Raw genomic sequence first — 57671 nt, 5'->3', positions numbered from 1 at the left:
CGGGCTAAGAAAGCTGGAGACGGTGAACATCGCCTCGTCGGTTTCACCCGATGCCGCAGCTACACCGACACTCGCATTATCTGGAAGCGGGATCGGCGTGGCCTGCCAGGCGCCTTGATGGTACTTGTAGACGAACGCCCTACTCTGAACATTGTCGAGAATCGTCAGGATTAACAAGTTTCTTGTGGCGGTGATTCCGCTGATCGCTTGTCGAGGCCCAGGCTTGAAAACGAGGGTGGGCGTGGCGCGCAGCGGATCCTGCTTCCATTCGGCCAGGTCATACGAGATGATCGAGCCGGCTGAGAAGGGGGTGTTTCCGGACGGCGGCATCCAGTCTTCATTTAGCGTCACCAGCAGGCGACCACTCGCGATGCCCCCGATGGTCGACTTCTTTGGCAGATTGAGCTTAATCGGCTTGGAGCCAAAGAGAACATACTCATGCTCGAACGAACTGATGCGGCGGTCGGCGCCGGTCGCATGGATCGTGCCTTCACTGTCGCGCAGCACGAATGGTGTCGCCTCGACATCGGTCGGCTCGCCACGGAAGACCTCGTGCGCTTCCGCCAGCGACTGAGCGCGCTTGAGCTCCTTCACAACGAAAGGGTAACCGGCTTGCGTCATGGTCCCTTCGCCCCAATCGCGTGCAATCAGGACCGTGTCGCTATTGACCCAAGTGACCTGCTGTTTTCCCTCGGGAAGTGCGAAGCCGTTTGTGACGAAGGTTTTGGCAACTGCATCGAACTCCCGGACGAACACAGCGTCCTTTCCGCCCTCGGACAGGTTGAGCAAGCATAGGCGCTCTTCGGGCGGAAGGCAGCTCACCCCTTTAAAAACCCAGTTCTTCTTGTCCGCGTCAGCGAGAGCATCCACGTCGAGGATGGTCTCCCATCGAGGAGCTTGGCTGCGATAGCTTTCAAGCGTCGTACGCCGCAAGACGCCGCGCACGTGGCTCTCGTCCTGCCAGAAATTGTCGAGACCGCGCCGTCCCATTGAGACGTACGGAATCCGGTCATTGGCCTGAAGAATGTGGAGCGCTTCCCCGTAGAAGCGCTGGTAACGTGGATCAGATTGGAGCGCACTGAGTGTCTTATCGTTCTCGGTGTGAGCCCAAGCCAATGCGCGCGACCCTTCGATCTCCTCAAGCCAAAGAAACGGATCTTCAGCCCCGCTCGCAGGCGCTAGCGTCGGGGACAGCCCCGCGGCCATCAAACAGCTCATGGATAGCGAGGCTGCGACAAAAAGAGAGTTTTTCATGGGAGTTGTCCTGAAGTAGCCAGCCTTGAGCATCTTGCTAGGTGAGTGGAAGCATTCGGAGGATGCACACTCGGCTTCAAAGCGCAGGCATGCCGGAATTGCGTCCGCTGGTTTTCGATGGAGCAAGCAGCATGCCGCTTTAAAATGCGAGGTTCTCCGGCGTTCCCAACCCATTTAAGTGTCGACTTTCGGACGTCAGTCTCAAACCTGACGGGCGGTTCTTGGTAAAGGCGACATGTTGCAGAACGGCCACCTTGCACATCGTCGCGCTACGTAAATCTTCGACCATCGTTAGCGCCTTTCGTTCGGCCACTCACAACTCTGCTAGGCATAAATTGCCTTGAGCATGTGGCTCACCTCGCAAACCTTGCGCGAAGGGGTATTGCTGAAAACGTTGCAGTAAAGGTAAACCGTGCAGCGCTTTGGGCGCGCATCGAGTAGGACTCTGCTAAGCTCTCGACGAGGTCTCTGCAGACATCCGAAATGGCAGTTCCGGTCCGGCAACGATCGCGGTCGATTTTTTGTAAGATAGCGCTCCAGCGCAGCTGTTCGTTCTGCTGGCGCAGCCGAGCGATCTCCGCAGCCTAATTCGCCGACATCGGCGTCTGCCTAAAGCTTCGCTGATTTGGATTCACAACCCAATCGTTGACATCGCGGTGACGCCTGAGCAGTACGAAGCTCTAGCTCCAACATTTCAAGCTCTACTTGGTAAGCCTGCCCATCCAAGAGACCACAACGCCAAATGGCGGTGTTATAAAGTACAATGCTGACAACGCCGCTTCATGAACAACAGCAATCAGCCAAACACATATCAACACGATCTTTGCTGACTTCTAACGGCGCGTCACGTACAACCTGGTAAAGAACTGACTTACGATTACTTTCTTATTCGATCCGACGTGTGACCTATCGCGGAATAAAGAACCATCCGTGAGTGTTGATGCCCAACGGGCTAGGCGACATGGATCGAGCTCGCGGTCTGAAGAACTTGATTTCGCCTGCGAAATTTACGGGAAGAGTTTCGGCAACTCATTACGGCCATGGACCGACCCAGCTTTTCTTGCTGCCTCCTCGAGCTTACAAATTGTTGCGAGCGCAGCGTTGTTCGACATCTCTGGCGTGCAGAGTGCGGTGGCCCAAGGCCCGGAATGTGCTTTCCATGCCGTATAGCCGCGACGTGGATTTCACAACATCTGTAGAGCCTAACGTAGGCAAGATCTCCGCGGGTGTGCCCGATCTCGCATTTACTTCACAATCTGATGATGCTCAATCAATTCCCAACCGCAGCTGACATGGTTGCAGAAACTATGCCTGATAGCATCTTAGCATACGCTGATTGTGCCGCTTGACGTCAGAGTCGCAGATGTGCTGTTCACAAACAGCACCTGATAAGGATCGCTTGTGACTTGATCTTTGCCCCTCGATCTACTTTCGCGCGCAGCGCAGAGAAGATCCTTTCCTATTCAGTCGCGACCCTGAGACCTGTTTTGGCTATGACTTCAGCCGCTAAAGAGTGATAGAGCTCGGCCCGCGCTCTATCCGTCTTGCCCTCGTTCCGGTCAACTATTCCTACGCGATCAAGGACGCAACGAAGGTGACGAAAGCCGCAAGACGACGGGCGCCGCTAAAGCGGTCCGGGCAGGACTCTTAGCTTTCTTGCTCGATCACACTTCTAAAAACTAAGACGAGCTGTACTCGCAACGACCAGCTGCTTGCCATCACCGCAGCTGGCGCGGAGACAAGAAGATTGCACTTTAGATTACGCAGTGAGAGCGGAACGGGTGCGCGCACACTTCAATGAACAAAAATAAACGTCGCACATGCGCGCGTTCTTGCTGCGCAATGTAGGGCTATCGACGGTCAATTGTTCGCGTTCAAACCACCGTAAGGAAGTTGACGCGACACACTCTTAGAAAACGCGTGCAGAAGATACGAATTAGTCCGGCACGCCGCTTGCTTCGTTCAGGACCTCATCACCAATCGTAGTGCGGTGATCTTCGGAGCCGCCCCGGCGCGTCATTACGCGTCTGGTCGCTCCGACGATTTGCCGTGCGGCGATACTTAGCGAGCGGGACCGCGTCTCGGCAAAGTGCAGGGCAATCATTATGCGATCAGGAGTTCTCTTTTTGGGTGCTACGACGGTGGCGCTCGTCACAACGGGTAGAGCTATGGCGGAGCTCGAGCGACAAGTACTGCCAGCAGCGGTGTGGAACTGGTCTGGAGGCTACATTGGCGGGCACGGCGGCGGCGGGTACGGCCGAACCTCATTTAGCAATCCCTTTGGCCCGTCGATCTATGGCGGCGTCGTCGATGTTCCATCGTTCGTCGCGGGTGGCCAGATCGGCTACAATTGGCAGAATAACAGTTGGGTGTTCGGCCTCGAACTGGATGCCAGCGCGGCTGCCGCCAACGGCTCAAACACCTGCCTAGCCGCCTCCCACTTGATTGTAAGCGCAAACTGCAACGCAGGTCCCAACCTCTTTACGACCGGGACCGGCCGCATCGGCTACGCCTTCGGCGCGCTCGGGAAGACGCTTGCCTATCTCAAGGCAGGCGTCGCCTGGCAAAACAATCGGGGCGACGTCGTCAACAACGTGGAACCGAAGGACAAGCTACAGGAGAAAACCCATTTCGACTATGGCCGAGTTGGTGGCGTCATCGGGCTCGGTCTCGAGCAAGCCCTTACGCCTGCATGGTCGGTGAATGTCGAGTACGAGTATCTGCATTTCGCCGGACCGAGTGTCGCCACCGCTTCGACGGTACAGTTATCTCCGCCTGCGATTCTGCCGGCGAACACAACCAGCCTGTCCAGCAACTATCACTTCGGAAGAGTTGGTCTGAACTACCACTTTGGCGTGGACCCAGAGACCGCACCAAGGCCCAATGCGCCGTATGCGAAATCAGCGGGCAGCGTACCACCCATTCCCTACGCGCCCGGTTGGTCGTTCGAAGGCGGCTCGCGGCTCTGGTTGAGCCGGGGACGATTCCAGTGGGATCATGGCGCACTTGAGAGTAGCTATGCCGGAGACCCCAGCCTACTCCTATCGCGGCTCACTTATCAAGGACTGGACGGGCTTTCGGGAGAGGTATTCGGCCGTGTCGACAGTCCCTGGGGAGCGTTCCTGAAGGGAAACCTTGGCATCGGAAGCTTCAACAAGGGGAAGATGAACGATGAGGATTGGCTGGTCCGGCACAAAGGGTACCCGTACGAAAATACTCTTTCAGGTCAGTCAAACGGAAGGTTCGCATATTACACGGCGGACGCCGGTTACGATTTCCTGCGCAGCGCGAACCACAAGGTCGGTGCATTTATAGGCTGGGCCTATTACAGCCAGAGCTCAGACTCCATGGGTTGCGTTCAGGTCGCCCCTCAGGATGAAGCATGCCTCAAGCCGGGCGACACTAGAATCATCGGTGCGGAGGATACTCAATGGAATGCGCCTCGAATCGGCTTGAGCGCCGAAACTATGCTGACCGGGCGCTGGCGGCTGAATGCTGACGTCGCTTACCTGCCCTGGACCGATTTCAAAGGCCGCGACTATCATCTCTTGCGAGATAAGACCACCTTTTCTGAACAATACGGCAATGGTGGCGGCGGAGTCCAAATTGAAGGCCTTTTGTCGTACTTTGTCACCAAGAATATCAGTCTAGGCGTTGGAGGCCGCTATTGGGCCATGTGGACGAATAAGGAGGCCGAAAGCAGGAACTGCGAACCCGGCTGCGACAGGTTACCGCCAGGATTTGCGAAGTACAGCATGGAACGGTGGGGCACATTCTTTCAGGCCTCTTACAAGCTCGATTAAGGACCTCAATACGGAGGCTCCAGACTTCAGATTGTTTATGCCGTTCTGAAGTTTGCTGATGACCAGTCCTCGGCGCGCAATTGCCGCCGAGGATTGGTATGTCGAGATCACGCTATACGCCGGGTTGCTGCGATTGCATATCACCCAACTTGGACAAGGGGAGCGCAATTCCATCCCCCGAATAAAAGATCGTTCCACTAATAACAGCTCGATCTCTTATCGATCTCTTAGCCCGGACGGAGCTCGCTTCAAGGCCGATTGTGCGCGCCATTGCGACCGAGCTGGGACGCGCTCGATGCACGATTTCTAAATTCCGCAGCGGGATCTCTCCTGGGCAACCGAGACCGTGGCGAGCCCCAACATCACGTCGCCGGTGAATCCGAAGTGGAGACGATAGAGCCACCAGATTGCGCAGCACCGGTCGAGATCGTACATGGCGAGCGCGCGCCTTGTTGCTGCGACCATCCGCGCCATCGGCTTCATTCCGCGTGTCATCTGGAAACCTCGACGTCTCGGGGCCAGCGCTCTGCATTTGATGACTTTGAGGGCGGTGATGGCTCGCTGTCCGGCGCGTGCACCTGCAATGGATTGGGAGCTGAGATTGATGTTCGCCATGGCGTTCTTTTCCGCGTTTCGAAGCTGTTTGCGCACACCTATGTGCATGCGCTCTTTGCCGTGATCCTAAGGCGAAGGTCCTGCTTGCAAAACGCCCAGATCTGGTAGTGCCAATTGGCCGGACTGCCGACCGAAAATACGCTCACGCGATCCTACCGCTGCGCGCAGCCACTTGCGACAGTCGTTGCGGCTACGCGACCTTTGCTGCCATCTCCTTGAAAATACCTCGCGCGTCCGCCAAGGCAATCTAGGCTCGCATCGCCAGAGCCTACGCCGTTTCCGAGTAACCCCTTCCAGGTCACCGGTTTTGCTACCCAACTTGCGCGGACCCAGCCGACATCGAGTGCTGGCTTGCGGCCGAGCCCGGTCTGACCGTGCAATTCCCGGTCGCCTCGCGAAGCAACGCTCCGAACAGTTCGGCCTGCACGACACCATCCTGCAAAGTTTGTTGGGATCGCTCAGAAGCAAAGCAGCCGAGACGATTATGCCCGGCGGCTAAAGCTGCGGCGCTGGCCACGTGGAATGGGCATTCCGCGCGTCTCCAGTAACTTCCGATCCTGCGCGGCATGCTGCCATCCCGGACTGGCCGATAGTCGGAGCTACATCGATCAAGCGAAAGTAACATCCTCAGATGATGCAATACCGGAGCAATATGGCAGGGTGGGGTTGACAGGCCGGCGTCACGAGACGAAACGGCCAGGATGACCGTTCATCTCCTGGGCTGCCAGTGGGCCCGGGGATGCGTACCCACTGGCGGCGCGATTAATCCACTATTGGGCGGCGAATGTCGCTCCAGCTAAGGACAACCGAAGTGATCGCAGCCCTCCAGCCCCGCGCGATCGGTTCACAGCCGGGTTGGCTCCCGTGTAAGCCTAACGAACCCTCCTTCGGTTAATTCGGCTTTGTAGGCCCGTCCGTTGAGTAGGATTGTGGTGGAGTTATCTGCGGTCGGCATGAAACCTTCTTGGCGCAGCTTGTCCATTAGGGCAGGTGTCGCCCATTGCTGTGGTAGCGGCGTTCCGAAGCGCCGGTTCTCCGAGAAGAACGCTCCGAAGTCAGGTACCCCCGCCCGGCCGGCCCCAACCACTTGGTCCTCCGCAGGGTTAAGAACAAGACGAACACGATTGGACTCATCTAAACCGGCCGTGTAGCGGTGACCTAGGATTTCATAAGTCATCGTCCGCTGGTCCGCGTCCGGCAAGAGACCATGGTGGAATAGCCTCTGAACCATCGCGTCGGGGGCGATTTGCGAACCGTGTGAAAACCTCTGTGGAACGGCGAATGAGACATCTACCGCTTCCTCAGGTGCGGCAGATGATGATGGTTCAGCTTCATTCATGATCTGACTGAACAAATCACGATCTTCCTGTGTCCAGACGTGCGCCGTAGGCGATTCTGGTGAACGGGCATTATCGATCGGGTTCGGATCCATAAAGCTCTCCTTCCTGTTATGAGAACAACGGCCTCTTGAAGATCTTCCCCAGGGAATGAGCTGGGTTCGTCACGAATTCAGAGATGGGTAGCTGCGTCATCGAGAGGCCAAGTTCAGACGCTAAAGATGCTGGCTTTCGAGAAGCTGACAAAGGTCGAAGAAGGAGATAAACCCGCGGCCGCATCTGCCACGTCGGATGCGATATCTCCGAGCCAAGTCTCATTCCGCTTGGCCTCGCAATCGAGGCGCGCGTCTGCGTCGTGCATTGCGTTCATTTGGCCGTAAAGCCGGTTATGAGGTCCATGTGATGCGGACCGCGGCCAGACCCAGTCTTGCACCGAACATGTCTATTTCGCCCGCTGCCCGCGACCAGTCGTTCTGGCTGCCGTCGCGCCTATGCTCGCGGCCGCTAACCAGAATGGCCGGATAGCCGCGCCAGCGCGAGAACAGACGAGAGCGAGACCTACGTGAGATTCCGGTAAGCGCGGAGTGAAGTGTTCACCTGATGAGATGAAGAACGAAGTCGCCCAGACGCAAGGCAGCCGACGATCATCCCGCGTACGGCTAAAGGTACAGCGGCGCGGGTGATCCCGGGACTGCGCCTGCCGCTGCTGTGATGGGCATTCCGCGAGGTCCCCATTGCCTCCGATCTGCGCCCCATGATGCAACCTCAGCCCGGCAGTCCGAAGCTACAACGGTCAAGCGGAAGGTTACATCCTCAGGTCAGGCAATACGACCCGCCAACTTTGTCGCGGCTTCTATTCACGCTCTGCGTCATGCAGATGGCGCTCGTGTCAGGGTGTTGGAAAGAGAATTCGCTCGAGTCCTGAATAAGGCGACCCGGCCGCGACGCAAAGGTGGAGCACCGATGACTGGTGGATCTTGTCCGCCGCGCGAGCGACCGCCGCAGGCGCGCTGAGCGGCGGCGAGCGCCTTGACGACGAAGGGCGTGGCTCGCTGACTGCTTCAGGAGCGAAAGCAACCCGGAATCGGCTGAAATTGCGCGGACACCGCCAATCGTGTTCGGTGTCCTCCAATTTGTCGCAAACTCCCCACAGCAGCGCAATGTCTGCGGTGCCCGACAACCGCAGCAGGTTTTCATATTTGTCTTGCCGGCACGGCTAGCGATCAGACCAAGGGTGAAGTGGGCCACGAAAGGCGGGCATTTTTATTGCAGACGTTACCATGAGGTTCGTCGTTGCACGCTTCAGCCTACACGTGGACAGGCGATAGCTGTGAAGACGAGCTCGGGCAAGTGGAATGCAACTTTGCGGGTCTGGTCGAAATGTTCGGGCTAGGCATCGCGCTCCAGATTAGGTCGAGGAATGGCGAGGCAATTTACTCGAGAGAGGCCGGATCCCCTCCTCGGTCCGGCAGACGGACGCTTGACACGCCGCGCGGTGTTGGGCGCGACCATCGGCAATATTTTCGAATTCTACGACTTCGGGACCTACAGCTTTTTCGCAATACAGATCGGTCAGGCGTTCTTCCCGGCAACTGACCAGTTCGCCAGCCTCATGCTGTCACTCGGAACTTTCGGCGCGGGTTTTGTGACCAGGCCGATCGGGGCCGTCGTGCTCGGCTCGTATTCGGATCGGGCTGGCCGCCGTCCCGCGATGACCGCCAGCTTTGCCATGATGAGCGCCGCCGTCCTGCTATTGGCCAGCACGCCATCGTACGAGACAATAGGACTCGCCGCTCCGTCACTAGCCATCGTCGCGCGTTTGCTGCAAGGCTTTGCTCTCGGAGGTGAGGTCGGTCCGACGACGGCCTACTTGATGGAAGCAGCCCCCATCAAAGCCCGGGGGCTTGCTGTCTCTTTTCAGCCCGCGAGCCAACAGTTAGCTGCGACGGCCGGAGCGTTGGTTGGAGAGATACTCTCGCTCACCATGACAAGCGAGGCGCTCAATGCGTACGGATGGCGGATCGCGCTGTTGCTCGGCGCCGCTACGTTGCCGTTTGGACTTTGGTTGCGGAGCGCCCTGCCCGAAACGCTGCACTGCCCCGAGGCGCCGGTTCCGGTCACCCAGCCTGTGGGGCGTTCGCCTCCCGATGGCCGCATCATGAGCTTGGGATTCATCATCTTGGCCAGCTGCACGATCACTACTTATGTTACAGGATATATGACCACTTACGCGTTGAACACCCTCCGCGTTTCCGCGCCTATTGCATTTGGTACTACGCTCATCAGCAACACGGTGGGGATTGCCGCAGCACTGTTGGGTGGCCTGCTCGCCGACCGCGCAGGCCGTCGACGTATCATGATATGGCCGCAGGTCACTGCATTGCTCATGACCTATCCGGTATTCTTGTGGATTGCAGAGAGCCGCAGTGCCTTCGCACTTCTAGGAGGTCTCGGCGTCCTCACTCTGATCGGAACGATTCCGTATAGCGCCTTCTACGTGAGCATGGCCGAAGGTTTGCCCAGGCACATTCGTGGTGGCGCCTTCGCGACGATTTACGCTTTTGCAATAGCGATTTTTGGGGGCACCGCTCAACCGATCGTCACCTGGCTCATCCACCTTACCGGGAGTGCACTCGTGCCCGCCTGGTACATGCTTTTCGCGGGCGCGGCCGCGCTCTGTGCCATGCTTATGATGCCGGAGACGGCGCCACTCAATTTAGTGCCCGACCATAGACGAACGTCCGTAACGCCACGACCGCTGCCCTAAGCATACCCGAACAGGTAAGGATGACATCTATGATGTCCGAAATGCGAAACATCCAGGCGGAGGACGGCTATGGGGGCATAGCACAGAAAGCAATCTGTCCTGAAGATCGGAGCAGCCTTACATTGAGCAGGGTTCCTGTCGGAACGCGGCGTCGCCGTCTGAAATGATTTGTTGCCGTTTACCCAATTTTCGCCGATGCGGCAGTTGCGCAATTGGCGGACGTCACCGACTGGCTGTGAGGGAGCCGTCACCCTGATGGTCTAGAGAACAAGAAGGCGCGGCTTGCACCATCTGCCAGCGCAACCGTACGCCATGAGGATGCGACCGCTGTCGGAGCAGCGGCCGCACGAGGCTCGATCCTCATTCTCTGCTTGACATGTTTCCCGTTGTCAGTGTCGGACGCACGAGGGATCGGTCAAGCAAAAAAACAGATCGCAGATACCGTTTAACGGGTCATCCACGCACTCAGGATATGATGTATCGGCTACCGGCGCCGGCTGCGCGGCAACTTTTGCAGCAAAAGGAGGCAGCACCGCCGTTGCAAGCGCGAGGGCGCTCGCGGTCACTAACACAGACTTTTTCATTCGAGACATCGCTTTCCTAGGTTAGCCCCAGCCGCTCTCGACGATCTATATGACGACGCTGCAAGCAGTAAAATTGATTTTCTTGATCAGATCTATCGACTGAATGGATAAGTCCGGGCATCACCGCGAACAGTCGCGAGTGCGCAGCCTGTCTGGGTAGACCGCCTTGCTGACGACTAGCTGATCAAGAGCATTCATCCGGGCGCACAAGAAAGAAAATCTCGCCTTGAGTTGCTCTGCCATCCCAGCTCCTCGTGTTGCTGAACTAGCCGCATCAGTGCCCGTGTGATCAGCTGAGACGTGACGGGGGCCCGATCTGCCCTGTTCGCGAGATAATCCCGCCCCAATGCGGTGCCTCTGTTCACGCGAACTGGGCCAAGTCATCTCCAACGGCCTTCTGGACGGCAATTTTTGGCCGAGCAGAAATGGCCGGCGTATGTCGACCGGCGGCCCTGCGCTCGCAACATGCGTCCCGCTATCAGAAAACAGATTTCGACCTAAGAGCTTACCAATACACTGTTATGGCGAGACGCCGGAGGCCATCGGCAACAACATTCTCGCCGTCCGAACTGAGCAGACTCGACGTTGCGTAGCCTTCCAAACTATCGCCCAGGTCGGTTAAATCACCCTCATAGAAATATAGCAGCAAGCGTACTGAGCACACCGAGCGTCACCTTGATCAGCGAACCGCCTGTCGGCACGGCTCTAAAGAGCAGAAAGGTTAGTTTGGGCTCCACTACCAGAATAGCTCCCACTAGTTCGGGACAATGATCCAGATATTCTTCAGATGCATGTCGCCCAGCGCTTATCGGAAAATAAGGAACAGGCCACCGAAGGATATCAGGAGAAACGTCGGCCACAGGCATTGCCAAATTACTGACGGCCTTCCCAAGGTGCCTTGAGGTAATCACTTCGGGGAACAACAAAATCGCTTCGCCAAGGAGAATCGCTGCAATTCGCCACAATCTTCAGTATCAATTCGTCGGCCCCAACGGCTCCGGCTATCCAAGGCAACCCGAAAAGCCGGCGTCGGAGTTGCCGTTGAGGCCCTTTCGGCATTTCAGGCGTTTGGAAGTCGAGACCCGCGCCTGACATGTCACTTCTCACAGGCACTCCAAACGTCTGCCCGGTTCATGAGTAGCTGGCGATAGCAATTGTTTCGGTCGATCGGACCATCTGCGCAGCTTGAACAAGATAGTTCAGATCAATCCACACCGACCGCGCACCGGCGGTCCGGACTGGCGCGACCAGGGCCTAGGCTTCAATCCGCACGGGGAGCGCGGAATAGCCGTGCACGAAGTTGGATGCAATTCGTTCGGGTTCGCCGACGACCTTGACCTCCAATCTCGCATTCAAAATCTCTTCCCAGAGGACTCTCAACTGCAGTTCCGCAAGATGTCGACCAAGACAGCGATGGATTCCGAATCCGAAAGAGAGGTGCTGCCGCACATTCTTCCGGTCAATTACGAAACTGTTGGCGTTCTCAATGACCTCTTCGTCTCTATTGCCGGAGATGTACCACATGACGACCTTGTCGCCTTTCCGGATCTGTTTCCCGCCTACGATGCTGTCGACCGCGGCAGTGCGGCGCATATGTGCGATTGGCGTCTGGTATCGGATGATCTCGGACACGGCGCTCGAGACCAGCTTGGGACTGTCAGTTAGTTTTCGCAATTCGGAGGGGTACTCGCTCATGAACAGGAGGCCGCCAGTAATCGAGTTGCGCGTCGTATCATTTCCTCCAACGATCAGCAGAATCAGATTCCCGAGAAACTCACTCGGCTCCATATTGCGTGTGGCGGGCGAATGCGCCATCAGGGAAATCAGGTCGAGGCGCGGCTCGCCATTAATGCGCTCGTTCCAAAGGTCTGTGAAATAGTCCAGGCACTCGGACAAGATGGCGCTTCGCTTGTCCCAGCTGTCGATCGCATGGCCTGCTTTCGGAGCTGTAACAGCTACGTCTGACCAATACGTCAGGAGTCGCCGATCCTCAAACGGAAAGTCGAAGAGCGTGGCGAGCATTTGCGTCGTCAACTCTATGGAGACCAAGTCTACCCAATTGAAGGCTTCATTGCGCGGCAAGCCATCGAGAATCGCCCTAACTCGAGAGCGGATCAAGGTTTCGAGTTTCGTCAGGCTTTCCGGTCCGACGATCGGGCTCACGGTATTGCGCTGCTCGGCGTGCTTGGGAGGCCCCATCTTGATGAAACTCTGCATCCAGTGCTCATCAGGCACGTCGACAATTGTGACACCTCGCTCTGATGAGAATGCTTTGTGGCTTGTGTCTACCGCAACGATGTCCCGGTATTTCGTCACGGACCAATATGGACCATGAGCGCTGTTTTGACAGTAGTGAACGGGATCTTCCTTTCGCAGCCGCTCGAAGCAAGCCCATATGCGGTCATCCTGAAAACGCTTGCTCTCACTTACATCCAGCTTGCTGAGCGGGATAACACACGTATCGTCGGCCCTATCATCTTCCAAACGCCTGGACATGATCATCTCTGCAGATTCTGCTCTCGAGAGCTTACGGCCTAGGGGCGCCTCATCGCTTCGAGCTGCCGCGGCGCTTGGCTGCGACGGGCTTCTCGACCAGACTACCTCACAATCAGCTCGCCTGGCCCTACCATGTCGGGCAGTAAAAATTGCATTGACTTTCGGACTGTCTACTCAGTGGAACACTGAGAGCTGCCAGCACTGGCTGGATAAGGGTTGTGCGCGAAAGACAACGTCAAGCGAACAGACACTCACAAGGCTGGCCCTTTTTTTGCCTTTCGCCGCTTCCACGTGCTTCTTTGATCGTCCCCCCTCTTCCCGGCTGCGGGACAAGCCACAACAGTCGGCTTCCATCTGTTCGCGGGTTGTTGGGCTTGGTGCGGACGATCCGGACTGAGACCCATTCGACCTTCCCGAAAACCCGCGAGCTGCTGCTCGAGGCGAGATTGCAGCCAAGTTCCTGCACGCCCTTGGAGCCCAACCGAAGGTCACGCGTCCGCTATCGAGCGATCATTTCTCGGTGGGCGGTACGTTGATTGAGCCTGGTCTCGATCGAAAGCTTCCGGCAGCAGAATGGCAGCGACAAAGGTGAGGATAGACCGGGGCCAAATTCTGAGCGCAAGCTCCATGGAGAAGCGATTCAGCGAGACCATGAGGGCACGATCGATGCTGAGGCATGACTTTACAACAACCGATTTTGCGAGCTCCGGCAAATGAAATGAGAGGTCCCACTCGCAGCTTGACGTTCGCTTTGACTATGTTCGAACGAGGCCGCTCATCTAATGGAACGGTCTCTCTGTCTCAGGCCCGACGGCCCGCATCCGAGACGAAGAACCGTGATCGAGCCCAATTATTCGCCCCGAGCTCGTCAGCTTCTTGAAAGCCAAGCTTCCTAGCATCCCAGCTTAGTCTCTGAGTATCGATGCCGCCTCGGGTTGAACCGGCCACGAAGCTAGGGCACGTGCTCGGCGGGGACACAGGAGACTTGTTTTTGCAACGAACAGGAGACGCTTTTGGAGACCAATCGGATACGTTGTGCCGGCTCGCCCGGGTCCCCCACGGAAAACCTCCAAACACAGGAGCATCGTGACCCATTTATGCAGGCCGTGAATGAAGTCAAAACATCATCTGCTGCCGCCCCAGGATTGGCGAAAGCTCCGATTTGGAAATCTAGCGCTCCATACGGGAGCTTTTCACTCGGCATCTACTCTTGGAACAACGACGTATGGGGGGCGGGCGCTGGGCCTCAGACGATTTCAGTGAACGCCGCAAACCAGTGGGACGTGTGGTCGAACCAGCCTAACACTCCTGGCATCAAGAGCTATCCGCACGAGACTTTCAACATCGGAAGGCCGCTCAGCTCCATAAAGAGTTTGACCTCGAGCTTCGACCAGCAAGTGCCTAATGGCGGCGCTTGGGACACTGCTTATGATATTTGGGACAGCTCAAACGAGCACGAGATCATGCTCTGGACAAACTACACCGGAAATCCGGAAGGTGGCGGCAACGTTAAGCCAATTTCCTATCATTACGCCCCCTCCGGGGCCGCGATCCCGATCTACAGCAATGTCAACGTAGGTGGATCGACCTGGAACGTGTTCGAAGGCTTCAATGGTCACAAAGTCATCTCGCTGCTTCGCACATCGAAGACCAACAGCGGCACGGTGGACATCAAGAGTATCCTAGAATGGATCAAGTCGAAGGGCTACTTTGGCGACATAAGGGTTGGAAGCGTCCAATACGGCGCCGAGATTACGTCGTCACCAGGAGGAATGAACTTCAATTTCAGTAACTGGACGGTCACCTCGAAATGAAAATCGACGGGATGAGGCTCAGCTGCAGTCTGCCATTGAGCCACGGCGACTGACGGACTCCGCTTGCTTCCAATTACTCGTAAAGTTTACCCCGATTGCGGTTCCCTGTTCGATGTCGGTCAGTCGCGATAGTCCGCGCCAGATCACGGTATTTGCTGAAGGCGGATCGTTGGCTTCTGCCAAGTATCCTCCGAGTCGCACGATCTTGACGACATAGTGCGAAAGCGTGATTCGTCGAGAGCAGTCGCCAGTTCGGCCTTTTACCAAAAATCAAAGAGCCTGATTTCGATCTGTCACACTGTTTTGCGGTACAACATTCGGGGAGGAACGATTAAACATTGTCATACGAGAAGCCCGCCAGTTCAAAAATACAGAAGACCGCAATCCGATCGACCAGACTCGCAATTTTGACTTCTCCACCCTGCAGCCCGATTGAGGCCGCTATTGGAAGGCTTCAAAAAGCTGTTGCTGGCGCCTCCAAGGCGCTTGGCGACCGCTTCGATCATATGGAAGGTCAGAATAGGCACGCTTAGGAGCTCACGTCTGCTCACAGACGCCACACCCGATGGCCGATCGCTCATCCCCCGGCAGATGGTGGTCGCTTTGCCGCTTCACTGCCGACGATCAGCTCAGATTCTGTTCGACATGTTGTTTCAATGCCAAGCTAGCGCACTCGTTTTATGAAGATCATGCTATCAAATGACGGCCTGCCTAGGACCGCTCAGGCAGATCGATCCACAGATCCGGAGCACCGTTTTGGAGTGTATCCTGATCTGGAACGTAGATATTATCGAATACCCTCAGGCCATGGGCCGTTGCCGCCCCAATAATTATGAAAGGGAGCTTGACCTGCTCTAGATCTTCGAAGCTGTCGGCGCCGACAATCCTAAGAAAATCGAATTTAAACCGTCGAAATTTTATCTGGGATGTAGCCGACGCTACCAGGTCCTTGACGCTCGACGCTCCTCGGACGATCTCTTCCCTTAAATGGTTGAGTGCCGTGAAGAGGCACGACAGCTCATCAAGCTCGGAACGGCTAAATCGCCTCAAGCGCGACGAAATCGGCACTCCGTTCTTGTATCTCACGGTCGGCACAAACCTTATCTCGCAATCGAGAAGGAGGTCTGCGACGGCGCGCTTCACCAGGATCGCCTGACCGATATCTTTCAGGCCGAAGTAGCTGCGAGTTGGCCGCGCATAGCAGATCCAGCGGACTGCACCGGTTACGGCTTCCTTCAAGCATGCCTCCGGCCCATCTAAACGCAAATGATAGTCACCTTGCGATACAAAGGTTCGATAGCCAGGCGGAAACATTTCAGTGTCGTTCGAGGAAATCACGGCAGTCGCTCCCGAACGTAGGGCGAGTCCAATATCATCGTCCAAATTGAAATCGTAGCTCCCACCTGGTCTAAGCTGGATCTTGTTCGGGTACACTGTGACAATAGCGACATCATTTTCCAAGGCGGCTCTTCTGATCAGTTCTGCATGCCCAAGATGCAGGGCGCCGAGGGTGTGTACCGTGCCAATGGTCTGACCTGTTCTTGCGACCTCCCGGATGAACGCCTTGCCTGCGGAAAGACCTGCCAGATGCATTTTGTTACTCCAGTTTTCTTGAACGCCAAAAGAGTGGAGCGCTTGGATCTCGGTAAGATGCGCGGCCGGGGCATCCCGCGTGAGGCCGCGCAGGCAGACGAGCTCCAAAGAGCTTTAACGCCCGCTTACAGCGCGAACCACCGCACCAAACTGTTCTAAACGCACTGGCACGTTGACTCCCTCTATTCTTGCGGTTCTCAAACGAGTCAGGTTGACCCTTCTCGGCCACGTCTGATCAACGATGAGAATTCAGCCAGATAGTTTGATGACTCGCTCGGCTGCCCCCCCTCCAGAGCCACCTGCAGTCCCCGGCAACGGTCAGCAAAAAACGGTGGCTCGAAAGTGGTTATCTTAGCACCTGAAAAGTTGACCTTCACGAAGCTGGCCTGGAACGGCGATATCCCACTCAGGTTCGCATTGCGTAGGGACGATTGGTTCATGCGAACGTATGCGACGCGTGTTGCCTCCAGGTTGCTATCGGTCATACCCGCGGCGACATATGCCTGAACCAGATTGGCCCCTTCGAGATTTGCATGGTTCAATGCCATTGATGGCGGCGGATCACCAGTGATCATCGACCGGTAGAGGTAAGCCTGGGACAAGTCCGCATGTTCGAGATCGCAGTCGCGTACGAAGGCGCAGCGGCCGCGAAAACCGGTGAGTTTGGCGGCTCGCATTGTGCTCTCTGTTATCGAAATGCTTTCGCCCGATGCCTGAGATAGGTCCGCCCCATCTAGCTGACAGGAATGAATAGATGCACCATTGAGCACAGCACCGCGGAGATTCGCGTCGGACAAGCCTACGGACAGAAGCCGCGCCTCGGTAAGGTCCGCATGTTCCAGCTCCGCGCTCGCGAGATTTGACAGGTGAAGATCAGCGAATGGGGCGCTCAGGGCTCTCGCCCGAATCCGCCCGCTCACCTTTGAGAGTCTCAGATACGGAAGATGAGCACCTTCCAAGAGAAGGCCATCGATGGAGGTGGGACGCACGATCGATAAACATTCTCCCTTTGACTGGAAGAACGAGCAATCCGCCAGATGCGCCTTCGTGATCGTGACTTGGCTCAGCTTTGCAGAGCGAAAAGAAGCGGAAGGAAGGAAGCATTCATTGATAGTTGAACCCTGCAGCTCCGCGCCATCAAATGCAGCATCACTCGCGTCGCACTGATAAAGGAGGAGACCGCTGAGCATCGCGTTGTCAAAGCGTGTTCTTTTCATGCTGCATCCATGAAACAGGCTTCCGGTTGCATCAATTACATTGCGCAGACTGGCGTCATCGAAGTTGCAGACTTGCGCTGCCACCGCGTGCATATAGGCAAAATCAAGCTTGGCCCCGAGGAAACTTGCCCGCTCCAGCCCCGGACAGATAAGGTTCGCCTCAGAAAGATCTGCACGATCCAACTTTGCCCCGTAGAGCTGCGCACGATTGAGAGTACAGCGTCGCATTGGAAAATCTGAGAGGTCGTGATCGCTAAAGTTCTCGGAGGATAGCTGCAAGCCAATCCCGGTCCTTTTGATCGCCTCCTCGGTTCGCCTGCCGACAGCAGCCACTGCGCGCAGCCGATCGGCAGCTCGGCTCCAGTATCGAACGAACTCGCCATCTGATGAAAGCTTGTTCTTCGGATCTGAGCAGTGCTCTGCCCCTTCATTCACGGTGCACTCGCTATCAGCGCCGATCCTATGCGACATGCCGAGGGTTCCGTATTGCCCGGATTTCGGAGGTCCTGTTATTGACCTCTTTGTGCTGGGCCTGCACCCAAGCTATGCGCTTTGTGGTGAACTCGTCTGCGAATTGGCGACACGATGCGTCGATGAGGCTCCTGTTGCGTCGGTGTCCTTCGCAGCCGACGCTTGAACACGTCAGCCGAATTCTAGTCATGCGTCCCCACTGCTACTCGGTGCGCTTGTTCACCAAGCCCGCCAACCTCGATAACGATCCGTTGACAGTGCCCATATAACTGACAGCGCGATTGACTTCGTCAGCTCTGGGAAACTCCACATCACTCTCCTTCAAATCGAATGCGCAAACTAGGTCTTTGCTTCTTTTTCAGAATGGATCCGCGGCTTGCGGGCGGAAAAGTGACCGTTCATGAAGGGCTGCACTTAGCACGGCGTTACCTCATCGGTAGCAACGAGCGTGCCAGCCGCGTCAGTCGAAATTAGCGAGCTGAATAGGGCGTCATAAATTCGAGATTGACGCCGAATGTTTCGAATCTGACAAACACGGTCTTTGTCGGGAACGCTCCATGGCTAGGCCGTCGTGAAGCGAGACCCGAGCTCGTTTGCAGGAGAGCAAGAGCCGCACTCCTTGCAGGCAGGAAATCGACAGCTTGCAACTCCACACGTGCGGATCGCCCGGCCTCTAGCTTAATCAATGTTCGAACTCGGCCGGGCCTGCTCCGTGCGCCGGCCGGTCCCCACTTTAAACCTGGGGTCCACCGATTGTCCCGACGAAGCGATGAGCGAGGGCGCAATTCGCGACCAAATGGCGGGCAAACGCGGTTGCCCCGCGATCGGCGACAGACAATTTTTGAGAAAGGAAGTCGAATTCGAAGACATTCACACGATACCTTCTTCGAGAATCGTAGCTGAATGACCACTGCGTTGAACACGCACAAGGCGCGGCATGGCCGCGATAAGGCTCTTCGTATAATCAGACTGTGGATTACGAAATATCTCTTCAGTGGCCCCGCTATCGACGATTCTCCCGCGACGCATAATGATGACGCGATCGCTGATATGCCGAACGACACCGAGATCATGCGAGATGAAGAGATAACTTACGCCCAGCCGGCCCTTCAGATCGCCCAGCAGATCCAAGACCTGTGCCTGGATTGAGACATCGAGCGCCGAAACCGGTTCATCGCAGACTATTACGGCAGGATTTGGTGCAATCGCACGGGCTATCGCAACGCGCTGGCGCTGGCCGCCGGAGAGCTCGAGCGGCCGTCGGTCCAGCAACGCCTCGGATAGTCCGACCATATCGAGCAGCTCGATAACGCGCTCTCGCCGCTGCCATCTCTCGATGTCGCCCGAAAGACTATCGGATATGATGCGTCCGACCGTCCATCGTGGATCAAACGAACCAAGAGGGTCCTGGTAGATGATCGATATCGAGCGCCGCCGAAGCCGTCGTTCGCGTTCGGCGAGCGTGGTCCAGGGCCGGCCTGCAAACTCAACCGCTCCCTCGTCAGGCACATCGAGCGCCATGACCATGCGCGCCATCGTCGACTTTCCTGATCCGGACTCACCAACGATGCCCAAAGTCTCTCCGGATCGCAGTTCGAAGGAGACGCCGTCCACAGCCGCCCGTAAAGTGCCATCCAGGCCCTCAAAGCGCTTCACCAGACCTGTCGCTTCGAGCAGGATGGAACGAGCTTGCGGCAACGATTGCACGGGTCGCTGCGCTTGCCGGCCAGGCGAACGCAGAACAGTCGATGGTGACAGCCGTGAGCCCCGTGGCCGGCCTGATGGCACAGCATCCAGCAGCTGACGAGTATAGGGGTGTCGCGGATCTTTGAATATCTGGACGGCGGGGCCGCGTTCGACGACCTCGCCTCCTCGCATGACGAGGATCTCGTCCGCCACGCGGGAGACCACTGCCAGATCGTGACTGATCAGGATCAGCGCCTTGCCCCTCGTTTTGGTCTCCTCGAGGAGTGCCAGCACATGAGCTTGCGCCATCACGTCGAGAGCGGTAGTCGGCTCGTCGGCGATAAGGACGCTTGGATCGAGTGCAAGTGCCGCAGCCATGAGAGCTCGTTGGCGCTGGCCGCCCGATAATTGATGCGGCAGCTGCGCGGCCTTGGTTTCGGGCTCAGGGACACCGACGAGCTTAAGGAGAGCAATGACCCGCTGCGCGAGCTCCTCGCGCGATGATACCGCATTGTGGAGGAGTAAGCCTTCAGCAACCTCTTTGCCGATCGGGCGAAGCGGATCAAGCGCGACGAGTGCGTCTTGTAATACAAAGCCGATCTTGTTGCCGCGGATGCGCCGCCAGGCACGATCGTTGAGGCCGATCAGGTCCGTCCCCTCGAAGCTCAGCTGGCGTGCATGAACATCGGCGTGGCGACCAGCGAGCCCTATGAGAGCCCGCGCACTTACACTTTTGCCTGAGCCGGATTCACCTACGATCGCAAGACATTGTCCCGGCCGCAGGGAAAAGGATAGACTGCGCACAGCCGCATTCTGGGCGCTGCCCCGCCCGAAGGAAATGCGCAGCGAATCGACCGTGAGGAGGTCTGCCTGCTGCAAGAGAGGCTGGGGGCGGCCCTGCGACATTCACGTTTTTCCTTCCAGACGGTCCTGTAGATGGCGCCCGACGATGGTGACGCTGAGAGCAAACGCCGTCACCGCCAAACCGGGTATGATCTCCAGCCACCAGGCGTAGATCACATAGTTGCGCCCGGCATTGAGCAGCGCGCCCCATTCAGGCGCCGGGGGAGCGACGCCAAGGCCTAGAAAAGCAAGACCTGAGGCCCATATAATCGCTTGACCTACGCCGATCGTCATCATTGCCGTCAGCGGGTTCATGGCGTTCGGAAGAATATGCCTCCAGACAATACGGGGAAATGGATGACCCATCGCCTTGGCGGCCTCCACATACCCTGTCCCTTTGATGGCAAGCATCTGGCCCCTGATCATGCGCGCATAGCCTGGCGCTGTGCCGATTCCGACAGCTATGACCTCAGTCAATACCGACGGGCCAAAAACAGTCACGAACACAAGGGCGAGCAAGAGCGTGGGAATCGCGAAGAGCACGTCGACAATCCGGCTGAGGATGCTGTCCACTACGCCACCAGAGAGCGCTGCGCCGACGCCGAAAACGATCGCAATGGACATGCTCAGCGCCGTTGCGCCAAATCCGATGGCGAGGGATTGGCCCGTCCCTTCGACTAGTCGAGAGTAAAGATCTCGCCCCAATTGATCAGTTCCGAACCAATGAATGATCGACGGAGACTGCAATGACGATCTCAAATCAATAGCGAGCGGATCGTGCGTCTGCAGTACCTTTGGGGCCAAGGCCGCGAAGGCAAAGAGGCCAATTATGATAAGAGAGACGGTAACCCGGAAGGGAACATGGCGCGTGATGGCCAGGACTTCTTTGAGCGAACGAGATATGGTGACTTCGGCGAACATGCTCATGTCAACTTGATCCTCGGATCGACCAGCCGGTAAGTCAGATCGACGATCAAATTGGCAAGAACGAATACGCCCGCAGAGATCAAAACAGCTCCCGAGACAATCGGAACGTCTCTCGAGGACGTTGCAGCGACGAGGACTCCACCTAGGCCTTGACGGGCGAAAACCACCTCGATCAAAATCGCGCCCGAAAGAAGTTTGCCCAGCGCCCAGCCTGACAAAGTAATCCCGGGCAGTGCGGCGTGGCGCAGGACATGGCGAAGCCTCACGCCAAAATCAGTCATACCTCGGGCCCGCGCGGACGTGACGAAGGGCTGCTCGAGCACGCGCGTGAACTCGTTCTGAACGACTTGTCCGAAAAAGCCCGACAGTTCAAGAGCCAACGCGAGTGTCGGCAGAATGAGCCCGACCGGAGAATTTCCACCGATGACCGGAAGAATGCGCAGCTTTACCGCAAAAACAACCAGCAAAATTGTGGCCAGCCAGTAAGGCGGCACTGTTGCCAAAAAGACTTGCGTGTCATTGAGCAGCTTCGACCATATGTTGTCTCTGCCGGCGATGAACAAGGTTGTCAGGATGGCGATAAACCATGCGATCAACAGCGCGGCAACCGCCAGAATAATCGTAGGCCCGATCTGCTCCGCGATGATCCCTGCGACTGGCCGATGCTGCTGGTAGGATTCACCAAGATCTCCATGCAGGATTCCCAGTATGTATTTTCCGTATTGAACCACAAGCGGCTGATCAAAGCCGTATTTCGCATTGATCGCCGCGAGTTCTGCCAAGGATGCCGGCCCGACGTTGCCGCTTGTCACATTAATGATGATCTGTGCGCGATCGCCAGGCAGCACACACTGAATTAAGAACGCAAACGTTGCCGCAGCCCACACCACCACGACACCGGACAATATCCGGTGCGTGAACCAAACAATGGGATGACGGGCTATCTTCATGGCATCATTTCTTGTCGTCGAAATGCGCATCATAGAACACAGGTTCGCCAACTGACCCACGGTCCAGCCAAACGTCTTTCAGGCTCGGCTTGGTCGCCAAAGTTACGTCCAGCACAGTAAGGCCAATGACGGGTGCCTCATCCACGATCTTCCGCTCCGCCTGCTGATAAAGCGCGGTACGTTCAGCTCCATTGAAATGCTGTTCCGCCTTTTGAATGATGTCCCAAAGCTTCAAATCCTGGTAGCGTGAAGGATTGAAGCGATTGGGCTCGCCATTCTGATCGGGCTTCCACGAGATCCGGAATATCTCAGCGCCGGGGGCAACCCAATAGAGGAGAACGACCTCATAATCATCGGGCCCGAGGTTTTTTCCGGCGAAGAAATCAGCCGGATTGGTGGGTTGGAGATGTATGTCAAAACCGGCCGCCCGTGCCTGCTGCTGGATAACTTGCAAGGCTTGCTCGCCATCCGGCTTCAGAAAAGCGTTCGAATAGGAGATACGCACGATCAGCGGACGACCGTCCTTGATACGAACGCCCTTCAGGTTTCGCTCGCTCCAACCCGCCTGATCAAGCAGCTGATTGGCCTTTCGAATATCGTACCCATAGGACTGCCCGAGCTCACGCAGGTACTCCGGCGAGCTCTGACTTAGCGCACCGTTACCTTCAAATGGCAAAGAACCGAGGAAGGATGTGTCGACCGCGGCCTTTCGGTCAGTAGAATAGGCAAAGGCCTTGCGGACGAGCATGTCGTCAAAGGGGGGCCGGGCCGTATACAGTGCAAGGCGCAGAGGGGTGCCCCCGGTCAGGTGCCGCAATACTGGAAATCGGGAGTTGGCGTCCTTCCATGCGACAGCCGGAATGTCATATATGGCATCGGTCTCGCCCGCGATCAGCGAGCCGTATCGGACAGTCTGATCTGGCAGAAACTTCCAACTAATCCCGTCAACGTAAGCCGGCCCTTGATGTTTTGCGGTGGCCGGCGCCGAATTGTAGTCGGGATTGCGGCGGAAGGTGACTTCTCGCCCATGGTGCCACTTGTCGACAATGAATGGACCTGAACCGACGGGGTTCTCGCAATTGACCGCAAGTCCACGTTTGAGCGCCGATGGCGAGAGAATGCCTTGTGAGGATTGGGCGAACACGTTCAGCAAAGGCTGGAACGGCACCTTCAATTTTACCTGCAACCTCAGAGGAGCAATTGCCCTTGCCGATTCGAAGCTATCGCCGAGATAAGGAGCGGCAGTCGGATTGCGAAGATCGGGGTCATTGCTGAGCCATCCGTTGATGTTGTCAGCGATGGCCTGCGCATCGAGGGCAGTCCCGTCGGTAAACTTTACATTCGGCTTTATCTCGAATGTGTACACCTTTTTGTCGTCGGAGATGGTCCAAGACTCGGCCAGCCATGGCAAAATCTTGCCGTCCTCGTGGCGCGCAACCAGATTATCGCTATACTGGCGTTGCAGATACCATTGTTGAACCCATCCTCCGAACAGGCAGGCAGGCTCTTGGAAATGACCGTAACGAATAACGCCTCCTCGCTTGACGCTGCCGGCTAAGCTTTCTTGAGCGTGAACGCTGGGCGCCAAGTGCGACAGGCCCAAGAGCATGACAAGGGTGGCCGCAACCGTTCTTGCTTGAAGGTTCGACTTGCCAGTGAAGCGCCTCGCTGACAGCGCATTTGAGAAATGCATATTCAGTCTCCAGAGCATTGGTGTTGAGGAAGCGTCAGAGCGGTGAGCGAGCTGTGGCTCGTGCCGGCACAAGAGGAATCGAGATCCCAAAATGCTCTCGCAGAGTCTGTCCCAGATATTCTTTACGGAACAGCCCGCGCTTCTGCAGGATCGGAACCACATGGTCGACAAACGCTGAAGTGCCATCGGTCAGAACATCCGGAATGATGTTGAAACCATCGACCGCGCCGGCGCGGAACCATGCCTCAATCGAATCCGCGATCTGCTCGGGTGCACCCACGAGCAGGCGGTGGCCAAAGGCTTGAACGCTGCTAATGATCTCGCGAACCGTCCGGCCTTGACGCGCCAGAGTTTCAATCGTGCGATGGTGACCGACAGAAAACGGAACGTGATCTGGATCAGGCAAAATCTCCTCTGGGATTGGCCTCTCGAGGCTGAGCTTCTCGACTGCCACGCCCATGCTTCGTGCAAGAGCGGCGATGGCGCGCTCCAGATCAATCAATCCATCAAGCTCTTCTTTGCGGCGAGCGGCTTCTTTCTCGGTGCCCCCGATACAGGTGACAAGGCCTGGAAGGATGAGCGGAGCCGCAGGACGGCCGAATTGCCGAGAGAGCGCGCGTAGGCGCTCTGCCTCCTGCAGAGCCGTTGTCAAGTCTCCCGCCGCCGCAAACACGACATCTGCGCTGCGGGCACCGAGCCGTAGTCCGGGATCCGAGCCACCCGCCTGAACGATGACTGGGTGACCTTGGGGCGAAGCGGGATGCGTCAGCGGGCCTCGGATGCCGAAGCTATTGGTATCGGGATCGAGCAGGCGGAATTGGCTTTGATCTGCGTAAACTCCCGCAGCCTGATCGGCGATGACCACCTCGCCGCTCCAGCTCAACCAGAGAGCTCGGACAGTTTCAACGAAGTCCTCGGCGCGTCTGTAGCGATCCGCTCGCCCGACTTCTCGGCCGCCAAAGTTTGCTACCGTCGCCGGGCTCGACGTCGTGACCGCGTTCCACGCAACGCGGCCATAGCTGATGACATCGAGCGATTGGAAACGCCGGGCGAGATTGTAGGGTTCATTGTAGGTCGTCGACGCTGTCGCAATCAGGCCAATCCGGCGCGTCTCTCGTGCAATCACGGCGAGAACTAGGGTCGGTTCGAGCCCATTAAGCGGTGGCTGGTGCGTAATGTCGAAACTTATCGCGGGAGTATCGGCGAGAAATACAGCATCCAGCAGACCACGCTCCGCAACCTTCGCAGCCTGGACGTAGTGCTCGATATCGAAAAAGGCACTTGGATTTGTGCCCGGCCAGCGCCACGCGGCGGAATGACCACCAGCGCCATGAAGATTAAGGCCAAGATGAAGCATGGAGCTAACCGAAGACATAACAGCCCCTAATGCAGCCTCTGAGCCACTTGGTAGGCCTTGAGGACAAGTCAAACTCGGCGATTACCCTGCCCTTTCGCGCAAGCTCAGGGTGAATGTGCGCCGGGCAGCCGATTTGAAGAATGAATAACAAACGGTCGGCTGATGTTAGAGGACCCTCACCGAAGAAGCCTCGGCCACATCCTGTGATGTTCTGCGAGCGGGCGCGGCCGCAAAAGGATTCGACCACGCTGGCGGCCCATTGACGCCGTCGTGACAGCCAGCTTCCGGCGGCCAGTTGATTCCACACGAGCACACTCAATTCGGCTCTCCAGAATTCACGAAGGCACCCCTTCACAGGAAGGTGTTGGGATGCCCATTCACGTTCGAACCTCGATGATCTTTAGAGGTCGAGACCACGCAACCGCAATAGTTGAGTATTTCAATCTACTCTCGTCTGGTGGGATCCTCTTCTATTGCGACTGTCCATCCTTCCACCGCTCGCTTAACCCAAACGGCCTCTGATCAGGCTCCCCGAACGCGTGCTGCGTGATTGCGCGACTTCAATTGGCAGCGTCGGCTAAAGCGAAGAACATGCATTGATGCGTTCGAGAGCACATGACAGATTTCGGGACATTGTTGATCAATCGCATGCTGCCCTCGTTGCAAAGCGACATCCGATCATTAAGGCCGCGCCAAGCCAACCATCTAATAATGAGATGAAACATTCTAGATTATAGATGCCTCGTTGCGCCAACGCTTGGAAACCGAGCTCTCTTCTGCACCACCGTGCCGCCCGCTGCATTGGAGTATGTGCATTGGTTCCGTTACCTTCGAAGACAGGCGGCCTTGGAGCGTCAAATTCGCGGGCATCAACATTCGCAGAATCACCTGGTTGGGTACGGGAATGTGTCACGTAATGGCGCATGGGGTGGGGCGCGCCTCTCCCGCAGTATCGCGGGCTATCAACTTCAACAATGCCGGATCGAACCGCCTGCCCAGCGCCGAGGTCTGCGGCAACCGTCGGCGAGGAAGATCACGGATGACACGCTCCGCGCCAGCTGGTGGAGGACCGCAGCCCCGGCGTTCTGACCTAAGCCATCTCCGTCCCTGCTACCGTCCTGCCATGAGCCCCCCGAGCGCCAAGAGCGGCTTCCTTGTGGCATCCCAGCTGGTCGATTTTGATGACGTAGGAAAACTGATGCTAGTCAACTTCTTCATGCGTTGGGTTCGGCACCACTTATTCTGCGGTTCGGGAGCAAGTCTCCGCCGCTGTGAATAGATCAGGCCTTTTCTACCTGAACGCGGCGCAGGCAGTCGGCATCACTGGTCTGGGGTCTATAGCTACGTTGGCTGGAAACGCCCAGCTCAGAGAAGGGAAGGAGGGGCCGGTATGACCGACTGCGGACCGCTCTAGGTCTTTTGTTCGACTACGCCTGCAGGTCACACCACAGGCTTTCGCGGCGATATGTTTGTTAGGCGCGACCAACCTTGTTGTGCACTGTGTGGCGCATCGACTGTAAGCGTCAGCTCCCCAGTCTGTCCTGTTCGAGCTGAGGCGTCCCGTGCGCCGATCCTCACCGCCGCGGCTCTCATGTACCCGAATCGCTCGGGCCCCGCCACGTCTGGTTGGCGATTCAACGTCTCGCGGCCGCGCGGCCTCTCAATGTTATGAGTTCAGCTGTTACCCACCTTATTTGCGGATGCCCGGATCGAAGTCACACGCGCCGCTCTTGTTTTTCGACCAGCGACGCGAACCCTCACGTCAGCAGCCCAACAGAGGACACTGAGCTTCATACCACCATCGGTCCGGTCACGAGCCCGATGGCTGCGGCCAGATCCAACTGTTCAGATCACAGCTAACATCTCGACGCAATTTCGAAGACATTCACTCGCACCAATGCAAGCTAACTCAGACAGACTTCTCCACGCGAGAGCGAGCTCACCGATAGCTGGGTTTGCGCCGGGCCGCCTCTCCCGGACCTTTCTCACGGCGCTGCCATCGAGCGCGACAGCGACGATGACGCCATCTCGCCAGACGTAGCTCTGCACTGAACAACAGGCTTGCCAGCACAGTCACAAGGGATCCGAGTTTCCTAGCAATGAATGTGGTCAGCTGTTCGACAGCTAAGCCTTCTAGCATACCAACATTTCTGTCCGGGCAGGAGGGCCGACTTGATTTCAAACTCTGGAAGAGAAGATTGACCAGGACCCGGGTCAGTCCCACCCGTACGCCCTCAACACTTCGAGAAGCAGACCGGCGTATTTTGTAGCAGTGCGCGCGGCTCGGTTTCTGCGCCTTATTGATCAACTTTGTACGGGTGAGATTGACACGGTACCAAAGGGAGAACGAAATGGACCCATTTGACAACGTCAACCCATCCGGGGCTCAGATGAATTACCTCGAGCCGCAACAGGAAGAGACAGCGCAGGCAAACCTTGAGCAGCGGATTAGAGAGGCTCAGCCAATCCTCGCGACATCGGCTTCGCCCGAGACTGGATCGAACCGGACCGTGACCGATGGCAACAAGAGAGCGCAAGCCATTCCGGACAACGAACGCTGCGCGGCGGTACCCTTTGTCAGAACTCGCGCGCAGCTTGCCGCAACGCTGACCTGCGCGAACCTTCCGGAACTCAGAAGAGAAATTGAACTCGCTGCGCAAAGATCAGCAAAATGGTCAAGAGCGAGTGGATCGTCAGTCGACCGCGTTGATAGTGGCCGCGTTTACGACGACGCGGTGGCATCGTCATACATGGAGCTGCAGCGGTTTCAAAACCACGCCAGTCATTGCAAGCCACATGCGTTGGACGGTCAAAGCGCGATGGCCCATTTGCGCTCTATGGCGGCTTTGCGTTACGACGCTGCCCCCTGGAATATCTGGGGAGGCCAACGACTTGATCTGGGTCGCGCAGCGGCAGAGCACATGAGGGGCGATACCAGTTCTTCGCCTTTTGTGTCGCTGTCCGAGGAGGCCTCACAAATGCTCCTTTCGCCGGACGATGACAACCAGTATGGCGCCAAAGTCATCGCAGAATACGCGAATGAGTTGCACACCTACACGGTGCCGACGGTCACAACTTGGACGGCGGAAGAGATCGTCAGTATTCTCGAGGACGGAACTGAGAATGATGAACCCGATCTGGCATGGGTGAGTGATACCCCAACTGAAGAGCGTGAGGTCCTATTTTTGGGCGGGAACCTGGATGACTATCGGACCGCTAGCGCATCTAATCCATACAGAAAGTCGGCGACAAAAGGCTGATGGCACAGGCTTCGGAAAGGGCGATTTGCCTTTCCGACGCTCGGAAATGTCGAAAGCAGAGTTTCGGGCTACCAATAATACTCCCGTCCAACTGGCCAGCGCAGGGACTGGCCGGGTACCGTGCTTAGAAAATGAGAGTTTCTGCCCAAACCTATATCGTCTCCTAAGTTTGCCGCACTGATCCTCGGGTCGGGACGGCCCTTGGTGCTCATTATTCATTCTAGCTTTCCGCGTGGCCAGGTTAGGTTTTTGCGAAGCAAACATGAGTAGCGTTAGAAAGAGGTGGCCATGCCCGCCGACCGGAGCATGGATGGATACAACGCGATCAGTCCAGCCGACGGCCGCGCTCTTCTCTTCCGTTGGGCGCAATTTGGCTGAACGAGGTGCTCGTCGGCATTTCGGGCGGCTGCTCGAGCTCCCGAAACGACGGACCGTTTGCTCAGGGAGCCTAGATCTGCGCCTGACCGGTGAGCTAACCCATAGCGGCTAGCCCAGATGATCTTAAACGGAATGGTTCAATCACTTTGTGGCTGCATTCGGCAGCACTGAGATTTCAGGTGAAAGGACCCCAAGAGAGGCCAATGAAAGGTACGAGCGCATCCTGGGGGACCTAGGGTCGAGTGTCATCATCGCGAGCCCCGGCTGGATCGACTTGAAAATAATCACCAGGACCGCCGACAGTGTGCGGACGTCCTTGGCGACCTCATCTGAATCCATTCAACTGAGAGCCTTGGCTCCAACCCATACGACGACTGCCGGAAGCGCCGATCTTCCAGTCCCTGAGATCGAATGGAGATCGGCGGCCGTCATGGCTTGCCTAAGCAGCAAGTTCGTGCAACTTGATCCTCGCCCGGCGGAACGGCGGCCAGATCACATCCGATCGTTCCTGACGAACCAAACGATCCCTATCATGCCGTGCAAAGGTCTCCGCACGATCGAAGGCTCTCGTCTTGACCCGGCCCCCTGCTCGGTGCTCTTCGTTACCAGATGAACTTCGCGCCATCCGGCAGTTCGCAGATGAATTCGCCCTGGTTCACGAGTTCGGTGGTTCCGACGACCAGTTTCGAGGCCCGCACCGTCAGCTTGCCTTCGCGGCTAAGGCTATGGCGGATGTACTCGGTCACGGCATGTCCGGAGCTGTCGACGGTTTGATGAGCATTGGCAAAGCTGATGCCGTGCTGGGTGGTCACCCTGAAGGCTGTGATGACCAGACCGGCTTGCGTCGCCGACGCAGGCTTGCCACCCTCCGCCGCGGTACAGCGGCTCATGTCCAGTATGAGCTTCACATTCTTCCCCGCCTGAAGCGCACTGAGCACCTCGGTGTATTTCGGCGAGGGCTGCTCATCGGCTCTCACCGGCACGCTCACGCTCGCGGCCGAAAGCAAGGCCAACAGGATCGTTAGTGCTCGGCCAGTATACTTCATGTGCTCTTCTCCCTCGGTAAGTACTGCAGATTGCGCTTCTAAAGACGTCGTGCTCGCAAGCCGTTCGTCTGAGTCCAAACACCACGCGCGCTCGCGCCTGTACCAAAGCCGCCTGTTGCAACGAGGCGCAAGTCGCTGTGACGCTATTCCAACATCACAACCTCGTAGGTCAGGTTTGCTGAAGTGGCTTAGCCTCGCCCGCGTCGACTTGAACGATTTGATCCTGCATCGTCCTCCGCTTGGAAACCACAGAACGCAAGCCGGTTGTGCTTTGTCCATCGCAGTCCTAACGGGTGAGAGAATGCAGTTTTCACATCTGCATAAGGAGACGATCTACGAAAGCAATTCGACTAGCCGTAAGCGTCAGTTCGTCCGTCTTGCTGTGCAAGGGCGCTCTCCCAAGATGACGCGTCCACAATGAGGTGGTGGAGCGAAGCTGACGCGGCGGTCCGAACAAGCTCAGTCCGGGGACCCCTTCTTGGTCTGATCGAACACCAACGCCGGAAGGCACAAGGCAGCGCTTCGCGCGGCTTCCGTCCAGCAGACCGTTCTCCTCGTTGACCGAATCTATTCGACTCATTCTGAAGCTAATGACCTCCCTCCTGGTTCGTCAGCTTCTCGAAAGCTGCACCTGCAACAATCTACGCCGACCGCCTGCACTTCGACGGGAGCCAGAGATGAATGTCGATCCAGGAAATGCCACAGACACTCCCTTTGAGGCTCACAATTCGCTACAGGAGCCGCGCTGGGTCCACGGGCCACAGGACGAGCTTAACGCGCAGATCAGCGCACCGGCGCACGGTTCAGACGGTCAAGAAAGCTTCGAGCAGCACCTGAATGACTTGAATCTAGACGACGTAGATTCTCTCTACCCAGCCTCGGCTTCACTCCCCTTAGCGGCAAATTCCGCGATCGCCAAGTCCTCGTCTGCTCCAGGCGTGGAGGCTTCGCAAATCGATCGCTGTCCAGCCCCATCATTTGTCGGCGCGCGCGCCCAGCTTGCGGCAACGCTGATGGGCGCCACGCTCCAAGAGCTCAAGAACGAGATTGTCCTCGCCGAAAAGCAGTCAGCGCGATGGGCGCCAGCGGGAGACAACGGCGTCGACCGGGATCGCATTTACGACAATATAGCGGACTCGACATATCTCACGCTGCGTCGTTTCCAGAACCAGGACAGTGATTGCAAACCGCGCACGGAAGCCACCACATCTGCCATATTGCACGTCCGTAACACGGCGCGAGATCATTCTTCCATTGGACATCCTCTGGAGCGACATCCCCTGGACCTGGCACGCCAGGCTGGATGGCATATGCGTGGTAAGACCGCTTCTCCATTCGTGTCCTTGGTTGAAGAGCCTTCGAAACTCAGCGTTTCCCGTGACCACTGGGCGAGAGCGATCGCAAACGATGCCGACACGCTGCATACCTACGTCGTACCAAAGTTCGCAGTCTGGACGCCCGACGACGTACTGAGCAGTATTGGCCTTGGAATGAATGTGGAGGATAACGACAACATCGATGCGGATGTGGATTTGATGTGTTCGCTTGGCAGAGCGCCAACCCGTGAGACTGAGCGCTTGTTCCTGGGCGGCAATTTGGAACGCTATCGAGTCGCCAGCGAAGACAATCCCTTCAAGCGGAAGACTGGAGAGTAACGATTAGCCAATCGGCGACTGAGCCCTGCGCGTAGGTCCCTTAATGATGACGAGATGACCATCCGAAGGAACGGGTCATCCCAGCGACGCCGCTTCACGAACAACGGCAACGGCTTGACCACAGGCTCTGATCAACCTATCCCTTGACCTGCGCGGGGGACGAAGGCGCGCCCGCATTGCAAGAGGTACTCGAGAGTGTGGAGGAGGACACACTCGCGCCATTGCTCGCTCTTCCAGGGCCCTTATTCGAGTGCTGCGGCCTCTCCTCGCACCAATCCGGTCGCCACCGACACATTTGGAAGACAGTTCAGATGACGTGAACCACTCAGGCCGCGCATCGATCTTTTCCGCGCGCGACTTGCCATCGATGGCGCGATCAATCCCTAGAGCTCGAACGCGATCGCATCAAAGATCAAGTCAACAGAGTCTCGCTCACGCAGCAAGTCCTGGCGTCGCACAATGGTCTATTCGCTACCTGGATGCGTTCCATCAAAACAATCGATTTTGCCGATCTTGCCCAAACGCTCCATAGTCGCTCGTGATCTATGGAGGTCGCATTCAAGAATGTCGTTTGGCAATCCTTCCAGTCCCTTGCCGGTCAAATCAGCTTGCGAGCTTGGGCGCCTGCATTCCAGAAGTTAGCTCCTGCGCTTCACATAGAAGCGTTACGCGGCTCGCCACCGTCTCCCTGCTGCATTGGCATGCATAAGGTCGACCGGACGATCGTGACCTCAAGGCTTCAGGGACAGCAAAGAGGACTGCCTTCACACAGCGTCATCGCCTATAGCTCGCGCTACGCTCATTGGACCGACGAAATGCTCATGACATTGGGGAGAGGGATAAGCGTTACGCGCAGGTCAATAGTTCGGTTTCGGACGTGTAGTCATCGCTTCAGGCTCGTTGTGAGTACTAGAGCACTGCTACTAACCAGCGGTCGAAAGCACTTGAACCTCACATAGCGTCAGATTGTAGGATTTCTGACAACCGCGACACAGAATCCGCTCGCGTGAACTCTTCCTGACAGGTAGCAAGAATTGCGAACGTCTCAAAAGCACAATGCTTCGCCGCGCCGCCAAATCATGCTGCTGGTCGGCTCCTCTCCAAGGTCAGCGCCCCTCATGGCCTATGGGCAGATCGAAGGACGCAGCGCCGATCCCTCACAAGCGACGCAAGATGCACCGCGCGAGAACGCTTGCGGCCGCAATATGGGCCTCGCCGGGCACACTCCAACTCCACAACCGAGATCCGATCATTCCGGCGCCGTGTACTCCGTGAGACGAAATGGCTCTGGTGTAGCCACTGGGATCTATGCGCGATGACAACACCGTGGAGCTCGATTCGGCATTCGCTCGCAGCTTTCGCTCGACTGCGACCTATGAGGGTACCTCGTGCGCGGCAGAACTTCAGCACGGGCACATCTTGCGTGCGAACAGTTGCAAGCGAGAGGGTGCCCTTCCCGCCGAGAGAGGCATTGATCGTTTCGGCGTGCATCTTGGCCGGTGACGCAATTGGCCAGATGCGCCGCGTGATGTGTCTTCGAATGCAGGAAAGACTTACATTGTCGTGACTTCACCACACGAGAGGCACGACAGCCCGGCAAAACTGGCCGCAGACCAAGACGAATTGGGGAAATTCCATGTCCGTTCCGCTTATCTGTTCAGCCACAAATCCGCTCGTCTCCCGCGCTCTGGTTACGATTGCGCGGCTCGGCGCTGTTCGTACTGCAGGGAGCGGGTCGGTGCGTGCAAGAACAACTTTGATCGGCCCACGTACGCGCCGGCGGACTGCCGCGGCTGTCAGCCTCATAAACAAGGTCAGATCTGGCATGAGGGACATGTTGAGCGGCGCCGACACCGTAAGCAGTTGGCAGCGGTCTGGGGTCTATCCGATGACAATCGACCGGCAGATATTGAAAGCCAGTCAACCTGTCCCGCCTTCTTGTCTCGGGCTGTCCGAACTCGCACCATCCCAGCCTCCTCTCAGTTCCATCGAGCCCCATGCTCGATCGTGACGCGCTCAGGTCTTCGTGGATGGACAAGAGGCAATGAAATGCGAATTCTCCTGGTTGATCATCATGCGGACTTTGCCCGCCACGTGAAGGAAGTGCTGTTAGATTGCGGCTTCGCCGTCGACGTAACACGCACGCTGGATGAGGCGGCGGCCGCGCTCGATTGTGCGAACTACCACATGGTCCTGCTCGAGTCGGCTTTGCCCGATGGAGACGGATTGGACTGGCTGAAGCAGTTGCGGCGCGAGGGGCGGTCAATGCCGACCATGATGATGAGCAGTCTCAATGACCTCGGCCGGCGGATTGCGATTTTTAATGCGGGCGCCGATGATTTTCTGCCTAAGCCCGTCTCCACCGACGAACTCATTGCTCGTATGCGAGCGATTTTGCGACGGTCAACGCAAATGACGGCGCCGGTGGTCACATTCGGGAATCTGCATTTCGATCCGATCGCGCGACAAGTATCTGTCGGTGGTCGTATCCTCAGAATTGCACGCCGGGAAGTGTGCATTCTTGAACATCTGCTCAACCGCGCGGGCCGTACCGTACCGCGCGCATCGCTCGAAGATAGCTTGTATGCATTTGACGACGAGGTCTCGACCAATGCGCTGGAAGTCGGGATCTATCGCTTGCGCACGCATTTGAGCCAGGCGGGTGCAACGCTCAGGATCAAGACCGCGCGCGGTGTCGGTTACACCCTTGAACTCATTGGCGCAGCCTCGGCTGCCTAGCCGATCGAACTTGAAAGCGATACTCCCTTGAACATCGTTAACAATGCCGCCGGCGCTGATGAGCCGTCCATGGTGGCAGGCCGCTCGCACCATGCCACCTTTCGCCGCCTCTGCTACGGCCTGTGCGCAGTCGCTCTGTTATTTCCGTTTGCTGCCACAGCTCAGACAAAGCGAGATGGCAACGCAGAGCAGCCACGCGCGGCGTCTGGCAGCACCACTGGCACGCTCAGCCTTACATCCTCACAGGGCAAGACAGTTCATCTGACCGGACCGGCTGCGAGCATTTTTGTCGCGGACCCGGCGATTGCCGACTATCAGGCGCCGTCGAACACCACGATCTTCGTCTTCGGCAAAAGGTCGGGACGGACGAGCCTGTTCGCCCTGAACGACAAGGGAGAGGCTCTGGCTGAGCTGCGTATTGTCGTTACTCAACCGATCGAGGATCTGCGGGCTGCGCTGAAGGCCGAGATCGGCGACTATCCGATACAGGTCAGCTATACCCCCCGCGGCGCGATTCTTAGCGGTACTGCGCCCAGTGCCGATGTTGTCGAGAACGCCAGGAAGGTCACTGAGCAGTTTCTTGGAGCGGGCGCGCTGGTTGCCAACAAGATCCAGGTGGCTGGCTCGTTGCAGGTGAATCTCAGCGTAAGGGTGGCAGAAGTCTCCCGCAGCGCCGTCAAGGATCTCAATATCAACTTCACCGCCTCCGGCCCAAACGGCGCTTTTCTTATTAGCGGCAAAGGGGGCGGGTCCGGCGCGGCCGGCGGCGGCGGCACGATCGGGATCGGGGTTAGCGCCGGCAATACCAACCTCAGCGCTGTTCTCGACGCCCTCGCGAGCGAGCACCTCGCCTCAATCCTGGCTGAGCCGAATCTGACGGCAATGTCCGGCGAAGCCGCAAGCTTTCTCGCCGGCGGGGAATTTCCGATTCCGGTCATGCAGGACAATCGACAGGTTTCGGTCCAATTCCGGCAGTTCGGCGTGAGCCTGGAGTTCGTCCCGACGGTGCTTAACAACAATCAGATCAATATACGCGTGAAGCCCGAAGTCAGCGAATTGTCGAGCGAAGGCGAAGTCAGAATCAATGGCATGGCGGTCCCTGCACTCTCGACGCGACGCGCGAGCACCGTTGTCGAGCTCGCCAGCGGTCAGAGCTTTGCAATCGGCGGCCTCATCAGGCGAAACTTCAACACTGACATTCGCGAGTTTCCCTGGCTCGGCGATGTGCCGATCCTGGGTGCGCTGTTTCGCTCCTCATCCTTTCAGAAACGTGAAACCGAGCTGGTCATTATTGTCACGCCCTACATCGTGCGGCCGGCATCGAACCCAAACAAGATGAGTGCGCCGACCGACCGCATCTCACCGCCCTCAGATGCGGGGCGCATTTTGACGAACACGGTGGCCCGCCCGCCGCGAGAGCGCGATGCTCCTCGCACCAGCGCACCAGGATTGACCGGCAGCGCCGGCTTTATCATCGAATGAGGATCGTCAAATGACCTTGCGACATTTGTGTCACTTGATCATTATTGGGGCAACATTGGGCGGCTGCGCCAATAGTGCGTCCACCCATCTCGGGCCGGCTGAACCAGCAATACAGGTCGAGCAGAAGAAGCGTATCTTGTTGCTGCAGCGCCTCCGTGGCTCCGAAAAGCGTCAGCTGCGGAGCTTCCTCGCGAACGTCAGTGGCGGTCGGCGGGATGCACTCCATGTGGATGTCACCGGCTCACCCAGGCTCATTGTCCAGGTGGCGCACGAGGCCCGCGCCATGGGCGTTGCTCCTTATAACATCCGCCTGTCCGCTTCCCCCATCGATTTGCCGCCCCGTTCCGGCGTGAGGATCGAGGCGATCACCTTTGATGCCCATCCTCCGATTTGTCCGTCGCTTTTGATCGTCGGACCAGCCGTGAACGACAATTCGTTCGAACCCGCGCTTGGTTGCTCGACCAAAAGCAATCTGGCGGTTATGGTAAACGATCCGCTCGACTTCCTGGATAATCAGTCTGTCATCATAAGTAATGGCGATCGCGCCACCATTCCTCTGGCCAACTATGGTGCCTCCTCCCCGCGAAACAAGAGCAACGCAGAAGATGGAGCAGGTACGGCAGCCCCGAACGCGGCGGGAACGACAGCACCGAATGTGCAGCCGCTCCGATAGCGGCTTTGGGCGGGATGTTTGGAAAAATCACAATCCCTGCTGCCATGTTGCCAAAGGAGAGGCGACTCGATCGTGACACACAAGGCCGCGCCATGTTTCGAAGTGGTGACGATCAAGCGCAGTGCTGCACAGGATTTAGCTCTCAGCGAGAACAGATCGCAGATCTGTTCTCCCCCACCAATGGATCTCGTCCAGAAATTCCAGGGGGCGTGCGCGTGCTCCACAAGGCGGCCATCGCCGCCCTGAGCGCTTCGGCGTGAAAGCGTGACCGGACGTGCCTCTGCGAGATCGACGCCGGAAGAGAGAGCCTACGATCTATCGGGCATAACCAAGAGCGTGACTTAGGCATGGCGACCACGTCGATCGTTGGCCACGCTGTGATGGCTAGGGAGCACCTATTTCTGGCTCCAGCTCAGTAACGCGCTCGGCAGCTGGTCTGCATCATCGTCGTCCTATCCGATCAGTGGAATGCCCACTTGCGCGAGCACCACACTTGCCGCCCGGTGGACACTATCATGGCGCACATCGGGTTAAGCGAAATAAGAGCATGGTTGGTCCTGGGTGTCTGAATGCACGCGGCTTCACGGGCTAGCGTTGCCTCTCAATAGCAACGACCGGGCCATCAGCAGTCAAAACGCGCTCGGCCTCTGGCTCATGGATCAATGGCCCTCGGTAATCCCTGAGCCATTCTGCCGCCCCAGCATGTCGGAGCCTGTCTTGAGAGCGAACATGGACCGTGAGGTGGGATACGGATGGCTTCGTGTCGCTGCTATTCTCGCAGCAGGCGACCACGAACCAGAGATCGCGAGCTTTATTGAAAGCGCGCGTTCCTGCGGATGTGGTCAGGAACGCGCAAAAGTGCGCTCAACTCTGGTGCAGCCGATATCGATATCTCGTTCTTTCAAGGAGCGAGCGACACGTCGTCGCCCCACGCCCGACCTCCGAGTAATCGAAAGCCCCCCAATGGCCCGGTCCTCACGATCATAGCGTTGTGAAGGGACGAGATCTGACGATCAAGACGATCGCGAACGACTGTGGCGCATCACACCACGCTTGAGTTGAAGAGGCTGGTTTTTATCCGGCGCTTTCCTTTGCCCGCTCGAGCGAGGCTGCAGCGCGCGCCGGCCATTATTCACCTGTCATTCTACTTTTCCGCCCGGCCGCGTCAGATTTTGGAAAGCTAACGTGAGTAGCGAACTAGCGAAAGAGCATGCCAGCGGACTGACCATGGATCGATTCAACACGATCAACCCAGCCGATAGAGAGCCTACTGCGTCAGATGCCAGCGTGGAACAGCCGCAACAGCCGCATGTTGCGTTTGAGCAGCACCTGGCAGGCGCGCGAGAGGCGGGCCCCGTATATCCTCACGCGGCGCTATATGATGTCACTGAGGAAGACGATCGCCTCATCCAAGCGGCGTCGGCTGCTGCTCTCGATCGAGTGCCACCGCTGAGTAAAATCACTGTCGAAATTTATGATCGTCGGCTTCGCAACTTGGCGGACGCACTGAAGAAGTCTGGCAAATCAATCTCTGGACTGGATGACGATACGTTGGCCGATCACGCTAAGAAGCTGCTGCGAGGCGATAAGATCATCGCCCCAGCATTGTCAATAGTCAGTCAGTACCGCGAGCCTGACGCCGACGCTGGCCCCATCTCAACACATTATCGTCCTTCCAGGGAAGATGAGAGGCTCATCAGGAAGGCCGCCAATGCAGGTTTTGGTCGACGGATCGGCAAGAGTACGGCCGGGACCTATGCAAGCCATCTGCGCAAACTGGCGGTAGCTCTCCGACCCTTGTCCATAGCCGAGCTCAGTGATGATAGGCTGCTTGGCCACGCGGACAGGTTGTTTCCAAAGAACAAGACCCTCATCGTCGCCTTGAACGGCCTCCGCGATTATCGCGCGACTACCCTGCAGAACGATTTGGGCGGGGAAGGAGGCAGCTCGCCTCATTTCATTCAGCCGTCCGCGCCCTCGCCCACGCCGCCGGCCGATGGGCGGCCGATGGGGAGCGTTGCGGATGGGGGCGGCTCATTGCCGCCCGGGTTTGATGTACCGCAGGTCATGCATGCAATGGGTTTAGCGGCCTATTCTCCTATACAAAGTGTCGCCCAGGACGAGCTTTTCGATGCGGCGGATCGCGAGGGCCTCTTGCTGGCGACCACACATTTGCCAGTGCCTTGGCCAACGATGGTTCAATCGCCCCCCTCGCCGGTGCAAAGTGTCGCTCAGGAAGAGCTTTTCGATGCCGCGGATCGCGAGAACCTATTGCCGCCCCGGACCTTCGATGCACCGGTGCCTTGGCCAACGATGAGTCCAGCGGCCCAGACCACGCTCGAGCAGAGGTTCGCGGCGGCCGGCGACGTCGTTAATGCAGCTTTGAGCGTTCCCGGGGATTTCTCCCACGGCACCCAGGGCGCGCCCAATATGATACACACGCTTCGCCGCTGGGGGCTCCTGCCGGATGCAGCACAGCGGGTAAAGACCTACGACATTCGCGGTGAACGCTATATCGCCGTCTTGGGACCGGGAGGGCTCAATGATGTTCAGCTGGTCCATCTGCGCTCGCCCCCTGTCGGCGACACGTTTGACGTTTCGTTCGTCGTTCCCGAGAATTTTTCCCACCGCACCCAGCTGGCCCCCGACATGATGCTGTCCACCTTGGGGGATTGGGACTTCTTGCCTGTTGCGGAACATCCGATCATGAACTACCAAATCGGCGGCGAACGCTATACGGCCATCTTGGGACCGGAAGGCCCCAAGGACGTTCAGCTCATTCATCACCCTCGGCCCGCTTTGCCGGGTGAAGCTACGCCTGCGGCCCGGAGGACTTCCTCAGATATTTACGGCGGTCTTGCGCCCGGCTTTGATTCGCCGGCACCTTTCGAATGGCGTGAGGACCCTCCCTCGGCACCGGCACCAAACCTTCCCCTGCCATCTGCCGCACCGGCATCAGCCCAGCAGCCCTTCCCCCAAGTGCCTGAACTGGGAGAGTTGTTGGGCGACGGCTGGACGCACGGCCCGCAAGAGGCTTCGCCTGCCATGATCGACATATTGCAGATCCTTGGCCTTCTGCCGAGCCGGGGCGTCCCAATGACCGTGTTTTCGATCCACGGTCAGCGCTACACGGCCGAAAGCCTAGCGGGAGGCGGCGTTCTTCTGTTCCATCGGCCATAATTTGGCTGAACGAGCGGCTCGTCGGCGCCACAGACCCGCTGAGAGCGTGCTCCAGATGGGAGCCATCCTAGTTGATGATCAGCAGTACCGACTCATCCAAGTGGCCGCACTCTAGCTACCGTACAAGTCGACGTCCTCGAGGGTGCAGGCGCGGAAGCACTCGAAATCGGCGAACAAGTTGTTACGGTTGGCGCCGCAGCTGATCCGCGTGATCCGGTCGGCGAGGCCGTGGCCCAGAGGCCACCTGGGCGAGCCCATCGACCCCTCGCGCAAGGTCCCAGCGTCCATCGGGCGCACGTTGCAAATCGCAGCGTTAGGACAGGATGATCTAGACCAGCCCCGCTGCATAGAGTGCTTTTGCAACCGACTCGAAATATTGCGAGGGAACCGGGTTGCCGAGCTTTGCTTTGCCGAGCAGCTGACGCGCCAGAACATCGTCATCCACAATGGTAAGACGCAGCGCGCGCGCCTCACCAAGCAGTTGTGAAGCAGCTTCGCCCTCGCCGCGGCAGACCAAGACCGGCACGCCGGTCTCGCCGCGAACATAGCGCAGCCCAATCAACGTTGCCGATCCCCGCAATATCAACGTGGCACGACTGATGCCGAGCGGAGCCTCGTTGGCCGACTCTTGCCGCAGACGCCGGTGCTCACACTTCACCTGCGGGTTGCCCTGCTGTTCCTTATTCTCCCGCTTGGCCTCCGTTTCAGTCATGCGCATGTCCTGCATAAACAACCAGCGCTGGATTAGGAGGTCAGCCAATCCGCCGACCAGAAAAGCTCCAGCGGCAATCCCAGTCAGCAGTTTAACCTCGGTGAAAACGAAGCCAAAACAGCCCATGCCGCAGACTGGCAGGTACACCAGCGCTTTCCAGCTGGCGGTCACCGTGAGAAAGAAGGTCGCACCAAGCAACACCACTTTAGCCAGTGTCTTGCCAAGCTCGATGGCCGAACGTTTCGAGACGATACGTTTCAAACCTTTGATGGGATCCAGTTTCTCGAGCTTCGGCTTGAGCGGCTCCGAAGCAAACATAAAGCCGCCATTGGCCAGGACATTGGCCAGAAGAGCTGCTGTCACGGCAGCGGCGAGCAGCGGAGCGACCGTGGCGATCGAAAGTTCTAGCAAGCCGCTGAGCGCTTGTGGCACCGCGCTTGTGAACGGCTGCTCCTGCAGTTTATCGACCAGTTGGACCGTCTCTTGCCACTTGTCCTTGATCGCACCCGCTCGCCACCACAGGCAGCCGAAACCGGCACACGCGCTGACGCCGCTCACCAGATCCGAGCTGCGCGCGCTCTGCCCCTTCTTGCGGGCATCGCGCAGCTTCTTGGGCGTCGGAGGAAGCTTTTTCTCCTCACTCGTAGAGCTCATTTCAACAGCTTCTTCAGATCCTCGAGCATGTTGTTCGAAGTCAGGATATCAGCTCCGGCGTATTCAAGCAGATAAACGGCGTAGCTGACCATGATGACCCCGAATGCAACATTCTTGATCATTGGGGAGAGATCGTTCAGCTTGAGCTGCGATGCAAAGCGGCCGAGCATCATGACCGAGACATCGACCAGCAGCAGCAGGGCCAGCACCGGCCCGGCGACTAACAAGGTCGTCATCATGATACGATCGAGAAGGGCCAGACATTCCATTGCCCCTTGCGCTGTCACGGCAGGCAGAAACTGATAGACAGGCCACACTAGGTAGCTGCCATAGAGGCCGCTCACCATGGTCTGCAGCCCGCCGACCAGAACGAAGATCGTAACCGCCGTAACGCCGAGAAAAAGCCCGGTTCCGGACGCTTGGCTGTGCGTCGCGGGATCCTCCCCCGCAACTTGGCTTGAAATTCCGCGTTGTGTATCGATGATGTCGCCGACTGCCTGTATGCTCCATAGTGGAATACTGAGCAGGATGCCGAGCATAAGACCGACGAACACCTCCTTCAGGCCAAGCATGGTAACGCTGACTAGGCGCGTGTTCGGGTCCAGGGCCTGCAGACCGAGCTTGATGTGAGCGAGGCACGGCAGGCCGATCGCAATCGTCAGACTTCCCCGAACCAGACCGCTGATGCGCGGCCGGGTGAAGACGGGAAGCACCATCATGATGCCGAGGGCGCGGGCCGCACTCAGGCCGGTTGCGGCGACGAGCTCGATCGTGCCCTGAACGAGAGCTTGCGCCTCCGCGGGTGACAGGCCAGCCATCCAAGCGCTGCTAATATCTTGCGGTGAGCGCTGGAAACTCGCTGAAGATGTGCTCGGCCTGGTCGATCAGTGGCGCGCTGAGCACGGGAGAAAACCCGGCGAGCACGGCGACGACAACCAGAAGCTTGACCGTCAGTGGCAGGGTTTGATCCTGGAGCTGAGTTGCCGCCTGAATGAGGCCAATGATCAGTCCAGAGATGAGTGCTGCGAGCAGCGGCGGCAGAACCCAGATCATGAAGAGCACGAGCGATTGACTCAGGTGCGTAAGGATGCTGGCTTCGTTCATGGTCAACCTCCTGGCGTCGTGTAGCTTAATACCAGCCCGTGCATGAGACGTGACCAGCCGTCGATCGTGACGAACAAAAAGAGCTTGAAGGGGACAGATATTACCGTAGGGGATACCATCGACATACCCATGGCCATCAAAATCGTCGTTACAATTAGATCGATCGTGATGAAGGGAAGATAGAGAAGAAAACCGATTTCGAATCCACGCTTGAGTTCGGAGATCAAAAACGACGGCACGAGTATCGCAAAATCATCTGCCGTGGCGCTGCCGCGCATGTCCTCCGACCAGACGTGTTCCGTTGAGGACAGGAAGAAGCGGCGCTGCTCTTCATTGGTGAATTTCTTCAAATGAGCTCGGAGCGGCTCCTGTCCCTCCTTGGCGGCCGTCACCCAGTCATCGAAACTTTGGTAGCGAAGTTGCGGATCGGTAAGGCGATTATAGGTCTGCTCGAAGACCGGAGCGCTGATGAAGACGGTCAGGATCAGTGCCGCGCCATAAAGGACGATGTTCGGCGGTATCGATTGAGTCCCCAGCGCATTGCGCACGAGGAAGAGAACAACCGAGACCTTGATAAAGGCGGTCGTTGTCACGACAGCAAAGGCCAGGAGGCCAAGGCCGACGGTAGTCGCAAGAAGCGCAAGGATGCTGGGTTGAACCTCAGTCATTAAGGGCCAACCTGCCGCGCAGCCTGACGGCCAGCTCGTCCCCGATCCGCACGATGTCGCCCCGGCCGATACGTTGGCCGTTGGCAAGGATATCGACCGGCCCATCCAGAGAACGGCCAAGTTCGAACACGTGGCCTTCGTTGAGGGTTCGCAAGGTTCCCAAGGGCATCGGCCAGCGGCCACATTCGAATATGAGTGTGATCTCGATGCTGTCGATATCCGCCTCTGACGGAGGCTGCTGTTGCACCTGGCTTGGGGGCATAATGTCTTCACTTGTTAGGGGGTGGGATCGCGAGCGGAATGGTCCTCGCAGCACCAGCCTGTCGCCGCCGATCTCTGCAGGGGCCCACAATCGGTCTGCAGCGAGAATGATCTGGCCTCGCGCGAGTGGAATTACGTCCGGGAGCAGCGCGTCGCCTTGCTCTGCTCGGCGAAGAATGCCGATCGCGACGCGAAGCGAACCGACTTGGCCTGCAACGATGACCGGGAGTTCGGAAGGCAGCCTGGCCGTCTGTCGCGGCAATCGGCCGAGCAGCTCGCCGAGCGCGGCGAAAGCCGGCGGAACAGGACCGTCAAGTGGCGAGAATAGAAGCAGCCGCGCCTTGCTGGCGAGCTCACCATAGGCGACGTCAAATTCAAGATAAGGCCTGATATTCCGCGCTTCCTCGGTGCGAACAAGCTGCAGATTGCGCTGCGTCATTCTTTCCAGCGGGGCAAGCAGGGGTTCCAGCGCAAGTTCCAGGACCAGCGAACGCGTCGGCTCAGAAGGTAAGGTAAGGCGATCCTGCACGGTCGCAATCAGCGCTTCCGCAAGCGGAACTGGCAAGGACAGGATCAAGGTTTCACCATTTACGTCGAAGACGCAGTCAAGCATCGACGTCGCAGCCGGCTCCGCCTGCCAGACGGCTCGGCTCACGCGCACAGACATCGGCTTCTCGCCGAGGCGCGCTTGCAGAGGCGCACGCGACGCTGCGATCTCGTTCAGCCACGAGGTCACTGCGTGCGAGAGGATCAGCGTCGGCATGAAGGCTGCGCGTTCAGCCGGCCGATATAGCGCGGGTGCGGCTTCCGCGTCGCAGGCCCCTAGCTCGCGCGGGAGAGGATCTGCAATCATGTTCGCTCACCTCCCGTCTGCCCTGATCGGCCTCGCCGGTAGCGGAGCAAGACTTCATCATCGGCTTCGATTTCGGCGGCAGCCTCGAAATGTGAATTCGTGATGCGCCGAACGTCGTCATCGATCTCACGCCATTTCTGGCTCGCCGCTGAACGCCTGGTCCAAACGGATCGGGCCTCAAGAACCGCAGCCTCAGCTTGCTCTTGAGCAGCACGGGCCTCGTCAAGAACGCGCTGCGCCGCTTTGATCTCGTCTGTGAGCCGCCCGATGATGAGATGATAGCGTCGCTGCAGTTCGCACACAGATATCACATCGGCCGCTAGCATCTCCCGATAGAGCTCCGCCTCGAGCTTTGCGCGGCGCTCTTCGGCATGTGCAAGATGCTCGCAAGCTTGTTGGACAGCTTGAACCGCGAGGTGGCGCTTGGCTTCCAAGTTGGACAATTCACGAAGGGCGCTTCGTTCCCGCATGTCCTTTACGAGCCGCAGCTTTGAGGCGTGAACGGGACTTAGGCCGTTAGACGCGATATCCATGCGACCGTCTCCTCAAAGCTGCACGCCTCATCCTGCCCCTGGCGCAAAAAGGCCCGCAGCTGCTCGATTGAGGCGATTGCTCGATCGGTCATCGGATCAGAGCCTTGCTTGTACTCGCCGACCTTGATCAAGAACTCGGCCTCAGCGTAGCGTGAGAGCAGATCACGGAACAAAGATGCCGCCTTGCGATGCGGCACCGACACGATCGCATCCATGACACGACTGCGGCTCGACAGCACATCGATAGCCGGAAAATGCTCTCGAGAGGCCAGCGCGCGGGACAGAATAATGTGGCCATCAAGGATGCCGCGTGATTCTTCCGCTATTGGATCGCCGGTGCCGTCACCTTCGACAAGCACCGTATAGAAGGCCGTAATGGAGCCATGCTCGCCCATGCCGGCCCGCTCCAACAAGCCCGGCAACAGCGCAAAAACCGAGGGCGGAAATCCGCGCCGGGTCGGCGGCTCTCCTGCGGCGAGGCCGATTTCACGCATGGCGCGGCTAAAGCGGGTCAACGAATCCATCATCAAAACGACGCGAAGCCCCTGATCCCGAAAATATTCCGCCAGTGCGGTCGCCATGTGGGCACATTGGGCCCGCTCCATCGCCGAACGGTCGGAGGTCTCCACCACAACGACGGAACGATGAAGGGCTTCGCCAAGGTGACGCTCGATGAATTCACGCACCTCTCGACCGCGCTCGCCGATCAGCGCAACGATGGTGACGTCGGCCGCCGCGCCTCTTACGATTTGCGACATCAGCGTCGACTTGCCGCAACCCGCATCGCCATAGATTCCAATCCGCTGACCTTCTCCACATGTCAGAAGGCCGTCCAGGACACGAACGCCTAGCGGGAACGGCTGTTCAATCCCGCGCCGTTTCATCGGATTGGGCGCTCTGCCGCGTAGCGGTCTGGCTTCGCCGGCTTTTATCAGGCCCTTGCCATCGAGCGGTCGGCCAAAACTGTCGATGACGCGGCCGAGCAAATCGGGGCCGACAGCCACTTCCTGCATTCGCCCGGTCGTCACCACCTCCGCACGATTGGATAGCCCCACCATCTCCCCGATGGGCGTGAGTCGCACCCCGTCCGGCAACAGGCCGATCACCTCGGCCTCGAGCGACCAGCCGCTACGAGGATCCTGCAACAGGCATAGCTCTCCGACCCGAGCCTCCGGCAAGACGGCGTGCAGCAGCGTGCCCACCGCCCGCGTGATCCGGCCGCGGACGGCGCGTGTATCGATGTGCTTGGCGGAAGATCTCAGGGACGAGAGTGCGGCCTCTACAGTACCTTCTGCGGCCGCGGCATCGTGGGTTGGTCGCTGCACGGTCACGATTCAGCTTCCTCTGACAAGCCAAACCCGAGACGCAGCGCGCGGAGCTGCGCGGCAAGTCCAAGATCGACATTGCCAAACTCGCTCCACAAGACACATTGGTCCGCACTCAGCGCCGGATCCGCCTCAATCCTGACCTTCGGCCGGCCCTCAAGTCCGTCATAGTCCTTGAACTCACTGGCGAGCAGGTCGGCCCTCAGTGGGGATACGTGGAGGCAAAGCTCCGTGTTCTTATATCTTTGCTCGATGGCATGACGAACGCCGTGGACCAGCAGCTCACCCGGGTCGAACGCGCCAAGCAGATCGCGAACGATCTCGAAGACCAGTTGCGGCAATTCCCGCTCCAGAACCGCCTTGCGTTGGGCCAGTTCAAAAGCCGCCTGCGCGATCAGCCGCGCCATTTCCTCTGCGCCAGCCTTTGCACCCTCGACGCGACCCCGCGCCCGTTCCCGCTCATAAGCCTGGCGTGCCCACCCGCGAACCCGCTGCAAATGCCGCTCGGCAGCGGCTCGCGCCCGCACGGCATCGTGCCAGATCTCAAGTTGCGCAGCTGGGATCAGCGGTCCAAGTGGCCGAATCTGCGGGGCCGCGGGTGATGCGGGGTCATCGGCCGTCATGCTCCGACAGCCTCTGTACGCAAATGCGCCATGACGAGGGAAAGCAGGGGGCCTGCTGCACTACGGTGTTCAGAAGCTGGACTCTCGGCCGCCGTCCCAACAGGCAAGCGTAGAAGCACGCGGATACGACCAAGCGATGAAGTTTCTTCCAGCCAGGCGCCGAGACAAGCGTGCCCGTCATATTCGACTTGTCGCGACAATTGCTCTGGATCCACGATCAGGGTCGTTGCGACGGCACTGGATAAATGCCGGACTGCGAAGGCATGCGCTTCGGCACCGATCACCTGCACCAATATCGGCAAATCGTGCCTGGAAACCAACTTGAGGATGGAGCGTGCATGCCAGATGCTGCCCGCGAGCAGCGCAGCCCGCCGCGGAGCATGCCCAAGGAGAGCATCTTCGTCCCAGTCGGCGCAGCTCACCTCAACCTTGCTGCCCAGCAACAGTTCGGCGAGCCTTGGCTGCAGCCTGGCACTCTGCTGTAGCCGAGCCAACGTGGAAGGCGAAAGCAGCGGGTCAAGAAGCCCAGCAAGACGACCGGGATCGACCGAGGCAGCAAGCTCGCGAAGCCGATCGGCTGCGAGCGTGAACGAACGATTGGGTTTTGTGGATGACATTGATGCCGACATGAGCGTCCTGACTATGTCGCATCAGCAATCAACTTTTTGTCCGCCGCCTGCTCAGCAGACGCACGCGAGCCGCTACCAAACATGCTCAGCTTGCGCGATGATCGTCCAAACTGACGCATGCGCGGACCCAGCAATACGCAAGATACGATGCCGAATAGCGCTCCGGCGCCTCCCACAGCAAGCGCAAGCAACGGCGCTGAGCCGGCTCTTGCTGACTGAACCGTAGGGGGTACCGGCGCGATAGACTGCTCGATTGGAGCGCGATCGACCGGCACGAAGACGACGGCGACCTTGTCATAGGACAGGCCTTCAATGCTGTTTGCGACGAGCATCTTGATCTGCGGCAACAGTGCCGAGAGCTTCGCGCTGGAGCCATGGCGAATGAAGACCGAGGCTGAGGACGGGGTCGCATCTTGTCGCAGCAAGTCGTTCTTCGGCAGAACGACGTGGACACGTGCTGAAAGGACGCCATCTATATCGCTGATCGTGCGGGACAATTCTTCGCTTAGAGCATAAACGTAACGTGCCCGCTCCTCGATCGGCGAGGCAACGAGGCCCGATCCCTTGAACACCTCGCCGAGATTCTTGAAGGATTGGCGCGGCAACCCCTCGACATTTAGCAGGTCAATTGAATAAGCGAGCTGCTTTTCCTCGACCTGGATTGTACTGGTTCCGTCCTTGGCGACAACGCGGACAGCATCAACGCCCTTGCTAAGGAGAAGCGCGAGCATCTCATTAGCCTCGCGCTCCTGAATTTTGGTGTAGAGATCAGCCTTACAGCCGATCAGCGAGAAGAGAAGGGGCATCGCAAGACACATGCGAAGCCACCGCCACGATTGACGGCCGCCACAGCTATCCCTTTTTATATCGCCGGTCATCAGCTTACTCAGCCGGCCGATAGCAGCTTGTTTAGCGACGAGCTGACAGCGCTAGTGCCCTTGGAGACGAGGGAAACCTGAATAACGTCCCTGTATACGTCTCGCAGATTCGTCATCATCGATTCAAAATCGGCTCCAACCGGTTTACCAGTCGCATGTGCACCGACGTTATCCGTCTGCAGAAGCGGCTGCGTAGCCGGTCCAGGCGCCACACCAGTCACGGCAACCGACGCAATCGCCGGAGGAACGGCGCGGCCCTGGTACATACTGGAAAGGGTTTGAAGGATCCGGTCACCCGGGGGACTTGCCAGAACATTCGTGCGCTGGACCTCCAATATCGGCGGAGCCGCTACGGGCCGATCGGCGGGCGGGAAAGCGGATCCCTGATTTGCAGCTACTTGCGCCAGGGACTGCTCAAAGCGCGCCTGCTCGCCAGCAGCTGCGGGCGAGCAGGCATTGGAAAGACAGTCGGCCGAACTTGGAGAAATCGGCGTTGCGCCTAACAACATGGGATGAGTCATTGTGCTCGTGTGATGAGACCTAGGCGTTTACCGATGAACCGATCAACTTCATAGGCCGGCGAGCTGACGAAAACCTGACGGAGATCGGTCTGACTGCGTCATCTAAAGATCACGTTTTGCTTTCAAGCTACGACGAAACTCCACTTGATGATGAGCGGAAGGCGCCCGGGAATGCTCGCGCGATCTACGATGGTACAGATTCTAAAAAGAACTCTTTGTGCCGGCGTTTTAGTCTGTATCGGCATAATGCGCTCGTCTGCTGCATCCCTTTCCCTGCCGTCTGCCCCATATAGCTACACCGTTCTCGATCAGGATCTTCCTGCGGCGCTGCAGGAGTTCGGCAACAATCTCAATATCAGGGTCAATGTCAGCGCCGAGGTCAAAGGGCGGATTCGCGGACGAATGCCTGACCTACCGCCACGAGAATTCCTTGACCGTTTGACCTCCCTGTACAATCTTCAGTGGTATTACGACGGGCTCCTCCTTTACATCTCCGCCGCCCACGAGGCGCAAAGCCGGCTCATCGTCTTGAACCCGATCAGCTTCGATGCGTTGAACTCCGCGCTCGACGCCCTCAACATCTCGGATGATCGCTATATCGTGAAGCCGGCTCCGGGAGAGGGACTCATCCTTGCTTCTGGTCCACCCCGATTTGTTGCGCTGGTGGATCAGACCCTTAAAGGCCTTGTGGCGGAAGCGCAGGCCCGACGCAGTCCCGTCGCAGCCGAGAGGCCACAACGCGAGTCGGTTTTGATGTTGTTTCGCGGCTCCTCGAGCACGGTCTTGCGAGACGGGCGGCCGGAAGGTTCTCCCGAAACGCCGCACCATGAGGGCATTTTGCGCGAAACCGGTTTAGGCCAGAAGTGAGGTCGAAGATGCAAGGCCGCTCCGAGCAAAGTCGGTCCGGCAGGCGTACGCCTATATTCATCCGATCGTCAGCTTTTCGAAAGCTACGGTCGCCAGCTTGAGCATGCGAGGTTTGAGCGGCTGCCTTGCTTGGAGCAACCCTGATAGAGGGATCAGAGACCCAGACGCCCAAGGGAAACTTAGGTAGTGCCGTTTTTGCAGGCGGCGCGAGGCATTAGAGATCAATGCGGCCCTCCGCACGCGTGCTTCCGAGCTAGCTGAGGCTTCGCGTAACTCGATGCGCGTCATCAGTTGGAAGGAGGAACAGGGTGGATTTCAATGCAGTCGCCCCGGCGAATACGAGCCCGGAGCCCGACACAGCACAACCGGCTTCAGATGCAACCGAATTCGAGCAGCAGCTCAGCGGCGCACAGGCTCCCGCTTTGGCGCGGGGCGTCGCCCATTCAGTGCTGCAGGGCGAGGCTTATTCACCCTATCTGAACGCGGGCCATCCGTACTCTCCATACTTTGATACCGGACACCTGTATTCGCCTTACGAAGATTTAGCGCATCCCCGTTCGCCAGACTCGGTTTGGCAGGATAATCTATATGCCGCGCCAGCGGCTGTCGCGGCGCCTGAGCCGGAAAACGGCCGGCAGCATCTCTCGCCGCAGACCATCGCTCAGGCGATCGAGGAACATCCCGGCTTCGATCAAGATCTGATATGGCAGAATCTGGATGCCGGCCCGTCTCATGGCGAGCCACGGCACAGTGAGCCGCAAACGGGCCCATCGCATGCAGGACCATCGCACACCGCCCCATTCCAGGGTGAGCCGTCGCACGCCGGCCCATCCCATGCCCGGCCATTGCAGGCGGGACCGCCCCAACCTGGGTCTTCCGCAGCTCCGCCAGAACTTTCCGAGTTCCGCATGTGGGACGGACATCTCGCCAAGGACACTTGGGTGTTTACGCCTCAAACAGCCACCGGCGCTCAGATCGACATGCTGGAGCGCAGCGGAGTGAAGCCAAGCAAAGACAACCCGGCAACAGTTTTCGCCATGCTCGGAGTGCCTCATACGGCCGAATGGAAAGAGGAGGACTTCATTCGTCTCACACCTTCGCTCGATCCGACCCTTTGGCCCGAAGCGTTAGAGCAAGACCAACCTGTAGATGCGGAAGATCCGCCCATCCGCTAACGGCTGCAGCCGTGCCACGGGTGATCTCCCCGTGGCCGACAAAGACTTAGAGATGGCAGGACACCTGGTCAGAGGCGACCCGGGGGCATTCCGCGGCCACTCTTCTCTTTTCCGGCCACTCATATGACCAGCTCGCAAGGGGCAGCGGCCTAGTCAAAGACCGCGCGAGCCGGATGCATGAAATAGCTTTTCATACGGTTCGCTGAGAACACGACGGCCCGCGGAGAAGAACATTGCAATTTAGCTGCGAATTCAGGACTGGCTCGCCAGCCCCGCGACTCACGCTGCGATTTAAGAGCACCGCGAGACGATCATGCGTCCAGACGAGGGTAAGGGCGTTCCGGATCAGGAGAGTCAGGGTACGACCGCCCCCTGAGCACGTTTAACATCAAACTGCTTACGCTGCCGCTTGTCCTCGTTCCTTGGGATTGATCATTCGCAAAGCGAGGACTCTAGCATCTGGCGGTAATGGCCTGCTGATAGCAGCTCTCAGCGAGTATGCCCCCGGATCATCCAAAGCATAAATATCATCAAGATCGCCGGATTGACCCGCGAAAATTCTGCCCGCCACCCAAGGTCTCTCATCTTCTTTTTGCAACCCGGCCGAAGGCAGCTGCTTCCACGCGCTGGCCTGCTTCAGAAGCCGCGCAAGGCGCACCTCTGTCGTGCGCTTTCTTAGCTCGTATCGTGAGATAGAGGCCAGCTCTCTATTACAGCGGAACGCAGATGCCCATCCGATCCACAGGCTCTCAGCCGCGCCTGGAGTCGAACCGAACGCGCCGATGTTCCGCAGCTACGCAGCGGCCGAATGATTCCAGCCGGCAGCGTCCTTTGCACATCACACTCCAAGGGCGGAGCCACCCGAGTCACTGAGCACAGGGAATCACGGCATCAATCCAGCCTCACTCTTCGTCAGCTTCTTGCAAGCTGTCCCTGCTAGAACGGCCGGACTACGTCATCTCGCGGCACCGCCGCTATCTCGGTTTTATGACATGGACACAGGCGCAGCCGACATCGCAGCAACGGCGCCAGAAGCTGGCGCAAACACCGATAACGCCGCGAACGGCGGCGAAAACTCGCCCGCAGCATTGTTGCAGCGAGCCTTCGAAAAGGCTCTGGTTGCCGTCGCCACCCAGGTCATAAGCGATTCCCAGTCAGACATGGATGACGCTATGAGCGAGCTAGATGATGGGTGAAGGCCCGGACTATCAGACGCGCAAAGGGAAGGATCTTCGGAGGGCAAGCCGCACCAAGAACGACCGGCGAAGCGGCCGACTTGCCAAACCAGCCGCTAGATGCGTCTTGGGTGATCCTCCAGCTCGGCGGTGCGGCCGGTCGCAATCCGATCGCACTTGGAACTCTCGGAAGACGCCGCAGCGACTAGCTTACGCGGCGGTGCGCCACAGTCCTCAATGAGGGTTCATCACGAGTGCTTTTCAGTCAGCACATTTCAAAGCGCAACCAACCGCTTCCCCTTTATGATCAATTCCGTCAGCTGGCTGTCCTAGATCGGTTCTGCAGCCGCCGCGAAATGGCGCGCCAGAGAGATCCTCTAAGATCGTAACCTCGGCAGCTTTGGCGCTCGCTGCTCAGATACCTGCATAGCTCCCGGATTGGCGCCCAAGCTTAGGAGGCCCCGATTGCGAGATGAGCGGGGCGATCCTGATCGATACGCCGCCGCATCTACTATCTTCATCGCCGAACACGAAAAGCGGGCGCTAACGCCCGCTTCAGTGACTTACCCGATAATCTGGGAACGCCTCGCAGGACCAGCCAGGCTTGCGGCCAACTCAAGCGTCCGACGGTGTGCCTGGATTCTCATTGCTGTCGATGATCGCCTGGTTAACCTGGCGTCCAGACCGATCAACCCAGCCCGAGCCTGGCTGTTCATAAATCGTCTGGGCTCCATCTGAAGTCAGCTGATCAAGCGTACGGCCTGCATTCGACTGCGTCACCTTAAGATTGTTCTTACCGTCGAAGCGGTCTCCAAGTCCTTCGACGACCATGGCGTTGTTGCCGTTGGTAATGGTCAGCTTCGAGGCCATCGTTTTGCCGTTGCCAATATCAACGGTGTCGATGGTAATTTTCGTGCCGTCGTCGAGCTGGAAGGTCATGTTCTTTTTGAAGTCAAAATCGATCTTGCCGTCACCGTCGGCATCGACGTGGGGGTCGCCCTTGATCGCTGTGATCTTGCCCGTTTGATTGTTGCGAATGAGCACCGTTCCGTCACGTTCGTCCACGAGCATCGAATACTTTTCACCAAGCTTGATCTCTGCCCTGCTGCCCCTGACCTCATGCGACCAGACTGGCGCCGGCTGAGACGACTGCGTGGGCGCCTGGGCGACCGCAACAGGCACCATCGCAAGAGGCGGCGGCGGAGGAGGAATGAAGAAGACAGGGGCGGTAGAGGCAGGCGCTGCGCTTGCATACTGGTAGTTACCCGGCCCGCGCCCTTGTTCGCCTGCATCGATACTCGCCTGATTCACCGCGCGTCCGGCCCCATCGACCCAGCCTTGGCCACTCTCATGGATCGTTTGGGCACCATCGGACGTCAACTCGTCAAGGGTCATGCCAGCATTGGACTGCGTCACCTTTAGATTGTTTTTTCCATCCTTGTCGTCGCCGAGCCCCTCGACAACCATCGCGTTGTGGCCGTTGGTAATGGTAAGCTTTGAAGAGATGGCCTGACCATTACCGTAGTCAACATTATTGACGGTAATTTTCGTGCCGTCGTCGAGCTCAAGTGTCATATCCTTCTTGAAATCGAAGTCGTCTTTGCCGTCTCCGTCGGCATCAACGTGGGGATCGCCATGAATTACCGTGACATGACCGGTCTGGTTGTTGCGAACTGTCCAGGTGCCATCCTTTTCATCGGCCGTAATCGTATACTTGTCCCCAAGGTTGATCGTGGCCTTGCCATCCTTGACCTCGTGCGTCCACACCGGATCCACAGCAGGCTCAGAATTTTGATTCAGCTGGCTCATCAGCATGGTGGGAGGAGGAGGCGCCATCATGTACGCTTGGGTCGTAACGGCGGCTGGCGTGACCACGACCGGAACGGCGACCGAACTGACGAGGGCTGGTGAGGCTACCGGTAGGTACTGGTAGCTCGCCGGAGCATACTGTCCCAACAAGGCGTTGAAGGCGGGAGTGACAACCGCGCCTTCTGGCACCACTCCGTTCATCGAGTCGGCCGCGCCCACCACCGGAAGGCCAGCCACGGGAAGATACGGCATTTAGTTTACTCCTGTTGCATAGACGATCTGTAAAACTGCGAACGCTGCGCGCATAGTCAACCAAGGCACGCTGCTTCGATTTGCATGAGGGGCGCGCCATTAGCTCATCGACGAACGACTACTTCTCTTCCCAGAACCACCAGCCCTAATGAGATCTTCTTTTCGCCGCATCACAGTAGTGCACGATCACATCACGCCCATTTAACTCACAAAGACTGTAGCCCGAATACCTGTCGAAAAGCTGACGACAATGAGCGAGCAAAGCCCCATCTACTTTGACATCGATCGAACGTCCGAGCCGCATCCTTGGCTGAGCTGTATCGCAAGCTTCAACGCACCTGTTCGCAAGATTGGTCTAGGATCAGAGCTCGCCCTATGTCTCCGCGATAAGTGACGCGACGTCTGCCGGTTATTAGCTTGTGATCCCACCCTCACCGCGCAATCAGCGCTCCCGCCGGCCGCGCGCATCATCTGTGAGCAGCGATCGATCGGCTGAACAAGCGCACGGACCGGCCTCCCCGGCATTGGGATCTTCGTTAACCTGACTTTTCGCAAGCCGCCTATGTTAACCAAACGAGTCAAGCGCGGGCCGAGACCCGCACAACTCCATGGCCTTATTCCGCTTCCGCGCTCGATCCGGCGGGCCACGCGCCGGCGCGGGCTCCGCACGGTAAACTCATTCCTGAACGCGCAGCTAAGCACTGCGCAACCCGGCCTTGAGCCAAGCTGACTTTGGGCGGAACTAGGAATGCCCGGGCGATGTGACGATTGCGACAGTTGCAAGCTGCCGACGCATCAACCCACTCGTCGCAACATGAGGCTCGTCAGCTTTTCGAAAGCTAGCGCCCCTAGCATGAGGCCGCTGAGATCTAGGCGAGCAGTCGCCTATTGAGCGCAACAAGACGAGCATAGGAGAATGCGATGATCGGAGAAATGATCGGAAGCGCTGCCGGCGGATACCTTGGCGGCCCTGCCGGAGCGGCCATTGGTTCGGCACTGGGCGGGACCATGGACAAGGTCTTTGACACGGTGGTCCACGCCTTGGTGCCCGACAAGGGTAGCCATGATAAGGCCGTAGACCACAAAGACGCCGGCGACAAGGGCGAGGCACAACCCAAGTCCGATACTCTCAGCAAGAGCCCGGAGCTGAACCTTGGGCTCAGCACGCTCGGCGGTACGCCCATGTTCCTTTCGATTCCTGCGTTCGTCTCGCCGGCCCACACCTCGTAACAACTTAGATCCAAGGTTATCCCAACAGAAAGGTAAATAGACATGGCAGTTGACAATGTTGGCGGAAATGGCGGCGCTGCTGGTGCCCAGCCGACGGGCGATGCGGGCTTCCAGAACCAGATGGCTGAGTTCGAGCGTGTTAGCCAGAAGGTTCAGGCCCAGGCCGTGGCAATGCGTCGAATCACGACCGAGCTCTCGTCCGAGAAGAAGGTCGCGGACGAGCGCGTTCAGTAATTCTGACGGGTGGCTCACCGCGTTGCTACCGTCGCCGCGGTGTGAATGACGAAATCTGGATGAGCCGTACGGCACTGCCGTACGGCTTCTCTCGTTATTCAGGAGGTTGTCGTGAAGGGCTCTGCTTCGCTCGAGTTCGAGGTGCTTTCGGGACTCTATACCGGGCTCAAGGGGAAGGCAGCGGGCGGCGACAGCATTGTTGGCAGCGGCCTCGATGCCGACATGATCTTCGTTGAACAAGGGCTTGAGCCGCATCACCTTCGTATTATCGCGCAGCACGATTCGATCGAGGTCGAGGCGCTCGCCGCCAATATCAGCATAGACGGTCTCGCGAGCATCGCTTCAGGTGAGCGCGTCAGAGTGCCCCTCCCCGCCGTCGTTCATGCTGGCGCGCTATCCATCCGCTGGTCGACAATGGATATCCAGCCGGTTTCTTCGAGCAAGCGCTCTCGCAGCTCGATCGTCGCACTCAGTCTGGTTCTGCTCAGCTCTGTCGTGATCGGCACCGCCTCAACTATCTTCGCCCCCGGCGATAGAGCGGTGGTGCCAAGTACACAGTCGTCGCGCACGGTCGAGATTGCCACTAAGCGAACCGTCGATCATTTTGATCCGAGAGCTGCTGATGAAATGGCCGTATCGCTGCGGCAAGAGATCGAGCGAGCGGGCCTTCTGGACGTTAGGATCGGGCGCGGCCCCGGCGTTTTGACCGCGGAAGGCACAATTACGCCGAACCTCGTCGCAAAATGGAAAGAGATCCAGCAATGGTTCGATCGTCAAACCAACGGCACCACGACCCTTGTGAATGCCGTCACGGTGAAAGAAGAGAAGATGCCGACTTCGATTGCTGTCCAAGCCGTCTGGCGCGGAAGCGAACCTTATCTGCTTATTGCCGGGCAGAAGTATTTCGTCGGCGCGCTCTTAAGCAATGGATGGACCGTTGATCGAATTGAGGATGGACGCGTTCTGCTCAGTCGCAACGGCCGATCTGCCGCCTTGCCATACTAAGGTCTCTAGCCTGCAAGAAAGAAGGAGAAGGCGATGGCTAGGCTGCCCCATCACTCTGTAGGGCCCGGCATCTCATCGCAGGGATTAGATGCGGGCCAGCACGCACCGGTCATCGGCTCGTCTCCCTCGCGAGGTGATAACCTCGAGGTCGGAGGCGCCCATGCGGATAGCGGCACGAAGCGCGCGTCGTGGCGGGATGCGGTTTCGCATGATCTGCCAATTGATGTTGCGAGCGACGAGGCGCTCGAGGTCAACTCCGTCGGCGCCATCTCACGCGTCACTTTATTCGAAAGCGAAGCAGGGGCAAATGAGGTAGATCCACGCGCGATATTGGCTTCGCTCTATGGTCCCAATCTGTCCCGCGGACTACTCTCCTTCGTCGTTCCACGCCTCCGTCATCCGGACGTACTGCGCGCCGACAAGCATGGTGTTCTTCTGGAGCGCTTGACGCGAACGTTGGAGGCGACGCCAGATGACAAGACGGCGCGAGAGTGTTTGGCAATCCTGCAGCAGGAACTACAGCGGTTACTAATGCTCCGGCAAAATCAAAACAGCTTAATCAAGGGCTAGCCATGGCCGATCCTGATGGATTGCAGCATGAGCCCGCTCCCCTGGTTCCAGAAGTCTCCAAATCCGGCGATATTCTGTCGATCTCCGGGCCGGAGCGCGACCTGCTTTGCGCGCTGTCGTATGTACATCTCGCGTGCGGGCAGAGCGCACAAAGTCTGGCTCTGTTGCGAATTGCAGCTCGCGAGCATTCCAACGACATCGGTTTACTCCGCATTCTAGCCTACGCGCTAATCTCCGAGGGCCTTGGCGATGAAGCGCTCCACGTGTTGGACCGGCTGGACGCACTCGATACGCAACCTTCTTCGCGCATACCGATGACGCTGTTGCGCAGTCACGCCCTGCGGCACGCTGGCCGCATGCCCGAGGCTCGCGAGACTTTCCAGCGCTATGTGTCACTGCGCGCGAGCAGGGCCGCCCTCATCAAAAAGCAATAGGGATCTATCATGGCCAACGTCTTGCGTGACTTCATCGTGCGCGCTCCGGCCCACCCGGATTTCATGGTTGCCTTGATGCTGCTTCTAGCGATCGGCATGATGATCATGCCAATCCCAATCATCGTGATCGATATGCTGATTGGCTTCAATCTTGGCTTTGCCATATTGCTGCTGATGGTTGCGCTCTATCTCACCACACCGCTTGATTTTTCGTCGCTACCGGGCGTCATCCTGATCTCCACCGTATTTCGACTGGCGCTAACGATTGCAACAACGCGGCTGATCCTTGCCGAGGGCGACGCCGGCAGCATCATTCACACCTTCGGTGACTTCGTCATT

Annotated in this window: 42 protein-coding genes and 1 pseudogene (2 of these 43 running past the window's edge); 19 read left to right on the top strand and 24 right to left on the bottom strand. The window is 58.1% G+C overall.

Going from position 1 to position 57671, the window contains the following annotated elements; genetic code table 11:
* Positions 1 to 1254 carry the 5' portion of a prolyl oligopeptidase family serine peptidase gene (locus ACNJYA_RS08140; RefSeq protein WP_439402420.1) on the bottom strand. It extends 870 nt beyond the left edge of the window, so only the first 1254 of its 2124 coding nucleotides appear in the window; the start codon lies at positions 1252 to 1254; the stop codon falls past the left edge of the window.
* A 2168-nt stretch (positions 1255 to 3422) separates the two neighbouring features.
* Between ACNJYA_RS08140 and ACNJYA_RS08135 the strand changes: the two genes are divergently transcribed.
* Positions 3423 to 5057, top strand: coding sequence for an outer membrane beta-barrel protein (locus tag ACNJYA_RS08135; RefSeq protein WP_439402418.1), 1635 nt, complete (start codon positions 3423 to 3425; stop codon positions 5055 to 5057).
* Between the two features lie 306 nt (positions 5058 to 5363).
* Here the strand turns inward: ACNJYA_RS08135 and ACNJYA_RS08130 are convergent, their stop codons facing one another.
* Positions 5364 to 5672 (bottom strand): hypothetical protein, encoded by a 309-nt coding sequence (locus ACNJYA_RS08130; RefSeq protein ID WP_439402417.1) that lies wholly within the window; start codon positions 5670 to 5672, stop codon positions 5364 to 5366.
* Positions 5673 to 6516: 844 nt separating this feature from the next.
* Positions 6517 to 7104: a hypothetical protein gene (locus ACNJYA_RS08125; RefSeq protein WP_439402416.1), complete on the bottom strand. Its 588-nt coding sequence runs from the start codon at positions 7102 to 7104 to the stop codon at positions 6517 to 6519.
* 1325 nt (positions 7105 to 8429) lie between these two features.
* Between ACNJYA_RS08125 and ACNJYA_RS08120 the strand changes: the two genes are divergently transcribed.
* Positions 8430 to 9776, top strand: coding sequence for an MFS transporter (locus ACNJYA_RS08120; RefSeq protein WP_439402415.1), 1347 nt, complete (start codon positions 8430 to 8432; stop codon positions 9774 to 9776).
* Between the two features lie 1838 nt (positions 9777 to 11614).
* Here ACNJYA_RS08120 and ACNJYA_RS08115 read toward each other — a convergent pair.
* Positions 11615 to 12856 carry a cytochrome P450 gene (locus ACNJYA_RS08115; protein ID WP_439402413.1) on the bottom strand — a complete coding sequence of 414 codons (1242 nt, stop codon included), beginning with the start codon at positions 12854 to 12856 and terminating at the stop codon, positions 11615 to 11617.
* Between the two features lie 367 nt (positions 12857 to 13223).
* On the opposite strand from ACNJYA_RS08115, the pseudogene ACNJYA_RS08110 reads away from it, so the two are divergent.
* Positions 13224 to 13429: pseudogene (locus tag ACNJYA_RS08110) on the top strand (IS5/IS1182 family transposase); the annotation flags it as partial.
* A 440-nt stretch (positions 13430 to 13869) separates the two neighbouring features.
* Complete coding sequence (locus ACNJYA_RS08105) at positions 13870 to 14670, top strand: glycoside hydrolase family 12 protein (RefSeq protein ID WP_439402412.1); 801 nt, start codon at positions 13870 to 13872, stop codon at positions 14668 to 14670.
* Between the two features lie 711 nt (positions 14671 to 15381).
* Here the strand turns inward: ACNJYA_RS08105 and ACNJYA_RS08100 are convergent.
* From ACNJYA_RS08100 to ACNJYA_RS08070, 7 genes are all read right to left on the bottom strand, one after another.
* Positions 15382 to 16263 carry a pantoate--beta-alanine ligase gene (locus ACNJYA_RS08100; protein ID WP_439402411.1) on the bottom strand — a complete coding sequence of 294 codons (882 nt, stop codon included), beginning with the start codon at positions 16261 to 16263 and terminating at the stop codon, positions 15382 to 15384.
* Positions 16264 to 16469: 206 nt separating this feature from the next.
* Positions 16470 to 17951 carry a pentapeptide repeat-containing protein gene (locus tag ACNJYA_RS08095; protein ID WP_439402410.1) on the bottom strand — a complete coding sequence of 494 codons (1482 nt, stop codon included), beginning with the start codon at positions 17949 to 17951 and terminating at the stop codon, positions 16470 to 16472.
* 870 nt (positions 17952 to 18821) lie between these two features.
* The gene (locus ACNJYA_RS08090) at positions 18822 to 20543 is read right to left on the bottom strand and encodes a dipeptide ABC transporter ATP-binding protein (RefSeq protein ID WP_439402409.1); all 1722 of its coding nucleotides are present in this window, start codon (positions 20541 to 20543) and stop codon (positions 18822 to 18824) included.
* The gene (locus ACNJYA_RS08085; RefSeq protein ID WP_439402408.1) at positions 20544 to 21407 is read right to left on the bottom strand and encodes an ABC transporter permease; all 864 of its coding nucleotides are present in this window, start codon (positions 21405 to 21407) and stop codon (positions 20544 to 20546) included.
* Positions 21404 to 22357, bottom strand: coding sequence for an ABC transporter permease (locus tag ACNJYA_RS08080; RefSeq protein WP_439402407.1), 954 nt, complete (start codon positions 22355 to 22357; stop codon positions 21404 to 21406). Before ACNJYA_RS08080 ends, ACNJYA_RS08085 begins: the two co-directional genes overlap by 4 nt.
* A gap of 4 nt (positions 22358 to 22361) precedes the next feature.
* Entirely contained in the window at positions 22362 to 24050 is a 1689-nt protein-coding gene (locus ACNJYA_RS08075) for an ABC transporter substrate-binding protein (RefSeq protein ID WP_439402406.1), read from the bottom strand.
* 34 nt (positions 24051 to 24084) lie between these two features.
* On the bottom strand, positions 24085 to 25425 hold the full coding sequence (locus ACNJYA_RS08070; protein WP_439402405.1) for an NtaA/DmoA family FMN-dependent monooxygenase: 1341 nt from the start codon (positions 25423 to 25425) through the stop codon (positions 24085 to 24087).
* Between the two features lie 2333 nt (positions 25426 to 27758).
* Between ACNJYA_RS08070 and ACNJYA_RS08065 the strand changes: the two genes are divergently transcribed.
* Positions 27759 to 28667: a hypothetical protein gene (locus ACNJYA_RS08065; protein ID WP_439402404.1), complete on the top strand. Its 909-nt coding sequence runs from the start codon at positions 27759 to 27761 to the stop codon at positions 28665 to 28667.
* A gap of 980 nt (positions 28668 to 29647) precedes the next feature.
* Here the strand turns inward: ACNJYA_RS08065 and ACNJYA_RS08060 are convergent.
* Positions 29648 to 30091, bottom strand: a complete 444-nt coding sequence (locus ACNJYA_RS08060; protein WP_439402403.1) for a VirK family protein — start codon at positions 30089 to 30091, stop codon at positions 29648 to 29650.
* A gap of 677 nt (positions 30092 to 30768) precedes the next feature.
* Here ACNJYA_RS08060 and ACNJYA_RS08055 point away from each other — a divergent pair.
* From ACNJYA_RS08055 to ACNJYA_RS08035, 5 genes are all read left to right on the top strand, one after another.
* A complete protein-coding gene (locus ACNJYA_RS08055; protein ID WP_439402401.1) occupies positions 30769 to 31746 on the top strand; it encodes a hypothetical protein in 978 nt (325 codons plus the stop codon).
* A 2049-nt stretch (positions 31747 to 33795) separates the two neighbouring features.
* Positions 33796 to 34485: a response regulator gene (locus ACNJYA_RS08050; RefSeq protein WP_439402400.1), complete on the top strand. Its 690-nt coding sequence runs from the start codon at positions 33796 to 33798 to the stop codon at positions 34483 to 34485.
* A 27-nt stretch (positions 34486 to 34512) separates the two neighbouring features.
* Positions 34513 to 35967, top strand: coding sequence for a type II and III secretion system protein family protein (locus ACNJYA_RS08045; RefSeq protein ID WP_439402399.1), 1455 nt, complete (start codon positions 34513 to 34515; stop codon positions 35965 to 35967).
* A gap of 10 nt (positions 35968 to 35977) precedes the next feature.
* Positions 35978 to 36640: a CpaD family pilus assembly lipoprotein gene (locus ACNJYA_RS08040; protein ID WP_439402398.1), complete on the top strand. Its 663-nt coding sequence runs from the start codon at positions 35978 to 35980 to the stop codon at positions 36638 to 36640.
* A gap of 1185 nt (positions 36641 to 37825) precedes the next feature.
* Positions 37826 to 39820, top strand: coding sequence for a hypothetical protein (locus ACNJYA_RS08035; protein ID WP_439402397.1), 1995 nt, complete (start codon positions 37826 to 37828; stop codon positions 39818 to 39820).
* Between the two features lie 328 nt (positions 39821 to 40148).
* Here the strand turns inward: ACNJYA_RS08035 and ACNJYA_RS08030 are convergent, their stop codons facing one another.
* Genes ACNJYA_RS08030 through ACNJYA_RS07980 form a run of 11 tightly spaced genes read right to left on the bottom strand, consistent with a single transcriptional unit; the run spans position 40149 to position 48569 of the window.
* Complete coding sequence (locus ACNJYA_RS08030; RefSeq protein ID WP_439402396.1) at positions 40149 to 41186, bottom strand: EscU/YscU/HrcU family type III secretion system export apparatus switch protein; 1038 nt, start codon at positions 41184 to 41186, stop codon at positions 40149 to 40151.
* On the bottom strand, positions 41183 to 42004 hold the full coding sequence (gene sctT, locus ACNJYA_RS08025) for a type III secretion system export apparatus subunit SctT (protein WP_439402395.1): 822 nt from the start codon (positions 42002 to 42004) through the stop codon (positions 41183 to 41185). The genes ACNJYA_RS08030 and sctT overlap by 4 nt, the downstream gene beginning before the upstream one ends.
* A 10-nt stretch (positions 42005 to 42014) precedes the next feature.
* Entirely contained in the window at positions 42015 to 42290 is a 276-nt protein-coding gene (locus ACNJYA_RS08020) for an EscS/YscS/HrcS family type III secretion system export apparatus protein (protein ID WP_036014823.1), read from the bottom strand.
* A gap of 2 nt (positions 42291 to 42292) precedes the next feature.
* Complete coding sequence (sctR, locus tag ACNJYA_RS08015; protein ID WP_439402394.1) at positions 42293 to 42958, bottom strand: type III secretion system export apparatus subunit SctR; 666 nt, start codon at positions 42956 to 42958, stop codon at positions 42293 to 42295.
* Complete coding sequence (gene sctQ, locus ACNJYA_RS08010; protein ID WP_439402393.1) at positions 42951 to 44072, bottom strand: type III secretion system cytoplasmic ring protein SctQ; 1122 nt, start codon at positions 44070 to 44072, stop codon at positions 42951 to 42953. The genes sctR and sctQ overlap by 8 nt, the downstream gene beginning before the upstream one ends.
* On the bottom strand, positions 44069 to 44605 hold the full coding sequence (locus ACNJYA_RS08005; RefSeq protein WP_439402392.1) for a hypothetical protein: 537 nt from the start codon (positions 44603 to 44605) through the stop codon (positions 44069 to 44071). Before ACNJYA_RS08005 ends, sctQ begins: the two co-directional genes overlap by 4 nt.
* Positions 44581 to 45936 (bottom strand): type III secretion system ATPase SctN, encoded by a 1356-nt coding sequence (gene sctN, locus ACNJYA_RS08000; RefSeq protein ID WP_439402391.1) that lies wholly within the window; start codon positions 45934 to 45936, stop codon positions 44581 to 44583. The genes ACNJYA_RS08005 and sctN overlap by 25 nt, the downstream gene beginning before the upstream one ends.
* The gene (gene sctL, locus ACNJYA_RS07995; protein ID WP_439402390.1) at positions 45933 to 46553 is read right to left on the bottom strand and encodes a type III secretion system stator protein SctL; all 621 of its coding nucleotides are present in this window, start codon (positions 46551 to 46553) and stop codon (positions 45933 to 45935) included. The genes sctN and sctL overlap by 4 nt, the downstream gene beginning before the upstream one ends.
* Positions 46550 to 47182 (bottom strand): nodulation protein NolU, encoded by a 633-nt coding sequence (locus tag ACNJYA_RS07990; RefSeq protein ID WP_439402389.1) that lies wholly within the window; start codon positions 47180 to 47182, stop codon positions 46550 to 46552. The genes sctL and ACNJYA_RS07990 overlap by 4 nt, the downstream gene beginning before the upstream one ends.
* Positions 47183 to 47193: 11 nt before the next feature.
* Positions 47194 to 48060: a type III secretion system inner membrane ring lipoprotein SctJ gene (gene sctJ, locus ACNJYA_RS07985; RefSeq protein ID WP_439402388.1), complete on the bottom strand. Its 867-nt coding sequence runs from the start codon at positions 48058 to 48060 to the stop codon at positions 47194 to 47196.
* 8 nt (positions 48061 to 48068) lie between these two features.
* A complete protein-coding gene (locus ACNJYA_RS07980) occupies positions 48069 to 48569 on the bottom strand; it encodes a nodulation protein NolB (protein WP_439403395.1) in 501 nt (166 codons plus the stop codon).
* A 183-nt stretch (positions 48570 to 48752) separates the two neighbouring features.
* On the opposite strand from ACNJYA_RS07980, the gene ACNJYA_RS07975 reads away from it, so the two are divergent.
* From ACNJYA_RS07975 to ACNJYA_RS07965, 3 genes are all read left to right on the top strand, one after another.
* Entirely contained in the window at positions 48753 to 49448 is a 696-nt protein-coding gene (locus ACNJYA_RS07975; RefSeq protein WP_439402387.1) for a secretin N-terminal domain-containing protein, read from the top strand.
* 308 nt (positions 49449 to 49756) lie between these two features.
* Positions 49757 to 50623: a hypothetical protein gene (locus tag ACNJYA_RS07970; protein WP_439402386.1), complete on the top strand. Its 867-nt coding sequence runs from the start codon at positions 49757 to 49759 to the stop codon at positions 50621 to 50623.
* Positions 50624 to 51615: 992 nt separating this feature from the next.
* A complete protein-coding gene (locus ACNJYA_RS07965; protein WP_439365893.1) occupies positions 51616 to 51819 on the top strand; it encodes a hypothetical protein in 204 nt (67 codons plus the stop codon).
* 594 nt (positions 51820 to 52413) lie between these two features.
* Here ACNJYA_RS07965 and ACNJYA_RS07960 read toward each other — a convergent pair.
* Entirely contained in the window at positions 52414 to 53859 is a 1446-nt protein-coding gene (locus tag ACNJYA_RS07960; protein ID WP_439402385.1) for a DUF1521 domain-containing protein, read from the bottom strand.
* A gap of 921 nt (positions 53860 to 54780) precedes the next feature.
* On the opposite strand from ACNJYA_RS07960, the gene ACNJYA_RS07955 reads away from it, so the two are divergent.
* From ACNJYA_RS07955 to sctV, 6 genes are all read left to right on the top strand, one after another.
* Entirely contained in the window at positions 54781 to 55089 is a 309-nt protein-coding gene (locus ACNJYA_RS07955; RefSeq protein WP_439402384.1) for a hypothetical protein, read from the top strand.
* A 42-nt stretch (positions 55090 to 55131) separates the two neighbouring features.
* On the top strand, positions 55132 to 55323 hold the full coding sequence (locus ACNJYA_RS07950) for a hypothetical protein (protein WP_439365889.1): 192 nt from the start codon (positions 55132 to 55134) through the stop codon (positions 55321 to 55323).
* Between the two features lie 111 nt (positions 55324 to 55434).
* Positions 55435 to 56328, top strand: a complete 894-nt coding sequence (locus ACNJYA_RS07945; protein ID WP_439402383.1) for a SctD/MshK family protein — start codon at positions 55435 to 55437, stop codon at positions 56326 to 56328.
* Positions 56329 to 56361: 33 nt separating this feature from the next.
* Positions 56362 to 56898 (top strand): hypothetical protein, encoded by a 537-nt coding sequence (locus ACNJYA_RS07940; protein WP_439402382.1) that lies wholly within the window; start codon positions 56362 to 56364, stop codon positions 56896 to 56898.
* Between the two features lie 2 nt (positions 56899 to 56900).
* Positions 56901 to 57332, top strand: a complete 432-nt coding sequence (locus tag ACNJYA_RS07935; RefSeq protein WP_439402381.1) for a tetratricopeptide repeat protein — start codon at positions 56901 to 56903, stop codon at positions 57330 to 57332.
* 9 nt (positions 57333 to 57341) lie between these two features.
* Positions 57342 to 57671, top strand: the 5' portion of a protein-coding gene (gene sctV / locus ACNJYA_RS07930; protein ID WP_439402380.1) for a type III secretion system export apparatus subunit SctV. The gene runs 1770 nt beyond the window's last position; the window shows 330 of its 2100 coding nt (coding positions 1-330); it begins with the start codon at positions 57342 to 57344; its stop codon lies beyond the right edge, outside the window.

The sequence above is a fragment of the Bradyrhizobium sp. BLXBL-01 genome, assembly GCF_051853025.1.
Lineage (GTDB): Bacteria > Pseudomonadota > Alphaproteobacteria > Rhizobiales > Xanthobacteraceae > Bradyrhizobium.
Note: the sequence above shows the minus strand (reverse complement) of the source record. Positions and strands in the feature narration are given on the sequence as shown.

Excerpts from the sequence above, each read along its gene's own strand:
- ACNJYA_RS08135 (WP_439402418.1), top strand. The coding sequence starts at position 3,423 with ATGGCGGAGCTCGAGCGACAAGTACTGCCAGCAGCGGTGTGGAACTGG.
- ACNJYA_RS08130 (WP_439402417.1), bottom strand. The coding sequence starts at position 5,672 with ATGGCGAACATCAATCTCAGCTCCCAATCCATTGCAGGTGCACGCGCC.
- ACNJYA_RS08125 (WP_439402416.1), bottom strand. The coding sequence starts at position 7,104 with ATGGATCCGAACCCGATCGATAATGCCCGTTCACCAGAATCGCCTACG.
- ACNJYA_RS08120 (WP_439402415.1), top strand. The coding sequence starts at position 8,430 with ATGGCGAGGCAATTTACTCGAGAGAGGCCGGATCCCCTCCTCGGTCCG.
- ACNJYA_RS08115 (WP_439402413.1), bottom strand. The coding sequence starts at position 12,856 with ATGTCCAGGCGTTTGGAAGATGATAGGGCCGACGATACGTGTGTTATC.
- ACNJYA_RS08100 (WP_439402411.1), bottom strand. The coding sequence starts at position 16,263 with ATGCATCTGGCAGGTCTTTCCGCAGGCAAGGCGTTCATCCGGGAGGTC.
- ACNJYA_RS08095 (WP_439402410.1), bottom strand. The coding sequence starts at position 17,951 with ATGTCGCATAGGATCGGCGCTGATAGCGAGTGCACCGTGAATGAAGGG.
- ACNJYA_RS08090 (WP_439402409.1), bottom strand. The coding sequence starts at position 20,543 with ATGTCGCAGGGCCGCCCCCAGCCTCTCTTGCAGCAGGCAGACCTCCTC.
- ACNJYA_RS08085 (WP_439402408.1), bottom strand. The coding sequence starts at position 21,407 with ATGAGCATGTTCGCCGAAGTCACCATATCTCGTTCGCTCAAAGAAGTC.
- ACNJYA_RS08080 (WP_439402407.1), bottom strand. The coding sequence starts at position 22,357 with ATGAAGATAGCCCGTCATCCCATTGTTTGGTTCACGCACCGGATATTG.
- ACNJYA_RS08075 (WP_439402406.1), bottom strand. The coding sequence starts at position 24,050 with ATGCATTTCTCAAATGCGCTGTCAGCGAGGCGCTTCACTGGCAAGTCG.
- ACNJYA_RS08070 (WP_439402405.1), bottom strand. The coding sequence starts at position 25,425 with ATGTCTTCGGTTAGCTCCATGCTTCATCTTGGCCTTAATCTTCATGGC.
- ACNJYA_RS08065 (WP_439402404.1), top strand. The coding sequence starts at position 27,759 with ATGGACCCATTTGACAACGTCAACCCATCCGGGGCTCAGATGAATTAC.
- ACNJYA_RS08060 (WP_439402403.1), bottom strand. The coding sequence starts at position 30,091 with ATGAAGTATACTGGCCGAGCACTAACGATCCTGTTGGCCTTGCTTTCG.
- ACNJYA_RS08055 (WP_439402401.1), top strand. The coding sequence starts at position 30,769 with ATGAATGTCGATCCAGGAAATGCCACAGACACTCCCTTTGAGGCTCAC.
- ACNJYA_RS08050 (WP_439402400.1), top strand. The coding sequence starts at position 33,796 with ATGCGAATTCTCCTGGTTGATCATCATGCGGACTTTGCCCGCCACGTG.
- ACNJYA_RS08040 (WP_439402398.1), top strand. The coding sequence starts at position 35,978 with ATGACCTTGCGACATTTGTGTCACTTGATCATTATTGGGGCAACATTG.
- ACNJYA_RS08030 (WP_439402396.1), bottom strand. The coding sequence starts at position 41,186 with ATGAGCTCTACGAGTGAGGAGAAAAAGCTTCCTCCGACGCCCAAGAAG.
- sctT (WP_439402395.1), bottom strand. The coding sequence starts at position 42,004 with ATGGCTGGCCTGTCACCCGCGGAGGCGCAAGCTCTCGTTCAGGGCACG.
- ACNJYA_RS08020 (WP_036014823.1), bottom strand. The coding sequence starts at position 42,290 with ATGAACGAAGCCAGCATCCTTACGCACCTGAGTCAATCGCTCGTGCTC.
- sctR (WP_439402394.1), bottom strand. The coding sequence starts at position 42,958 with ATGACTGAGGTTCAACCCAGCATCCTTGCGCTTCTTGCGACTACCGTC.
- sctQ (WP_439402393.1), bottom strand. The coding sequence starts at position 44,072 with ATGATTGCAGATCCTCTCCCGCGCGAGCTAGGGGCCTGCGACGCGGAA.
- ACNJYA_RS08005 (WP_439402392.1), bottom strand. The coding sequence starts at position 44,605 with ATGGATATCGCGTCTAACGGCCTAAGTCCCGTTCACGCCTCAAAGCTG.
- sctL (WP_439402390.1), bottom strand. The coding sequence starts at position 46,553 with ATGACGGCCGATGACCCCGCATCACCCGCGGCCCCGCAGATTCGGCCA.
- ACNJYA_RS07990 (WP_439402389.1), bottom strand. The coding sequence starts at position 47,182 with ATGTCGGCATCAATGTCATCCACAAAACCCAATCGTTCGTTCACGCTC.
- sctJ (WP_439402388.1), bottom strand. The coding sequence starts at position 48,060 with ATGACCGGCGATATAAAAAGGGATAGCTGTGGCGGCCGTCAATCGTGG.
- ACNJYA_RS07980 (WP_439403395.1), bottom strand. The coding sequence starts at position 48,569 with ATGTTGTTAGGCGCAACGCCGATTTCTCCAAGTTCGGCCGACTGTCTT.
- ACNJYA_RS07975 (WP_439402387.1), top strand. The coding sequence starts at position 48,753 with ATGCTCGCGCGATCTACGATGGTACAGATTCTAAAAAGAACTCTTTGT.
- ACNJYA_RS07965 (WP_439365893.1), top strand. The coding sequence starts at position 51,616 with ATGGACACAGGCGCAGCCGACATCGCAGCAACGGCGCCAGAAGCTGGC.
- ACNJYA_RS07960 (WP_439402385.1), bottom strand. The coding sequence starts at position 53,859 with ATGCCGTATCTTCCCGTGGCTGGCCTTCCGGTGGTGGGCGCGGCCGAC.
- ACNJYA_RS07955 (WP_439402384.1), top strand. The coding sequence starts at position 54,781 with ATGATCGGAGAAATGATCGGAAGCGCTGCCGGCGGATACCTTGGCGGC.
- ACNJYA_RS07950 (WP_439365889.1), top strand. The coding sequence starts at position 55,132 with ATGGCAGTTGACAATGTTGGCGGAAATGGCGGCGCTGCTGGTGCCCAG.
- ACNJYA_RS07940 (WP_439402382.1), top strand. The coding sequence starts at position 56,362 with ATGGCTAGGCTGCCCCATCACTCTGTAGGGCCCGGCATCTCATCGCAG.
- ACNJYA_RS07935 (WP_439402381.1), top strand. The coding sequence starts at position 56,901 with ATGGCCGATCCTGATGGATTGCAGCATGAGCCCGCTCCCCTGGTTCCA.